Source organism: Rhizobium grahamii, assembly GCF_009498215.1.
Taxonomy (GTDB): domain Bacteria; phylum Pseudomonadota; class Alphaproteobacteria; order Rhizobiales; family Rhizobiaceae; genus Rhizobium; species Rhizobium grahamii_A.
The window spans coordinates 1936739-1994409 of sequence record NZ_CP043498.1 but is presented as its reverse complement, the minus strand read 5'-3'; the positions used below and the strand labels follow the sequence as shown (position 1 = coordinate 1994409).

Genomic DNA, 57671 nt, shown 5'->3' with positions numbered 1-57671 from the left:
CGCGCGCGTAGCCGGTGCCTGAAGGCACGTAGTCGAGGATCTCGCCATTCGGAGTCACGAACACGACGCTGCCCTGGCGACGGTATTGCTGCGCATCGGCACTGGGCGCTGCAGCCGAGACGGCGAGCGCAACAAATGCTCCAAGCGATGCCAATTTCAGAAAGCGATTCACGTCTTCGTATCCTTCAGTGACTTGGCCGACACACACCCGCGAATTTTGACGCTAGTGTGGAATTTATGAAATCGTGCTGAACAAAAGATAAAAAACTCGTGATTTTCCCTTTACTCATAAACATTTGAAACCGCTAGACAGTTCCCTGGGACTTGTTGCTTCTTCAAGAGCGCTTCTGATTGACGGAAAGCGGCGCGCGCCCTAACCCTACCGCAACGTGAAGGGGAGAAACGTCGCCATGGAATTTGCTGCGGCCAAAGGGCCACGCCTGATGCTCGATGAAACATCGCTGATGGACATCGGCGGCTGTATCGTGGAAGGCGTCGATATCGCGCCCAAGGCAGCGGTGCCTGACGATGGGGATGCACGCATATCGCATTCTGTTCAGGGCTTTCTGTTTACCTGCGGCCCCGACCATATCCGCCACCGCGAGCCTATTCCCGGCATCGAAGGCGGGGTGTTTCCGCTGCACGGATCGGCTGCGGGGCATGCGGCAAGGATACTCTCGACGACGTTTGAAAATGGAAATGCCGAGTGCCGGGCCGAGATCGAAGTGAAAACGGTTGAAGGGCTGACCGCTCGCATCGACCGCCACTGGTTCATCGACGGAAGCACCGGTGAAACGCATCTCAGGGACAAAGTCACCAACACGAGCGACCGCACCACGCCGGCCTTTCTGATGTACCACATGAACATCGGCGGAAAATGGTTCGACGATGAAACGCGCCTCGAGGGAGCAATGCTCGAGAACGGTGGCTTCAATTGGCGATTCGGCGAAGAACTCGGCGACATCTTCTGCGTGGAGGCGCCGGCGACGCAGGGACAGTTCGCGGAAGTTCGGCTTGGTCCGATGGCGGCCGTCGGCGGCAAGACGCTGCGCGTCAGGGTGCTGGCGGAGACGCTTCCGCATCTGCAAGTCTGGCGAAACCAGAAGGCACCGGCGGATGTCCTCGGCATCGAGCCGGTATCGCATCGGTGGGTGCCTCGCGGCGAGCTTGAAGCCGCCGGAGAATTCGTGATGCTGGCGCCAGGCGAAAGCCGGGAATACGGCCTGAGCTTCGCCTTCGTGTGAGTGATCTGCGGTTGACGCTGGACTGTCGGCGGCGTAGTCATTCAGCCCGTAATTTCAGGAGGATTAGCGATGGACATTCGCCAAATCGATGACGAATATTCGGTATCGGGCCAGATCACGGTCGACGATCTCGACCAGATCAAGGCTTTGGGCTTCAAGTCCATCGTCTGCCACCGTCCGGACCAGGAAAGCATGGACCAGACGCCGTTCGCCGTGATTGAAGCGCGCGCAAAGGAACTCGGGCTCGACATCGCCCACGTGCCGGTTGGCCCGATGGGTGTGACCGAGGAAGCCGTGGCCGGCATGGTGGACGCGCTCGACGAGTTCCCGCGTCCGATGCTCGGCTATTGCCGCTCGGGCGCCCGCTCGACCGCGATCTATCAGAAGACGCATCACATTCGCACCTGATCAGGCTCGCAAGAAGATACTGCGGCGTCGCTTATCGAGCGGCGCCTTTCATTTACAAAACAAGGAGAACATCATGAGCATCAAGCGCATCGACGCCGGCGCCCGCATGAGCGGTGCAGTCGTTCACGGCAACACGGTCTATCTCGCAGGTCAGGTTGGCGAAGGCGAAACCGTTACCGAACAGTGCAAGTTCGCCCTGGCTGAAGTTGACCGCCTGCTCGCAGCTGCTGGTTCGAACAAGTCGAAGATCCTGCAGACGCTGATCTACCTCTCCGACATGTCCTACTTCGCTGAAATGAACGCTGCCTGGGAAGCTTGGGTCGATCCGGCCAACACGCCGGCACGTGCAACCAGCGAAGCCAAGCTTGCTGCGCCGAAGTACAAGGTCGAGTTCACGGTTACGGCTGCCCTCGACTGATATCGGTCGAAGGTCGAGTTTCGAAGCCGGTGGGTATGTGAACTGCCCGGACGCTGGATATTTCCAGCGCCGGGCACAGCTCACGGTCTCACCGGCTTCTTGTTTGCGCGATTTCCGACAGGGTGCGGGTCGGCGTGATCGCTTCCGGATCGAGCTTGATATCGATGATCGATGGCTTGCCGCTGGCCCGTGCACGCTCGAACGCGGCAGCGAATTCCTCGGTTCGTTCAACCGTCTCGCCATGGCCGCCATAGGCGCGGGCGAGTGCCGCAAAATCCGGGTTGGTCAGACCCGTGCCGCTGACGCGGCCGGGGTATTCGCGCTCCTGATGCATGCGGATCGTGCCGTACATGCCGTTGTTGACAACAAGCGTGATGAACGGAAGCTTGTAGCGCATGGCGGTCGCGAATTCCTGGCCATGCATCAGGAAGCAGCCATCGCCAGCGAAGCAGATCACCTCGCGCTCGGGAAAGAGCGCCTTGGCGGCGACCGCCGCCGGCAGGCTGTAGCCCATCGAGCCCGATGTCGGCGCTACCTGCGTGTTGAACTGGCGAAAGCGATGGTAGCGGTGCTGCCAGACCGCGTAGTTTCCGGCGCCGTTGGTGAAGATGGTGTCGCCACGGGTATTTTCCTCGAGCCACGCCATGATCGGCCCCATGTGAACGTCGCCCGGTCCCGACGTTGGCGGTGTCGACCATGCGAGATAGGACTGGTGCATGCGCTGGGTGCGCTCGGCCCAGCGGGCCTCTCCCGGCGCCTCGAGATCGGCAAGTGCTGCCACGAAATCCTCCGGGCTCGCCGTGATCGCCAGGTCGGGCCGGTAGACGCGGCCGAGTTCGGACGGGTCGGGATGGATGTGGACGAGTTGCTGCTGCGGGTAGGGAATGTCGATCAGCGTGTAGCCGGAGGACGGCATTTCCGACATGCGGCCGCCGAGCAGGATCAGGAGGTCGCTTTCCTTGATCTCGCGCGCCAGCTCGGGATTGATGCCGACGCCGATATCGCCGGCATAGCAGGGATGCAGATGGTCGAAGAGCATCTGGCGGCGGAAGGAGCAGCCGACGGGCAGATTGAAGCGCTGGGCGAACGTGGCGATGTCAGCGAAGGCGTCGGCATCCCAGCGTGTACCGCCGAGGATCATCATCGGACGCTCGGCCTTTAACAGCCTGATATAGAAGTCGTCGACCTGGCTTCGGCCCGGATGCGCCTCGACGCGCGCGTAGCGCCTGGCGCGGGGTGCTTCGACCTCATCGCGCAGCATGTCCTCGGGCAGTGACAGGACGACGGGGCCGGGGCGACCCGAGGTGGCAAGCGTGAAGGCGCGGGTGACGAATTCCGGAATGCGGCTGGCATCCTCAATCTCGCCGACCCATTTGGCGTATTCGGTCAGCGCGCGACGGAACTCGACCTCCTGGAAGGCCTCGCGTTCGCGGGCATCGCGCTGGACCTGACCGATGAAGAGGATCATTGGGATCGAATCCTGCCGGGCAATATGCAGGCCGGCGGTAGCGTTGGTGGCGCCTGGACCACGGGTGACCATGCAGATGCCGGGCTCGCCGGTGAGCCGCCCCCAGGCATCGGCAATCATAGCGGCGCCGCCCTCCTGGCGGCAAACCATCACCTCGATCTCGCTGTCATGGAGCGCGTCGAGGACGGCGAGAAAACTCTCGCCGGGAACGCAGGAGAGGCGTTTCACCCCGTTTGCCTTCAATGCCTCGACGATCAGTTCTCCGCCCGTTCGCTTCATTTTTCTCCCTCCAGTTTGGCGAGTTCCGCCAGAACCTCCTCCTGGTGTTCGCCGAGACGCGGGCTTGGCCGTTCATAGCGCAGCGGCGTTCGCGACAGCACGACCGGCGTCCTCACACCGGGTATCATTGTTCCCGCGCAGTCGGCGAGGTCGACGCGCAAGCCGCGTGCCTTGACCTGCGGATCGGCAAACATTTCCTCGATGCTGTTGATGGCGCCTGCTGGCACCGCATTGGCCTCGCATGCTGCAAGCAGGTCAGCCTTCGGCAGCTTCAGCGTCTCCGCCGAAACACGGCTACGCACCTCGTTGCGATTTGCAACGCGCGCCCTGTTGGTCGAGAACCGCGCATCATCAGCCATGTCCGACAGTCCGAGGATCGCGCACAGGCGCTTGAACTGGCCATCGTTGCCGACGGCAAGGATGAGATAGCCATCGGCGGTGGGAACCACTTCGTAGGGCGAAATGTTCGGATGGGCGTTACCGAGCCGGGTCGGTGCCTGGCCTGAAATGAGGTAGTTCATGTTCTGGTTGGCGAGCACAGCGGCCTGCACATCGAGCAATGCCATGTCGATATGCTGGCCGTGGCCGCTCTTGAGGGCGTGGATGAGGGCCGCCTCGATGGCTGAAACCGCGTAGATGCCGGTAAAGATATCGGCGATCGCAACGCCTGCTTTCATCGGCTGGCCGTCGGCTTCGCCGGTGATGGACATGAAGCCGGACATGCCCTGTACGATATAGTCGTAGCCGGCGAGATTGGCGTAGGGGCCTGTCTGACCGAATCCGGTGATCGAGCAGTAGACGAGCTTCGGATTGGTCGCCCGGAGGCTCTCGTAGTCGAGGCCGTACTTGGTCAGCCCGCCGAGCTTGAAGTTCTCGATAACGACATCGGCGGTCGCGACGAGGCGACGGACGAGCTCCTGGCCTTCAGGGGTTCTGAAGTCGGCGATGACGGAGCGCTTTCCGCGATTGGTGGAATGGTAGTAGGCGGCCGACAGGTTTTCGCCGTCTGCCCCCTCGACAAAGGGCGGGCCCCAATGGCGTGTATCGTCCCCACCGTCCGGATTCTCGATCTTGATGACGTCGGCGCCCAGATCGGCGAGCATCTGCCCGGCCCATGGGCCGGCAAGCACGCGGGCAAGTTCGATCACACGGATGCCGCTCAGCGGCGGCGCCTCAAGCAGGGTCTCCGTCATGTTCCTCCCAAGATCAGGTCAGGGTGCCCGCGTGGATTGAGATGTATCGGATACGGGCTTGGATGCAAAGCGGCGTTCTCGCCAGATGATGTAGAAGCCGGATCCCATGATGATGAAGATGCCGAGCCACTTGATCGCATCCGGGAAGTCGCCGAACACCAGCCACGCAAACAGGGTCGCCGAGACGATCTCGAAATATTGCAGCGGAGCCAGCGTCGATGCCGGTGCTGACCGGTAGGCATAGACGCCAAGAATGCCGGCGATCGCGGCGGTGACGCCGACGCCGAGCAGATAAAGAGACGCGCGCGTGTCCGGCATGACCGGATCGAACACGTCCGAACCGCTGCCATGGCCGAGCACAAGGATGATCACGCAGATCAGGAGACCCCACAGCCCCATGTGAAACTGCATGACCCAGGGGTCTTCGCGCTGCGCAAGCGCCCGGTTCATCATCGCCGAGATTGCGATGCAGACGGCGCTGACGACGGGAAGCAGCGCGACGTAGCCGACTTCCTGGAAGCTCGGCTGGATGATCAGGATCGCGCCGGCAAAACCGACCGCGCAGGCCGTGTAGCGCCGCCAGCCGATCGTTTCCTTGAGAAACAGGCTGCTCAGGATCGTCAGGATGATCGGCTCAACGAAGAAGATGGCGATCGCGTCGGCAACCGGCATGTACTTCAGCGTCGTCACGAAAGAGATCATCGACACGGTGATGATGGCGCCACGGATCGCGTGGAAGAAACTCTGTTTCCAGGTCGTGTCCATCAGGTTTCGCCGCCAGAGCACGATGGGCAGCATGCAGAGTGCCTGAACCGCGAAGCGAGCAGCGGTGATCTCGGCTGACGGCACGGTGGCGATCGCAAGTTTCGAGAAGATGTCGATGATCGGCGAGACCAGCACCGAAAGGGACATCAGTACGAGTCCCATCATGACTTCCGACGAAGCGGATACGGGCGGTGATGGTTGGCGGTTGCTCATCTTTCAGTCCTCTTGTTCAGGACCGAGCCACGGCATCGTCGCACCAATCGGCAAACGCTGCGATCGCTTCATCCGCGCCGATCTCGTTCAACGTCTCGTGGCGCATCCCTTGATATATTTGCGTGGTGATACGGGAGAAGCCTGAGGCTTTCAAATGGTTTGATAGCCATAGGACGGCGTTGCCGTTTTCCGTTGCCGGGTCGTGGTCTCCTCCGACAAGGTGGAGAGGGATGTTGGTCGGGAGCCTAGACAGCCATTCGCGCCGCGGGGCGCGAAACGTCAGCTTGAAGACGTCTAGCCACAGGGAAACGGAGGCGTCAAAGCCGCACAGCGGGTCGGCGATATATTTGTCCACGTGATCCGGATCTCGCGACAGCCAATCGAAATCCGTTCGTCGAGGCGTAACTGATTGGGCCCAGGTGCCGAAGGTCAACCTTGGTAACAGGCCGCTCGGCACATCCGAGCCTTTCAGCGCTTGCTCGGTCAGGAGGATCGCTTGCGCAGCCCGACCGGCGATGCCGGGATGGAAATTCGAGTTCCAGACGGCCACCGCGTCGATTTTGCTGGCATGGGAGACGGCTGCGTTGAGCGCGACCAGCCCGCCCATCGAGTGACCAAAAAGGACAACGGGGAGGGCTCCATGACGGCTGACTGCGAAATCGCGCATCGCGACGACGTCATCGATGACGCGGTCGACGCCGTTGCGGCGGGCAAAGCGACCGAGCGGCGCATCAGGTGCGGCCGTCTCGCCGTGGCCGCGATGATCGTGCGCGTAGACGTGGTAGCCGCAGGCAGCCATGGCATGTGCAAAGCCGCCGTAGCGCTTCGAATGCTCTGCCAGGCCGTGGCAGACTAGGAGAATGCCGCGCGGCACGCTGACCGCTTCCTGATGATGAAATGCAAGTGATGCACCCGCCAAGGCGAGCCTTTCCGTGGTGTCGAACATTGAGTCCCTCCGCCGCGGAGAAGAACAGAACAGCCGGCAAATGCAATCGATAGGATCGGTCTCTCGTGGGAATTTTGCGACAGGGCGCAATTGCCCTTGCGAAGCATGAAGTCGCATGCTTCCATGTTCATGAGTTGTTCCTTGGGAGGTTGCATGCGTGGGCTGGTGAAGCATCTCTTCGTGCTGACTATATCCGCTGCCGTCGCAAGCGGTGCGATGGCGCAGCAAATGGGCGGAAAGACCCGTTTCATCCTGGCTGCCAGCTGGCAGCCTTCCTTCTGTGAGACCAACCAGCGCAAGGCGGAATGCCGCAATCAGACAAAGGAGCGGTTCGACGCCACGAATTTCTCGCTGCATGGGCTCTGGCCGATGCGCCAGAACTATTGTGACGTCAAGGAAAGCCTACGTACCGCCGACAAGGATGGTGACTGGAACGAGTTGCCCGAGGTGTCGCTGTCGGATGCGTCGAAAGCCGCGCTCGACAAGGCAATGCCCGGCACGCAGTCGGGCCTCGAGCGTCATGAATGGTTGAAGCACGGGACCTGCACCGGTCTCAGCGCCGATGCCTATTTTTCCACGGCGGTCCGGCTTGTCGGCGAATTGAACGCGTCCGCCGTTCGCGATCTCTTCGCTGCCAACATTGGAAAGTCGGTGACGGCGGAGCAGATCAAAGAGGCGTTCGACAAGAGTTTCGGGCCCGGAGCGAGTGACCGGGTGAAGATGAGCTGCCACCGCGCCGGCCAGAATCGCGTCATCAGCGAATTGACGATCGGTTTGTCTGAGGAGGCAACCGGTGACGAAAAGAAAAGCCTGGGCGATCTGATCCAGGGCGCGGGCCGCACCTCGTTCGGTTGCAACGAGGGGATTGTCGACGCGGCTGGATTTTGAATGGTGGGCTATGCGCGGTTGACGACGTAGCGGAATATTAATCGGACCCAAGCAAGCTACTGCGACCAGTTGCCCGACGGATTTCGACATGGATGCAGCTTTAACGCGGCCCGATCTGGATGCTGCAGCCGACCGCAGATCTTTCTTCGTCACGTTCTTCGCGATCTACGTGACCGCGCTCGCCATCGTTTTGTTCGACCTTGCTGACGGCGTGCTATTCGTCGGCGATGTCGATGACCAGATGCGTGAATTGCAAATCCGATCTCTGATGTCGCCAGCGGGGCGGTGGTTCGATCTCACGCTGCCTTCTATCTCGATGCCGGAAGTGTACATCTCGCCGTGGTCGAGATTGATCGATTTGCCCTACGTCGCCATCGCGACCATGTTTCGGCCGTTCACGTCTCTCGATCACGTCCTCGGGCTCGCCTTTCACATCTGGCCTCCCGTGATGCTGGCACTTTACTGCCTGACCGTCGCTTTCATAGTGAGGCGGTTGATGGGCAGTATGCCGCTGTCGCCGACATCGTGGGTGCTGACATTGATGTTGATGACCGTATTGATGGCCGTAGCTGTTTTCGAATTCGTGCCAGGCCGGATCGATCATCACAATGCGCAGCTCGTCTCGATGATGCTGATGATGGCTGGATTTGTTCGCTGGGATCGCCTGGGGGGACTGTTCGTCGGTGCTGCGGGCGCGCTCTCCATTGTTATCGGACTGGAATGCCTGCCACTGATCGTCGCCGCCTATGGCTTGCTGGTTCTCAGCTATGTCGCGGGTGTTCAGGGTTCGCGCACCATGCTGGTCGCTGTCGGTGCCGGAATGATTGCCGTTGCCGTATTCGCTGCGCTGGCCTTCATTGGTCCGGTTGGCGTCCTCTCGACGCAATGCGATGCCTTCTCTGCGCCCTACCTGTTTCTCATCATCGGAATATCCGGTTCTCTGGCTTGCGCGGCGTGGGCGCTGCCTGCGCGCGCCTCCGCGATCGCGCGGCTTTTGTGGCTAGGTCTGCCGGGATTGTTGGTGCTCGGTCTGGCTGCCTGGCTGTTTCCGCGCTGCCTCAACGGCCCCTACGATATGATCGATCCGGTGTCCCGGGCTCTCTGGTTCTCGCGCATCTGGCAGGAAAAGAGTTTCCTCTCTCTGTACGAGAACGGCCAGTACTTTGTCGTGGCGTTGCTGGCGCTTTGCATTGCCAGCGCCTTTCTGGCCGTGCCGTTTGTGCTTGCTCAAATCAGGTTGGGAAAAATCGGTGTCGCCATCGCGTTCGCCATGGCGCTGACCGCGTTGCTTCTGACCTTGGCCATTACGCGCAACATCCGCTTCCCGATCGCACTCACGCCGCCGTTTCTGCCGCCGGCGATTGCCTATTATGTTGGTTTCCCACGGTCGCGGAGAGGCCTGCGGATTGCTACCGGGTGCGCCGTCGTGTCCGCTATTGCGCTGGAGGGCCTGCGCTTTGTCCTGCCATCGCCGGTTCATGCGTTGGATGCTGTCGACTATATGACCACCAGTGACTGCAGCGGCCAGGATTTCGGTGTGCTCGGCGCGGTTCCGGCCGGGCGTATCGCCCTCCCGCAGGGCATCGCCTTGCCCGTGCTCTTGACGCGGAGCGAAGGGATGTCGGTCGGCTCTGTGCCATTTCACCGTTCGTCGCCGGGTATGCGACGCATGTTCGACGCCTTTACTTCGTCCGAGCCTTCGGTTCGCCGCGCGGCATTGTCGCCCTTCGACTATGTTGCCGTCTGCCGGTTTTCGCTGCCGGTCGATGCGAAGCAGGCTCCGCTCTATGCCGCTTTGGCCAGCGGTGGCGATTGGCCGGGGCTGGAGAGGGTGCCTAATGCGAAGCCGAGCGATTTTCAGCTCTTCCGTATTGATCATATGAAGCTTCAATAAGGATGGCTTTCGCCACTCCAATTGGCCGCGCGATTGCAAAAGCCTCTGGTTTTTGGCGGCTGCGCGTTGCTCCTTGGCCCCAATTCGCCTACATAGCGGCAAACTTAAAATTCCCGCCGGAGCAACTCATCAATGGCACGTCAGTTCATCTATCACATGTCGGGACTCAACAAGTCCTACGGCGCTAAGAAAATCCTCGAGAACGTCAACCTGTCGTTCTACCCCGATGCCAAGATCGGTATCCTCGGCCCGAACGGCGCCGGTAAGTCGACCGTTCTGCGCATCATCGCCGGCCAAGACAAGGAATTCACCGGGGAAGCCTGGCTCGCCGAAGGCGCGACCGTCGGCTACCTCGAACAGGAACCGCATCTCGATCCGGCTAAGAACGCGTTCGAAAACGTCATGGAAGGCGTGGCCGACAAGCAGGCCGTGCTCGACCGCTACAACGAACTGATGATGAACTATTCCGATGAGACCGCCGACGAAGGCGCGAAGCTCCAGGACATCATCGATAGCCAGAACCTCTGGGATCTCGAACAGCAGGTCGAAATGGCGATGGAAGCGCTGCGCTGCCCGCCGAAGGATGCCGACGTCACGCTGCTGTCCGGTGGTGAGCGTCGTCGTATCGCGCTCTGCCGCCTGCTGCTGTCGCAGCCGGACCTGCTGCTGCTCGACGAACCGACCAACCACCTCGACGCCGAAACGATCGCATGGCTTGAAAAGCACCTGCGTGACTATCCGGGCGCCGTGATGATGATTACCCACGATCGCTACTTCCTCGACAACGTCACCGGATGGATCCTCGAGCTCGACCGGGGCCGTGGCATTCCGTACGAAGGCAACTACTCCGCCTATCTGCAGGCGAAGGCCAAGCGCATGCAGCAGGAAAGCCGCGAAGAAGCCGGCCGCCAGAAGGCGTTGTCGCGCGAACAGGAGTGGATCGCCTCCAGCCCGAAGGCCCGCCAGGCAAAGTCGAAGGCCCGTATCAAGGCCTACGAGCAGCTGGTGGATGCGGCCGAGAACATCCGACCCGGCGACGCTCAGATCATCATTCCTGTGTCCGAGCGTCTCGGCCAGGTGGTCATCGAGCTCGACGGCATCAACAAGGGCTTCGAAGGCCGCACGCTGATCAACGATCTCACGATCAAGCTGCCGCCGGGCGGTATCGTCGGCATCATCGGCCCGAACGGCGCCGGCAAGTCGACGCTGTTCAAGATGATCACCGGCCAGGAAAAGCCGGATGCGGGCTCGATCCGCATCGGCGAGACCGTGCATCTCGGCTATGTCGACCAGAGCCGCGATGCGCTCGATGGCAACAAGACCGTCTGGGAAGAAATCTCGGGCGGCGCCGAAGTCATCAAGCTCGGCAAGTTCGACATGAACTCCCGCGCTTATTGCGGCGCCTTCAACTTCAAGGGCGGCGACCAGCAGCAGAAGGTCGGCAATCTCTCGGGTGGTCAGCGCAACCGCGTTCACCTCGCCAAGATGCTGAAGGCCGGCGGTAACGTTCTGCTCCTCGACGAACCGACCAACGACCTTGATACGGAAACGCTCGGTGCGCTTGAGAGCGCGCTCGAGGCCTTTGCCGGCTGCGCCATCATCATCAGCCACGATCGTATGTTCCTCGACCGCCTGGCGACGCACATCCTCGCCTTCGAAGGTGACGGCCACGTCGAGTGGTTCGAAGGCAACTTCGAGGATTACGAGGAAGACAAGGTTCGTCGCCTCGGCCCCGATGCGCTGAACCCTGGCAGCCAGGCCTACAAGCGCCTGACGCGCTGATATTCCTGCGCCCAAGGGTAGCATTAGGAAGCCCCGGTTCGCCGGGGCTTTTTTGTGGAATGCTATGTCGCTAATTGCGCAGCTAATTTCGTGAATGGTCGAATTCCGGCTTGCCACCTACATCCAATTCACATAAAGATATCTTTATATGTTGATTGGATCGGATATGCGTGAGCCTGTCAGACTTGGATTGGATGCGTTGGTGGACGTCCTCAGGGCGGCCGGCGAGCCTACGCGTCTGCGTCTGCTGGCGCTCCTGGCGGCGGGCGATTTGACTGTTTCCGATCTTACCGAAATTCTTGGCCAGTCCCAACCGCGCATTTCACGGCACCTGAAACTGCTCGGCGAGGCGGATCTGATCGATCGCTATCAGGAAGGTGCATGGGCCTATTTCAGGCTTAGGCAGGACGGCAAGGCAGCCATCTTCGTTCGAAATCTGCTCGCGCACGCGTCCGAGAATGATGCGGTCGTTCTCAGGGACAATGAGCGTCTGGCCGCCGTCAAGCACCAGCGTGCCGAGCGCGCCCAGGCCTATTTCAGCCGCAATGCGGCCGAGTGGGACGAGCTTCGTCGCCTGCATGCCGCTGACGACGAGGTCGACGCTGCCGTCATCCGATTGCTAGGCAGCCAGCCGATCGACTCGCTTCTCGACCTTGGAACAGGGACAGGCCGTATCCTCGAGCTGTTGTCCGGCCTCTATCGCCGGGCGATCGGCGTCGATGCGAGCCGCGACATGCTGAGCGTGGCGCGGGCCAATCTCGACAAGTCCGGCATTACCAAGGCATCCGTGAGACATGCCGATATCCTCAATCTGCCGTTCGAGGCGCAGGATTTCGACGTCGTTACCATCCACCAGGTTCTGCACTTCTTCGACCAGCCAGAGATCGCGATCGGGGAAGCGGCGCGCATGCTGCGGCCGGGCGGACGGCTCGTCATCATCGATCTGGCTCCGCACGGGCTAGAATATCTACGCGACGAGCATGCGCATGTTCGCCTTGGCTTCTCACACCAGTCGATGTCCGACTGGCTGCGAAAGTCCGGGCTGGATGTCGAGCAGATCGTCGATCTTCATCCGGGTCATGAAAGCGGGCAGGGACTTACCGTCACTGTCTGGCTTGCGCGTGACCCACGGCGTCTCATGGCTTCAGCCGGGAGCGAAGGCGCCGAACCCACATTTGCAGGGAGAGAATGACATGGCTTTGAACAGCGACGCGCGCCGCAAGATCGGCATTTCCTTCGAGTTCTTTCCACCGAAGTCGGAAGAAGCGGAAGGCCAGCTGTGGAACACGGTCAGCGAGCTGCAGGACTGGAATCCGGATTTCGTGTCCGTGACCTATGGCGCGGGCGGCACCACCAAGGCGCCGACGCTGGCCACGGTCTCGCGGTTCCTCGCGGATACGCCGCTTGCCACGGCATCGCATCTGACCTGCGTCGGCGCGACGAAAGAGGAGACGCACGGCGTCATCGACAGTTTCCGCAAGGCCGGCGTCAAGCATTTCGTGGCGCTGCGCGGTGATGCGCCGGGTGGTGTCGGCGCTCCCTATCAGCCGCATCCCGGCGGCTATGCGAACGCGGCTGCGCTCGTTGCGGGCCTGCGCGAAATCGGCGATTTCGAGATCTCTGTCTCCGCCTATCCGGAAAAGCATCCGGAAAGCCGCGACAGTGCCGCCGACATCGATATGCTGAAGCAGAAAGCGGACAATGGTGCCGACCGGGCGCTGACGCAATTCTTCTTCGACAACGACAATTTTGAGCGGTATCTCGAAAAGGTGCGCGCCGCCGGCATCAACATTCCGGTCGTGCCGGGCATCATGCCGATCCTGAACCTGACGCAGCTGAAGCGTTTCGCGGGTGCATGCGGCACTGTTATCCCGGCGTTCCTGGACGAGCGTTTCGCCGGTTACGACGACAAGCCCGAGGAACGGGCGAAAGTTGCCGCCGAAGTCGCTGCCGAGCAGATCGAAGATCTCGCCCGTCGTGGTCTCGCGGAGTTTCATCTTTACACGATGAACCGCGCACCGCTTGTTTCGGCCGTGCTCACCAACCTCGGCTTCAAGCGCGAGGGTGCCAAGAATACCGGCGCCGCGGCATAGCGAAACCGGTCTTCAGCTCCAAGCTCAGTGAACGGTCTGGCGGCGCCTCAGGCGCCGCAACGTCATGAGCAACTCCAGCTCTATCTCCCAGCAGATCTGGTCGTAGCAGCGGATCATTTCCGGTGCCTCCGACTTGCGTTGCAGGTGATCGCGATAATCCGTCGCCTCGCCGAAAGCACGCAGCAGATCGACAGTTAGGGGCCCCACGAGACTGTTACGCCATTGCGAACGCAAATGCGGCTGTTTAAGCAGCAGGGTAGCCCTGCCAATTTTTACAAAGTCCTTCACAGCCGCAAACTCCCATAGCACGCTGTACATGTACTATCCGACCGAAGTCGGGTTGCGTCAATGTGAGTTCGGCTCATATTTTAGTGGTAGCGCAAATAATATGTGTCGCGATCGTGCTCGGGCGAGCTTGGTCAAGAAAGAGCCCGGGCCTTTCGCCCGGGCTCAAACACGCGTTACACAACCTGAAATCGGTGGATACAATGCTGTTTCCACAGGAGGTCAAGGATAAACAGCGACGGGGTTCTGCTTCCCCAATAGCAGGTCTTCAAGGACGCTACCCTGTGTTTTCATTTAAGGCAATGCTAATATTTTGGCTGTGGATAACTACTGGCATCCCTTGGTTCTCAAGGGATGCAGGCTTTTGGCGCAGCTAGCGATCCGTCTCGCGTTTGCCGAGCAGCCAAAGAAGGTAAGGACCACCAATGAGCGCAGCGAAAAGCCCGACCGGCACCTGATACGGATAGATCACTATCCGCGAGAGCCAGTCCGCTGCAACCATCAGGCCAGCCCCGATCAGAACCGCGGCAAAGAGATGATCGCGGCTGCCGTGGAAGCCCAGAAGTCTTGCGAGGTGCGGTGCGATCAAACCCGTCAAGCTGAGAGGCCCCACCAGATAGGATGAGATGGCGGCCATCAGCGCGGCCAATGCGGCCAAGCCAAACCGGACCATTGCAACCCTCATGCCGATGCCCTTCGCGATGCCGGAGCCAAGCGGCAGGATCGCGAACCAACGCCTCACCATCGGCAGCGGGGCGATCAGTATCGCGGCGGCGGCTAGCGCGGTCCACGCTTCGAATGCTCCGGCGCGGTTGGTGGAGCCCGACAGCCAAGTGAGCATCGCGTAGCTTCGCATGTCTCCCTGGGCGAGCAGCATGCCGATGACAGCCATGCAGAGCGCGCTCACGGCGACGCCGGCGAGAAGAAAAGCTTCGTCCGAAATGCCGGATCGGCGGGTGACGCCGATTGTCAGGATGAACGAGGCGAGGGCGCCCAAGGCCATGCCCGTCAGCGCGACCAGCGGGGAAGGAAAGCCGACAAGCAGAAGGGTGGCCGCAAGGCCAGCACCGGCACCCGAGGAGACGCCGAGGACTTCGGGGCTGGCGAGCGGGTTGGCCGTCATCCGCTGCATGATGAAACCCGTTGCGCCGAGCATGGCTCCTGCGCCGACGGCAACGGCAATCCGAGGCAGCCGGAACGGAAGCAGATCCGAGAGGAGCGAGCCGGTTGCAATGATCCAGCCTCCATCGGACGGTCCGACGCAGATCGAGAGCAGCAACAGGGCCAGCAATATCGCACCAAGGGCGGCGAAGGCGCGGAACCTCTTCAGCCTCTTTCGGACAGCGTGGACGGCGGCCGCGGCTGCGGCGCGGTTGTGAACGCGTGGCAACAGCCACAGCAGCAAGGGGCCGCCGATCAGGGCGGTGGCGGCGCCTGTTGGGGCGAGGTCGGAAAAGCCCGGTCCAAGCAGCTGGGTGAGGCAATCCGTGAGGAAGAGGACGGCAGCTCCGGCAAGCGGAGCCGTGGTGATGACCTGGCGGCTGCTTCGGGCGCCGCAAAGTCTGGCGATCGACGGCGCTGCGAGACCGAGGAAGCCGATGATGCCGACCGAGGCCGTGACTGACGTCGAGAGCCAGACCGCAAGAACGAGGATAGTGAAACGAACCGAATGCAGGGCGAGGCCGAGACTTTTGGCGCCTGCGTCGTCCAGCGCCAGGAGGTCGAGCGGTCGCAGCAGCAGAAACGCGGCTATCGCGCCGATGGCTATCTGCGGCAAGAGCGAAGCAACAACGCGCCAATCCTGCTGGTTCAGCGCCCCTGCGCCCCATATGTCGATCGACAGCGCATATTCGCCGCGCGCAAGCACGAGGGTGACGCTCGCGGATGCGGCGACCATGCTGACCACCATGCCCGAAATTGCCACCGTCACCGGGTCGAGACCGCGCCGCCAGCTGAGGGCGAGCACAAGCATGACGGCCGACAGCCCGCCGGCGAAGGCTATCGTTTCCCGCGAAATGCCGGTCAGGAGCGGTGAGAAGCTTAGCCCGAGCGTCAATGCGAGTTTGGCACCCGAGGCTATTCCGAGCGTCGAGGCATCGGCAATCGGGTTTCTGAGGACGCGTTGCAACAGGGCGCCCGCGAGGCCGAGCGCAGCCCCTGCCAGAAGCGCCACGGCCGCGCGTGGCAGGAGGCTTTGCCAAAGAAGCAGCCGGTTCAGTTCCGTGGCTTCGGTCACATCGCCCGGAATCTGAGACCGCAGCGCGAGAAGGGCTGCAAAGGCCATGACACACGCGACGCCGAGCGCGATCGCGGGTATGGCCGGATGACGCAGCGGCAGGACGGGCGTGTCGATATTAGCCGTTTCGGACACGCGCAAATCCTTCTGCGAGGCAATCGGCGAAACGGCTTGCGGCGGGTAGCGCGCCATACGGATTGATCGAGCCGATTGTCATGAATCGTCCTTCGCGGACCTGGGGCAGGGCCTTCCAGAAAGGGCTACCGAGGAGGGCGTCAATGGCGTCCTGAGGATGGGGTGGAATGAAGACGATCCAGGCCTCAGGCATCGTCACCAGGGTCTCGATGCCGACGGGAGCCGTTGCCGAATAGCTGGTGGCGCCTGTCCAGGCATTCACGAGGCCAAGGCGTGCTAGCACCTCTCCGAAGATGCTGTCTGATCCGAATACGCGGTAATGACGGGCATCGCCAAGATTGATCGGCAGTACCGGCCGTCCGTCTGCCATGCGGGAAAAATCGGCCTTTTGACGATCGAGCTTTGCCGTTAGTTCTTCGACGAACCGCCGTGCCGCCGGAAGCTGGAGACGATCGCCGATTTCAAGGGTCGCACGTTCGGCCAAAACATATGGGCTTTCTCCCGGCATGTAGATCGCGTGATCGATGACCGGAGCAATGCGGCTCATCAGAGGGTCCGCCCAGGCGTAGAAATTCGAATTGAAGATCAGATCGGGGCGGGCAAGGCGCAAGGCCTCGAGGTTCGGCGAGCCGCGCAGGCCAAGATCCGCAACATTGGACGGCACGGCTGGCGTCACTGCCACTTGCTGGAATTGACGCAGTTCCGTTGCGGCGACGACGTTGGCGCCGATGGCAAGCAACGTTTCCAGCAACGCCCAATCAAGCGTCGCCACCTTTGGCTGCGTCGATTGTGCCGTTGCCGCGCCGGCGAAAAGAGCGGCGCCTCCCACCAATACCGCCCTGCGCGTAAGCCACGATCTGTTCAAATTGATCTCCAGTCACACGAAAAAGGCTCCGGGGGAGCCTTCTTCTTTTCTATTTGGGCGGACGTTACCAGACCTTGCTGAGCTTGAAGGTGAACGTGCGCGCGTCGCCGTAGCCGCATGCACCCAAGCCGCCGCAGCTTTCGACGTAGACCTTGTCGAATACGTTGGTCACGTTGAGCGAGGCAACCCAGTCGTTCTTCTTGTAGCGGACCGCGGCGTCGAACACTGTCGATTCCGGCACCTTCAGCGTGTTGACGTCGTCGGCCCAGGATTGGCCCTTGTAGCGGAGACCGCCTCCAAGGCTAAGGCCTTCGAGAGTTCCTGTCGTCACGGTGTAGTCGAGCCAAAGCGATGCGGTGTAATCGGGGACAATGTAGGGTGTCTTGCCAATCAGCGCGGTGTTCAGCGGGTTCTTGGTGATCTCGACGTCAGTATAGGCGAGCGAAGCGAGAACCTTCCAGTTGTCATTCAGGTTGACCTTGCCTTCCAGTTCGAAGCCCTTGGATTCCGCCTCACCAAGCTGCAGCTTCGTGTAGGGAGCCGCTGTCATCGAAACCGTGTAGTTCCGCTTGTTGATCTGGAATACTGATGCAGTCAGCGTGCCGTCGAAGAATGTCGGCTCGTACTTGACGCCTGCTTCGAACTGCTCTCCCTCTTCCGGCTTGAGAGGTCCGGCGGTGCCCGTTCCGACCAGCGGATTGAAGAAGGTGGCGGCGCTGACATACGGCGTTACGCCGTTGTCGAATTCATAGGCGAGGCCGGCCCTGCCGCTCCAGGCGCCTTCGGAGCCGTTGTAGCTGCTTGCAGGCGTCAGCTTGTTGTCGAAATCGGTATAGACGTAGTCATACCGGCCATTGAGGGTCATCAGCCAGCCGTCGCCGAAGTGAACCTGATCCTGGGCATAGATACCCACCTGGTTCATGGCTATGACTTCATTATAGAGCGGTCCGTTCGCAGCCTGCGGCAAGCCGTAAACCGGGTTCAAGACATCGATCGAGCCCGATCCGAAGACGAAGTTCTGAACGTTGTCGATGCGGTAGTAGCGATAATCGACCCCGGCCATGATCTTGTGCGTCGCGCCGCCAAGATCGAACTCGTTTTCGACGCGATTGTCCCAGGCGACGTTGTCTGCGCTGGTATCACCCTCGAAACCGATGCGGTTCAGCGCGGTCTGCGACGACCACAGGTAGGGGTAGGGGCCGAACTCGTATTTGTTGAGATGGCCATAACGGAAATTCGACGTGACCTTCCAGCCGTCGTCGAATTCATGTTCGAATTCGTAGCCGACCATTTCCTGATTGTAGCGTCCGGTATCGAGATCGGGTTCGCCGGGGAAGAAATCGCGGCGAATTTTTCCGACCCCGGCCCGGTCGACCACGGTGCCTTCATAGGGAAGGAAGCCGTTGCCGGTGTGCACCTGATCGAGCCCGCCCGCATAGGCCCAGACGGTGAGCTTGGTGGCTTCATCGGGTGAAACAGTAAGCTGCGGCATGATGAAGCCGCGCAGGTCGTGCGCGTAGTCCGAATAGTTGTCGCCGCCGGCGATCTTGCCGGTTAGGCGGTAGGTCATCGTATCGCTGCTGCCGACCTTGTCGGAAAAGTCGAAGCCTCCGAAGCCGTTGCCGTTACTGTTGATACCGGTTTCCGTATAGTAGTAGGGCTCGTCGGTCGGGCGCTTGCGCACCATGTCGATGATGCCGCCCGGGCTGGAGCCGCCATAGAGAACAGAGGCCGGCCCCTTGAGAACGTCGACGCGCTCGAGCATGAACGGGTCGATCTGAAAGCCGCCGAAGCCGTAGCTGAACAGGTTGAGGCCGTCGAGGTAGACGCCGGTCTGCGTCGCGTCGAAACCGCGGATGTAATACCAGTCGGTATCCGGATCGGTGCCATAAGGAGCCGCGATTACGCCGGGCGTGTAGCGCAGAGCCTCGTCGACCTTGTTGACCACGCCGCGATCGTTCATTTCCTCAGTGCCGACGACGGAGACTGCCTGCGGGATTTCCTTGATCGGCGTGTCGGTCTTCGAGCCTGCGGTCGTATCCTTCGCGACGTAGCCCTTGACCGGGCCGATTGCGCTGTTCTTCGATGCCTTGCCTTCGACGACGATTGGCGCAAGCGTGGTGTCGGCGTTCTCAGCCTGCGCCGTCCAGGCAGCGCAAATACCCACCAACGCGACGCTGGCGCTCAAAGCAGCCCGCACACTCCGAAAGCCTTTAACTTGATGCATTCCTGGCAACCCCACTCTACAAGCCTTGACCGGAGGCCGCACCGCAGCCCCGAATAAGGTGAGTAATTAACTCAGATTTAATTGCCGGGATTGGCATGATCTGTGGTGGTTGAACGATTTTGGGCAATTTCGAGAATCGTGGGCAAATGTTTGCAAAAATGCATCACCCCACGGCTGCCCGTTTCCAGCGTGCCGGCGTGGTGCCGACATGCTTGCGGAACACGCGCGTAAAATGTGCCTGATCGGAGAAGCCTGTTTCGGCAGCAACAGCCGTCAGGCTGTGATCGTCGTCCTGCAGCAACCGCTTTGCCCATTCCAGGCGCGAATTCATCTGCCATTCGTGCGGGGTCAGCCCCGTCGAGGCCTTGAAGGAGTGGCTGAAGTGGGATTGAGACAGGCCCGTCAGATCGGACAGTTCCTGCAGGCGGATGCTCCGCATGCAATTCGTTTCGATGAATTCAGTTGCGCGCCGGAGCTGCCAGGAGGCAAGAGCGCCGCGCTTGCGGGGCGGTGTCTTGGCCATTTTCAGGACGTCGATGACAAGCGACAAGGCAAGGCCGTCGCCATAGAGATCATGCAGGGGGCAGGGGCTTGCAAGTTCCGCCGCAATCAGTCCCGCCAGCGCCATCACACGCTCATCTGAGAAAGCAGCCGCGGATCCTGGAGCTTCTGCGGGTCGATCTCCTCCATCAGCCGCTGGCTGAGGATGTTGGCATCGAAGTGGATATCAAGGTGGCGCATGAACTGCACTTCGCGGACGTCCACCCATAGATCCATGTCGGCCGGAATATAGGAAATCGGGCTCTGGTTGCAGTCCTGCGGAGCGCCCGCGGCTTTGGGCGAAAGCTTCACCGAGGGGCGGCCGCGACCGAGATGATCCAGCAGAATGAACAGGCGGGGGTCGCGGGCAACATAGTGGCCGCCGGCGTAGCTGCCGCATTCCACGTCCCATAGGTCCGCCGTGATGCCGTTCCAGTTTCGACGCCTCAGCCCGCCGATAACCGAGAATCCCTCGATCTCGTTCTGCATGCGCGGCTGAAAAGTCATGCCTGTCTTCCGCAACTATAAAACATGTGCGTAATTATCAAGTTTTTTGCAGTGCATCAATCGCCCAAGGGTTGCTAAATCAGGCGTTCCTCATTTGTGCGTCGTGCAGACGGTTGTAGGCGCCCCGTTTGGCGATCAGATCCTGATGTGTGCCTTGCTCGACGATGCCGTGCCGGTCGATGACGACGATGCGATCGGCACCCTGGATGGTGGCGAGGCGATGGGCGATGATGAGGGTCGTGCGCCCGGCGGAAAGTTCCGCCAGCGAACGCTGGATGGCCCGTTCGGTCTCGGTATCGAGTGCCGAGGTCGCCTCGTCGAGGATCAGGATCGGCGGGTTCTTCAGGAACATGCGGGCGATCGCGACGCGTTGCTTCTGACCGCCTGAGAGCTTGACGCCACGTTCGCCGATAACCGTATCGAGCCCCGCGGGCAGGCCTGCCAGCATATCCTCCAGACGTGCCTGGCGGGCGGCTTCGACGATCTCGGCTTCGCTGGCGCCCAGCCGGCCATAGGCGATGTTTTCGCGGATCGTGCCGCCGAACAGGAAGACATCCTGTTGCACGATTCCGATCTGCTGGCGCAGGGACGTCTTGGTCATCTCGCGGATGTCGATGCCGTCGATGATGATGCGGCCGCTACCAACCTCATAGAAGCGGGGCAGAAGAGAACAGATGGTTGTCTTGCCGGCGCCCGAGGGGCCGACGAAGGCAATTGTCTCTCCGGCGCGGACCGCAAGGTTCACGTGTTCGAAAACCGGAGCTTGCGGGCTGTATCCGAAGGAAACATCGTCGTAGACGATTTCGCCCTTGAGGTGGCTGACCGCGACGGCATTCGGGGCGTCGGCGATATCCGGCTCGGTGTCGATCAGTTCCGTGAAGCGGCGGAAGCCGGCGATCCCCTTCGGATAGGTCTCGATGACAGAGTTGATCTTCTCGACCGGGCGGAAGAATACGCCGACGAGCAGGAGGAAGCCGATGAAGCCGCCGGCCGTCAGTTCACCTGACAGGACGAAATAGGCGCCGGCGATCATGACGACCATCTGGGTGAGACGCATGCTCATGTAGCTCAGCGAGCTGCTGGCAGCCATGAGCTTGTAGGCGTCGAGTTTCACGCGCCGATAATTCTGATTGTCTTTCTCGAAAAGCGCGCGCTCGTGGCTTTCGTTGGCAAAGGCCTGGACCACGCGGATGCCACCGACATTCTCTTCGATACGCGTGTTGAAATTGCCGACGCGCTCGAAGAGACGACGGAAATTCTGCGTCATGCGGCTGCCGAAATGGCTGGTGACCCATGCGGTCAAGGGGACGACGATGGCGGTGATCAAGGCCAGCTGCCAGTTGACCGAGAACATCAGCAGGAGCGCGCCCGCGAAGGTCATCAGCGCGATGAAAAGATCTTCCGGGCCGTGGTGCGCAACCTCGCCGATTTCCTCGAGATCCTTCGTCAGCCGGCCGACGATGTGGCCGGTCTTCTGATTGTCGAAAAAGCTGAACGACAGTTTCTGCAGATGATTGAATGCCGCGCGGCGCATGTCGGTTTCGATATTGATACCGAGCATGTGTCCCCAGTAGGTGACAACGGCCATCAGCCCGGTATTGACCACATAGACAACAAACAGTGCCGCCGAGGCGAAGAGGATGAGCAGCCATTCCTGGCTGAGAAGCAGCCGGTCGATGAACAGTTTCACCGCCATCGGAAAGCCGAGTTCAAGCAGGCCGGAGACGATCGCGCAGCTGAAATCCAGGATGAAGAGCCAGCGATAGGGGCGATAATAGGAGAAGAAACGACGTAGCATTCTGACACTCGAGATGCGGCGCGGCCTACGGCGGCCGGCAGGAAATATGACTCGAATTCTCCATATTGGAGACGAGGCCCGGTTGGATAGTGCGTTCTCGCAACGATTGCAAACTTGGAGAGGAACGATTGGTCTGCACGTTGCATGCCCGGAACGGTGTCTGGAAGAAAAAGCACCCGGAGGTTCAGCTCGCGGTACGGCGGGCGAGGCAAGTCGGACTGGAGCTGAGAACCAAGCCCTGCGGGACATTCCGCCAAACGTCGCCGGGGCCGTCGAGACAGCGCAGCGGACCATCCGAGACGCCAATCGGGCATCCGAGGACGGGATCGACGATCGCTCAAGGTCCTTGCTGGTGCGGACGAAGCTCGAAAGCGCTGGCGTCGCTAGCCTGGAAGTGCGTGACGCGGGAGTGGGACTTGACCCGGCCTCCGTTGGAAAGCTGTTCGAACCTTTCCACTCGACCAAGCCGAACGGCATGGGCATCGGTTTGGCGATCTGCCGGACGATTATCGAGAGCCACAAGGGACGTCTTTGGGCGTCGCCAAACGATGGGCCGGCGCCACGTTCAGCTTCTCAGTTCCTGTCTTTGTTAAATCAGCGGTTCAGCCTCTTCAGGTCGGCGCCGTCGAACTACCTCAATCGCCTCGACTTTATCTTACTGAATGAACTTGGATGCTTGCTCGTCGCCCCGGGGAAGAGGCCAACTGCCGGGCCGTCTGGCCAACAGGCTATATAAGAGCACATCGCAGGATGGCTTACGAGGGATTGCTTGCCATTCGCCTCGGCGAGCCAGATTGTCCTAGGTTTCCTCTTCGCCCAACATATCGACCAAGGATTTGCCGTAGGGAAAGAACCGATCCTTTTTCCCCTCTTGCCAGGCGGTCCGCAACTCTTGCGCATTGATGTCCCAGTCCGGGAAGGATTTCTTGCAGACCGCGCGCAGATCCTGCCGCAGTTCCTCCACCGTGGGCCGCCCGAAGAACCAATAGCCGTTATAGACCTTGTGAATGATAAGTGTCGGCTCGAGGACGATGACGTGGGGGATCATCGGGTTGTGCACAGCGTCGGTGTACTCGGCGATATCGAGGTCCTTCTGAATGGTCCTCCTCGGATCCGCGAGAAACGGCCAGTGCGCACCGACTCCGCTGCGGAATTCATGCGTTTCCGCGATTGTGTCGGTACTGATCGTCACCATTCTGCAATAGCCAACCTCCATCTCTCGATGAAGTTGGAGCAAACCCTCATGCTGGCGCCGATCCTTGGGACAGAAACTGCCGCGGCTCAGAACCAGAACCATGGGATAGATGGACTGAAGATCGGAGAGCTTGCGGCGCTTGCCGGTGTGATCACTCAGCTCGTAGTCTGGAAGAGCCGCACCCGGCACCATGTCTGGTCTCATTTCGGGATCCTCCTTGTGCGTTGACTTCGGAATTGCGCCGCTAAAGGTCGATGACGATGTCGCCGCGAGGTTGCGAACAGCAAAGCAGCACATTGCCATCCGCGGCGTCATCGATCGGATTCGGCTGGTAGGTAACCGATCCCGATATTATTCCCGTCTCGCAGGTGTGGCAGACGCCGGTCCGGCAGGACCAACGTGCAGGGACCTCGCACTTCTCTGCTAGCTCCAGAAGATTGTGGATCTCGGGGTTCCATCGCACAGCTAGGCCGCTTCGAGCGAAGGAGACAAGTGCGCCGGTACCGCGCCACCCTTCTGGAACCGCGGTGGCCGTCCCGGTGACGGCGCGATCCCAGGATTGATGGCCGAGGACGAACCGAACATTTCCGTATGGATGCGACGGCGCGCGACGCCGAGGTCTTCAAGTCCGTCGGTAAGGTCACGCATGAAACTTGAGGGCCCGCAGATGTAGAAGTCGCCTTCGATCGGCAGGCCAAGCTCGCGGAGTACCGCCCTGTCGAGGCGTCCCTTTGAGTCATAGTTCACCCCTTGCTGGTCGCCCTGGGTCGGCGAACTGTAGCAGACGTGGCTGCGAACGTTCGGAAGCGATCGAAGGAGTTCGCTCACTTCACTCGCAAATGGGTGCTCCAGGCTGCTGCGCGCGCCGTACAGCCACCATATCTCCCTCGAAGACTTCTCGGCCGCCAGAGCATGTAGAATGCTCAGGACCGGCGTGATCCCTATTCCGGCACTTAGGAGAACTACGGGACCATCACCGGGAACTAGTGTGAACTCGCCGCGTGGCGCGCTCGCCTGGACGACATCATCGACCTTCAGTTCCTCGCGTACATACCTTGCGGCGGCGCCCCCTGGCTCCCGCTTGATTGTCACCCTGAAAAGCTTGCCGTCCTGATGGCCTGACAAAGAATAGCTGCGAAGGATCAGGGGTGCGGCGGATGGCTCCAGCTGGAGAACGATGAACTGGCCCGGGAGGTATCTGTCCAACGGGATCCCATCCAGGGGCGCCAGTCGAAGCGATGTGACGCCGTCGGACTCTTCCAATTTGCGCATCACGCGGAATGGACGAAAGCCGCGCCATGCCGGAGCAGGCTTCGCCGATCCGGTCAGGCCAGCGTTTCCTGTCTCGCCTCCACCTTCCTTCGATTGTCTCAGCAACGCTTCGAATGAGCGATGCCATCCTGCGCTGAGCGCCGGGATGTGTAGCGCGCGTTCCAGTCGATCGACAGGATGACCTGGCTTGTAGAGCAGCGCATTGATTTCCGAGATCGTCATTCCGCCGTCTCCGGAAGCCGTCTTTACGATCTCGTCGCCCGCCTGAACCTCGCCTTCTTCAATAACACGCAGGTAGAAGCCCGGCCGTCCATGCGACACGACCAGCGCGGCCATTTCGGGCACCTTCATCCGAATTCCCAGGCGATAGCAGGTAACGCGCGGCTGCGTTACCTCGAATAGGGCGCCACCGATCAGGTATCGATCGCCTATACAGACTTCGTCGTCGGCGAGGCCTTCAACGGTGAAATTCTCGCCGAATTGACCGTAAACGAAATCACTGCGCCCCAGATGTCGTTCCCAATATCGGTAGGAATCGATCTGGTAGACGAACACCGCGCGGTGTTCCCCGCCGTGTCCGATGCGATCCGCCTGTCCGTCGCCATCGATGTTCAATCGTCGGACCATACGCGGACCGTCAACCGGGGATTTCCAGATTGCGGTCTTGACGATCCGGTTCTGCCACTCAACGTCGCGCGGCAGGCCGACGTTCACTGAAAGAAGGCAAGCCATAAGGGATACTCCCCGAGCACAGGCCCGTCTTTTTAAGGACAATAGGCTTTCTAGTACGGCCACTGCGCCGCTCCAACGACAGAACATCCGAAACCGCCTTCGGCGCCATTGTACGAAGGTGTTGCCCATATCTCGGTTGAATGGTGACCCGGGGTAGGCCTGCTTTCATCCTTGGTCGGCGAGCCCCTCAGCCAAAGCCGAATAGCTGGGTGAGTGAAATTTCATAGGTCGTATCATTGATTGAACGATACGTATCGTTTATATAAAAATGCACAAGCAGCCGAGAAGTTGGTTTGGAGCGGGCAGGGGATTTTTCCCAAGGTCATCACAAGCGAATTTGGCCCGGTTGCCGGCCTTCCTGTCGAAGGATGCGGAGGTGGGCTGGAGCTTCGTATGTCCAATCTACGAAGCGATGAACGGCGAGCCGCATTCCCGCGTGAACCTGAAAGCCCACGCGGTTCGACCTCGCCGCTTTTTTCAAGACGCCGGTCGGGCGTGATGGAAAGCGACCTCGTATTTACCAAATGGACGAAGAAAATGGCCTGGTTGCGAAACAAGAACCAAGTATCCGAACAGTCGGGAAACAACGTCACGGCGTTGCCGGGAGCGCATGAGAGCCACCAGCAGGCGGCTCCGTCACCCAAAAGGGTATCGCCGTCCTCATTTATCGTTCCAGCCGCGGCAATCACGGTCGCGCTCTCTGCCGTTGTCGGCGCCGGAGCGAATTGGGATTGGTGGGTTTCTAGCCGACCCGTGCAGACCACGGATGACGCGGCAGTTTATGCCGACGTCTCTTCAATTAGCGCTCGCGTCGGGGGCACGGTCGATGGAATCTCTGTTCGCGACTATGACCATGTCAAAGCTGGCGATCTTTTGTTCTCGATCGACCGGAAGCCATTCGAAGTTGCTCTTCGTGCCGCAAAGGCGAGACTTGAGGCGGCCCGAGCGCAACTCGAGGACAACGACACCCAACGAACTTTCCAGCTTACCCAAATCGATGTCGCCGCTGCCCAGCAACAGGCATCGGCCGCTGATGAAATCCAGGCGAGCAAGGAGCTTGAGCGGCAGACGCGGCTAGGTCTCGACGGCAGAGCGAGCTCGCTTCAGACGCTCGAGAAAGCCACCGCAGCTCACGAGCGGGCATTGGCAAACTCAAAGATGACGGATGCGACCGTGGTCGCCCAACGGGTCAAGCTCGACGTGATCGCGAAACAGCGCGACGTGCTGAAGGCGAACGTCGATACGGCCGCGGCCGACGTCGCGGCACGCGAGCTGGATCTCGGATACGCCGACGTTCGCGCTCCCGTGGATGGCATCGTCGCAAAGCGGAACGTGCAGTTGGGGAACTACGTCGCCACCGGCGCAAGTCTCATCTCCATCGTGCCGCTTCCAAAAGTGTACGTCCTGGCGAACTACAAGGAAAACCAGTTGGCCTTGGTCCGCGAAGGGCAGCCGGTCGACATATCCGTCGATCTTCTGCCTGGAGAAACCTTGCATGGCATCGTTTCGAGAATTTCGCCCGCAAGTGGTTCGACATTCGCGCTTCTGCCTCCCGACAATGCCAGCGGCAACTTCACCAAGGTGGCCCAGCGCCTGACAGTCCGTATCGAGCTCGATCCAGCACAGCCGAATTTCGACCGCCTGCGTCCCGGCATGTCGGTCATAACTCGAATAGCAACAAAGGAAGACGATCATGTCTAGGAACGGTCATGCAAGCGACCTTCCGCGTCAGGGGTATGTAGCGGTTGCCATGGTCATGGCGGCGATATTGACCGCATTCGACGTCCGGACAGCGAGTATCGGCCTCGCAGACCTGCGAGGCGCTTTCGGTTTGAGCTTCGACGAGGGCGCGTGGCTGAGCACCTTTGCAACGGCGCCGCAAATCCTCATCGCACCGAGCATCGGCTGGTTGATCGCCGTGTTTGGCGTCAAGAGAGTCATGATCGGGCCGTCAATTCTCTATTCGCTCCTCTCGGTCGCGATTCCTTTTGTGCATGGCTTCGAAGTTCTCGTCACGTTGCATGCGATAAGAGCAGTTGTGCTTGGTATTTTCGTCGGAGCCACGCTGCTGGTGGCCTTCCGCAATCTTGACCGAAAGTACTGGATCTTCGCTCTTTCCTTCTACGTCTTGAGAATACCCTTCGCGCAGAACCTCGGTCTCTATACGGCGGGCAGCTATACGCAGACAATTGGATGGCAGTGGCTTTATTGGCAGGGAGCAATCGTTGCTCCGGTCATCGGCATCCTGTTCTGGTATGGCGGTAAACCGTCGAAGGTGGATCGCCAGCTTCTGGACCGCGCCGATTGGGGCGGGATGGCGCTTTTTGGCGTCGCTTTGACAACGCTCTACTTCGCGTTGGACCAGGGTAACCGCCTCGACTGGTTCCGCTCCGGCTATGTTGTATCGCTTCTGCTTGCCACCGGCTTTCTCTTCGCTGTCTTTCTGTGGCACGAGACACGGGTTGGGGAGCCATGGGCTCATATTTCAATCCTCTACAACCGAAACATCGCGCTCGGATTCGCCGCCATCGGGTGCTTCATGATTGCCAGCCTTGGAAGCTCGCTTCTGGAGCCGAATTTCCTGGTCAGCGTCACCCGCCTGCGTCCGGAGCAGATCGGCGACTTTACCGCTCCTTATGCGGTTCTGCTTCTTGCCGTAGCGACCGTGACGGCCGTAACACTGGTCAGAACGGTCAAGCAACGTGCGACCCTGATGGTCGGCTTCACGTGTTTCGCAATATCGGCATGGCTTGGAACGCAATTGACGAGCCTCTGGTCCTTGCCCGAATTTCGGTTGATAGTGATCCTGCAGACTTTCGGAGAAGAGATTGTCTTTCTTGCCGCCGTGGCAACGTTGTTCAGCAATGTGAACCCGGCGCGAGCCGTCTCCCTCGTAGCCTACGTCCAGGTGATGCGACTGATCTGTTCGGAGACCGTCGCGACGTCGATGACGACTTGGGTGCGCCAACGCGAGCAATTGCATTCGTACCTGATCGGTCTTCACGTCACCGGCGCGACACCGGGCTGGAACTCGGCGATCGCTCAACTTGGTTCCGGCTCTGGACCGGTCGGTTCACAGGCTGAGGCCCTGAAGCGCGGGGTCGGAGTACTAGCCACGATCGTCCAACGGGAAGCGAATGTACTGGCCTACATTGATGGTTTCTGGATCACGTTCATCGCAGCAATCGTTGGCCTGATCGTCGTTTCGTTGATGAAACCCTCGCCCGCGCACCCGCTGACGTCGCGATGACGCACAGCGATGGAGCAGCTGCACCCACCGAGTACGCCGGCGGGCTCCAGATCGAGTGGGCCGGCACTCTGCCGGCCCTTCCAGCACAAACTCCTCATGTCGGCGTCGTTGCTGACACCAAGGTACAATAGGCCGGAAAACATCGCCGCTTTACAACGGAGCTCGCGTGATCTGATCGCGGCTGGTCTTGCTTAGGCGAAACGGGAATGCTCGTGCCCAAACGAAGGATTGGCAAATGACAACCACAGATATGCTCCGCTTCAAGAAGATTCCTCTTTCTCATGGCACGGGTGCAATTCCGGTTGCCGGGTTCGGAACGCTCATTCCCGACGCGGTCGCGACGAAGGAGGCGGTGAGATCGGCCCTTTCGACAGGCTTCCGTCATTTCGACTGCGCCGAACGATATCTGAACGAGGAAGCGGTTGGCGCGGCATTCAGCGAAGCCATGGCGGCGGGAACCCTGCGCCGTGAGGACCTTTTTGTCACCACGAAGCTCTGGAACACAAATCACCGGCCGGAACGAGTACGACCGGCGTTTGACGCCAGTTGCCGTCGCCTGAAGGTCGATTACGTCGACGCTTACCTTATTCATACGCCTTTCGCGTTTCTCCCAGGTGAGGAGAAAGACCCACGGGACGAGTATGGACACGTCATTTATGATCCGGGGGTCAAGCTGATCGATACCTGGCGCGCGCTGGAGGAGCTCGTGGATAGTGGGCGGTGTCGGTCGATAGGTCTTTCCGACGTCTCGCTCGAAAAGCTCAAGGAGATCGTGGAAGCGGCACGGATCAAGCCTGCGATCGTGCAGGTGGAAGCGCATCCATATCTGCCCGAGTGGGAATTGCTGGAATACTGTCAGGAGCAGGGCATTGTTCTTCTGGCTTTTGCGGCTCTCGGCCACGGGATGGTTCCGAACCTGCTTGCGGACCCAGTCGTGACCGCGATCGCCGACCGCACCGGTCAGACGCCGGCCCAAGTTGCACTGGCCTGGGCCGCCCAACGGGGAACGGCATTCCTTACGACCTCGGTGAACCCAAAGCGGATCGGCGAGAACTTCGATTTTTCCACTTTGCCGGAAGAGGCGATGCTTCAGATGCGCGGCCACATAACAACGAACATCCGCTTCAATGGCGTGGTCGACACGGGTGTTCCAGGCTTCATACCCCGAGTTTCAGGCGTACAGGCGGCCAAATGAGGTCGGAAGGACTCTGTGGAGGCAATGTCAATGATAGAGGACCGGGAACTGAGGCTCGGGCTCGAACGCCACTGGGCCGCTTCGGACGCCGGGGATTTCGAGCTCGAGCATGAAATCTACCAAGAGAATGCTGTGCTCGAGTATCCTCAGTCCGGAGAGCGCATACGCGGGCGCAGAAAGATTCAGGAAAGCCGCTTCGTTCAGCCTAACAAGAAGCGCTTCTCCGTCCAGCGCATCCTGGGCAACGGGGATCTGTGGGTGACGGAGTTCGTCCTGTCCTACGACGACGTGCCCTCTTACGTTGTCAGCATAATGGAGTTCGCGAACGGCCTCGTGGCGAGGGAAACGCAGTACTTCGCAGGTCCTTTCGAGCCATCGGCGTCGCGGGCTCATCTGGTCGACCGGTCCTAGCGTATTCGTTGTTGATCGGGGCCACGAAGTTGCGCTACGCCTTCCCAATGATCACGAAGCCGACACCCGTCCCCGCCAAGAAGCGAACGTCCATCGGATCGCGTCGCAATCCGGAAACCGAAACTGCGGTTCTCGCCGCTGCCAGGGATCTGATATCGGAGAGAGGCTACGCGGGGTTTTCCGTCGATGAGGTCGCCCGTCGGGCAGGTGCCGGAAAAACCACCATCTATCGCTGGTATCCGACCAAAGCGGACCTTTTCATAGCAATCTACACCACCGAGCGCTCGACCTTCGTCCCTGTTCCAGAGAACGGGAACTTGATTGACGAGCTTGAGCAATACACCACCAGCCTGTGGCATTTCTGGGCGTCGCACCCCGCCGGGGCGGCACTTCGCGGCCTTATCGCCGAGGCACAAGGCACGCCAGAAGCGCTGAGCGCGTTGCGGGACAGGTTTCTTCCCGATCGTACCGCCGACGTACGACGCATGTTGAGCAGCGCGGCGGCCCGCGGGGAACTGCGAGCCGATGAGGTGGATGCCAAGGTCGCGCTCTGGGTTGGATTTAGCTGGTACAAGCTGCTCGTCGGCGAGCTACATGACGAAGACGTCATACGGTCGGTGATGATGCAGATTGCAGAGGTTCGGCGCAACAGCTAGCGCCGGACTGGTGGTGTCGACGAGGTCATCGACACCGGTCGAAAGCGCTGGCCGTAAACGACGTCGGATTGTCCGTTTTTGCTACGGAATTGAGATTCCGGACAGCCTCCGCGTGCCTATATTGGTTCGGTAGAACCTAGAGCCTTGGCACTAAGACTGGACCCTATCATGACGATCAATATCAATTCAAAGACGACCGCAGCTCAGCACTTCGACGAAATGACCGGCGCAGCGATGGTGGTCCGGGCGTTGGCTGATCAGGGCGCGGAAGTGCTTTTCGGGTACCCGGGTGGTGCGGTTCTTCCGATTTACGACGCCCTCCTGGATGAGCCCCGGCTTCGCCACATCCTTGTACGGCATGAGCAAGGTGCCGCCCACGCCGCAGAGGGATATGCACGTTCAAGCGGCAAACCGGGCATCGTCCTCGTAACGAGCGGTCCGGGCGCGATCAACACCGTCGTCGGGATTGTAGATGCCCTGATGGATTCGATCCCTCTGATCGTCATCACCGGGCAGGTCCCCACCCACCTGATAGGTACAGACGCATTCCAGGAGGCCGATACGATTGGCATCACTCGGTCGTGCACGAAACATAACTACCTCGTCAGAAACATTGAGGAGCTCCCTCATGTCATGCACGAGGCGTATCGAATTGCGACGACCGGGAGGCCCGGTCCGGTCCTAATCGACATTCCCAAGGACATCCAGGTCGCTCGCGGACGCTATTTTTCTCCCGACGAAGCGATCCCATTGCATCGATACGCTCCCCAGACGAAGGGTGATCCGGTCGCGATCATGGAGGCGGTACGGCTTCTTTCCGAGGCGAGACGACCGATCCTTTACACCGGCGGCGGCGTCATCAATTCTGGACCAAGGGCTAGCCAACGGCTGCGGGAGTTTGCTGCCATGGTTGGAGCACCGGTCACGTCCACCTTGATGGGACTGGGTGCGTTTCCTGCCTCCGACGATCTGTGGCTCGGGATGCCTGGTATGCACGGTGCATACGAGGCCAATCATGCGATGCACGACTGCGACGTCATGCTCTGCCTCGGCGCCCGGTTCGATGATCGCGTGACGGGGCGCCTCGACGCCTTCTCTCCGGGATCACGAAAGATACACGTCGATATTGACCCTTCGTCCATAGGAAAGATTGTTCCCGTTGATGTTGGTATCGTCGGCGATGCTCTTTCCGTTCTGGAAGACCTGATCGCCGCGTGGCCCGGCCAGCATCAGGAAGATCGCAGGGATAGGCTTGCACCGTGGTGGAAGCAGATCAACGCTTGGCGCGACCGCAAGGCTTTCGGCTATCGCAATTCCTCGGAGGTTATCAAGCCGCAATATGCGCTTCAGCGCCTGCGGGCGCTGACACTCGATCGCGACGTCTACGTCACGACCGAAGTCGGGCAGCACCAAATGTGGGCGGCGCAGTTCTTCCATCTGAGCGAACCAAACCGATGGATGACATCGGGCGGCCTCGGTACGATGGGCTACGGCCTGCCGGCGGCGATCGGCGTCCAGCTCGCCCATCCCGACAGCACCGTCATCGATATCGCCGGCGAGGCATCGATCCTGATGAACATGCAGGAGATGTCCACTGCCGCTCAATACCGGCTGCCGATCAAGATATTCATCCTCAACAACGAATATATGGGAATGATCCGGCAATGGCAGGAGTTGCTGCACGACGAGCGCTATAGCCATTCCTATTCGGAAAGCCTTCCGGATTTCGTGAAGCTGGCCGAAGCGTACGGCGCAGTCGGCATTCGGGCGGAAAAACCAGAGGAACTGGACGGCAAGATCCTTCAGATGCTGAATACTCCCGGTCCGGTGATCTTCGATTGCCGGGTCGAGAAGACCGAGAACTGCTTGCCGATGATCCCGTCGGGAAGGCCTCATAACGAAATGATCCTGTCGGACGAAGTCGTGGACATGGGCTCGGTGATCTCCGCCGAGGGTCGTGCGCTGGTGTGATCGTATGACGGTTGATCTCGATATCGGTGCGGCCTTGCCTCGGAACGGGGGGCGGTCCGACGTTCTGGCGATCGGTCTGCAGGTTGTCTTCTGCGGACTCAATCCGGCGACCACCGCCGAGCGGGACGGCCATAATTTTTCGTCACCGACGAACCGATTTTGGCGAGTACTGCATCTGGCCGGGTTCACGCCTCGGCTGTTGAGGGCTGAGGAGGAACAGGAACTGCTTTTCTATGGCTGCGGAATAACCGCGGCCGTGGAGAGAGCGACGAGGAGCGCAGCCGAACTGATTGCCGACGACTATGTGAAAGCGGCGCCCGTACTAGAGGCGAAGATAAGGAATTTCTCGCCGAACAATCTCGCGTTCTTGGGAAAGGCGGCGTTTGCGGCAATCAGCGGCCGCGGTGATTGCGATTGGGGGCCGCAGAGTGAAGTTTTCGCGGGAGCGAGGACATGGGTACTTCCGAACCCAAGCGGCCTCAACAGGGCGTTTGATTTGGATCGCTTGACCCGTCACTACCGCGACCTAAGATCGAAACTCTAGCCGCCGGGACGGCCTTGAGCCTGCCAGCGGCCATAGGCAGGGGCAAACCATGCGTATTGCGATACTCACTATCCCCGGCGTTCAAATGCTCGACGTGGCCGGGCCAATGGATGTGTTCTCGGAGGCTACGAGGCTTCTGAGGGACCGCTCCGGATATAGCGTCGACATCGTCGCGCTGACGATGGATCCCGTGACCGCCCTTAACGGCACTCGATTTCTGCCGGATATGTCGATCGAGAGCACGTTGGAAGGCTTCGACACGCTGCTGATTGCCGGCAGCCCCGGCGTTCGCCAGTACGAGGACCATCGAGAGCTGTTGCAGTGGATAATCCGCGAGTCACGTCATGTCCGCCGTCTTGCCTCGATATGCACTGGCGCCTTCCTCCTCGGGAAGGCGGGGCTGTTGGACGGGCGCCGCGCCACCACGCATTGGAACTCGACCGCACGGCTTGCCAGTATGTTTCCGACCGTCAGGCTCGAGCCCAACACGATCTTCGTGAAGGACGGGCCGATCTATACAAGCGCCGGCGTTACGGCCAGCATGGATCTGGCGCTCGCGCTTGTCGAAGAAGATTTCGGTCGCAGCATCGCCCTGCGGGTTGCGAAGGAACTGATACTGTTCCTGCAGCGTCCAGGCGGACAGTCGCAGTTCAGCGTGCAGCTCGAAGCACAGGCGGCTGAAATCGGTCCGATCCGCGACATCACTCAATGGATTGTCGACAACATAGCGGGCGACCTCGGCGTCGAGACACTGGCGGCGCGCATCGGGATGAGCGCCCGCAACTTCGCAAGGACGTTCAAACGAGAAACCCAGATGACCCCCGGCGACTATGTCGAGGCCGCCCGCGTGGAGGCAGCTCGACGAATCCTCGAGGAGAGCGACACACCCTTGAAGAGAGTGGCAAGCCTATGCGGGTTCGCGGATCAGACTGGTTTGCGGCGCGCGTTCATGCGGCGGATAAATGTCACCCCAGTCGAATACCGGCACAGGTTCCGGCCATCCGCGACGACCGCGGCGAAAGATCCTCTGGCTCGGACACTCGCCACGGCGTGACGTTCGTCAGTCTGCACGCATGCACATGACACAATGCAGGTTTGACAGGCTGGCGTTCCTACATATCTTGCGAAGCGTCGCGCTGCTTGGAGTAGTTTCCGTTGTCGCGTCGATCGAGCAACCGCTTGCAGCCTGGACGCCATTTGAACGCGAGTTCGATTAATCGAAACTGTGAATGATGACGCCTATGGAACCCATGTCGAGGTTACCGCAGTTCGCTGAGGGCATCGTCATGGGTAGCGCAGTTATCGACGTTGCGTCGGTCTAAAGGGTGTCAGATGTTGTGCTCGGCTGCCTAAAGGTCGAATGTCAGTTGTTTCAGGAATGCGGTGATGGCCTCCTCGTTGCGCTTGTAGAAGATCCACTGGCCAACCCGCCTGCTGGTCAAGAGGCCAGCAGCGGTGAGTGCCGCAAGATGAGCCGAGACGGTTGACTGGGCCAAGCCGCTTCGCTGAAACTGGTTTGCCGAGACGCCCATAGCGACGGGATGGTCCTGAAGTCCGAAGTGCGTCTCCGGATCCTTCAACCAGCCGAGGATTTCCATTCGAGCTGGGTGCGCTAACGCCTTTATCACTTTCATCGTTTCCATGTATTTTCCTCGGCTTTCGCCGCGCTTTGCGTTGTTGCTCCGCCGGGAGGCTTGGAGGAAGGCGACGGCCTCAACCGGCGGAGCCTCGACAGGCTCCCAACCCGTCGATCGGACAAACTTGAATATCGACATGAGGCGCCTCCGCGCGACCGTGGTGACCGCTATCGCCGCGAGTTCGACTCGATCGGGCTTGGGCGTAGAGCCTGCGAATTGCACGGCATGCCGACGACGCCCTCGAACGACGCCGCATTTCCCGAAACGCCGGCCCCTTCGGCGTGCGATTGCTTCACGGCTATTCTGCAAACGCAGCATTCATGAACATTGACACCTCCGCGACATGTCGCGACATCTGGCCTGTCGCGGTCGAGGCGGAGGCAGGTCGGCCGATGTAGCTCGCACGCCCCGCCGTCCCGCGAGCTTGGGTCACGGCCCATTCGAGGTAGGGTTCGACGAACGACCAGGCGCCCATATTCTTCGGTTCCTCCTGGCACCACGAAATGCTTGCCGTCGGGAAGCGACCGAGTTCCGTTGCAAGCGCCTTGGCAGGAAACGGATAAAGTTGCTCGACACGGAGCAAATAGACGTCGTCGATACCGCGCCGTTCTCGTTCCTCGACAAGGTCGTAGTAGACCTTGCCGGAACATAGCAGCACACGCCGGATGCCGCGGTCGTCAACAAGCTTCGCCTTGCTGCTGTCGTCCTTCTCGCCATCGTCGCGGAGAATGCGCTGAAACCGCGTAGCGCCAGCAAGCTCGGCAAGATCCGATCTGCATCGCTTGTGCCGCAGCAGACTTTTGGGCGTCATCAGTATCAGAGGCTTGCGGAAATTGCGCGCCAACTGCCTTCTCAGAATGTGAAAGTAGTTTGCAGGAGTCGAGCAGTTCGCAACCTGCCAATTGCCTTCAGCCGAACTCTGCAGATATCGCTCCAGCCGCGCCGAGGAGTGTTCCGGGCCCTGTCCGTCGTATCCGTGGGGAAGCAGGCAGACTAATCCCGACATCCGCAACCACTTCCGCTGTGCGGAGGACAGGAACTGGTCGAACAGAACCTGGGCGCCATTCGCAAAGTCACCGAACTGGGCCTCCCAGAGGACCAACGTGCTCGGCTCGGCCAGCGAGTATCCGTATTCGAAGCCAAGGACGCCCTGTTCGGATAGCATCGAGTTGAATGTCTCGCACGGTGCCTGACCCGGAGTGATGGAGGCGAGAGGCGAGTGGCGCGTGCCGGTTTCTTGATCGATGATCACCGAATGACGTTGCGAGAACGTCCCACGTTCGCTGTCCTGGCCGGAAAGGCGCACCGGATGACCCTCGGTAGCGATGGATCCGAAAGCCAGTGCCTCCGACGTCGCCCAGTCGATGCCGGTACCGGCATCGACTGCACTCCGCCGTGCGTCGAGGAAACGAACGACCGTGGAATGCGCGCGAAAGCCATCCGGAAGGGTTGTTATGCTGCGGCCGATGGCTCGCAGCTTATCGAGGTCAACGCCCGTAGCGCCGTCATTTTCATCCTCGGAGTCAGCATTGCCGGCCCCGAGACCTGCCCACTTTCCATCGAGCCAATCGCCCTTGTCCGGCTTGTATGACTTCGACGCCTCGAACTCTCTATCGAGATGCTCAGCCCACCTCTTGCCGGCGTCCTCTGCTTCCCGTCCGTCCACGACGCCGTTCGACACCAGCTGCTCCGTATAAATCTCCAGTGTCGACTTATGCCTACGGATTTCCTTGTACATCTCCGGCTGCGTGAAGGACGGCTCATCACCCTCGTTGTGGCCAAAAAGGCGGAAGCAGATCAGGTCGATAACGACTGGCTTATGAAATGTCTGCCGATACTCGATCGCAAGTCTGGCGACACGTGCGACCGCTTCCGGATCGTCGCCATTTACATGAAAGATCGGCGCCTCGACCATTTTCGCGACATCGGACGGATAGGGCGAGGATCTCGAATAGCTCGGATCGGTCGTAAAGCCGACTTGGTTGTTGATTATCAAATGGACCGAGCCACCTGTCCGGTATCCCTTGAGACCGGAGAGACCAAGACTTTCTGCCACCACCCCCTGTCCGGCGAACGCGGCGTCGCCGTGGATCAGAAGTGGCAGGACGGTGGAGCGGTTGACCGTGTCACCTTGCTGTTCCTGTTTGGCTCTTACCTTTCCCAATACGACGGGATCGATGATCTCGAGGTGCGACGGATTTGCGATCAGGGACAGGTGGACCTTCCTGCCACCTATCTCCCGGTCCGATGACGTTCCAAGATGATATTTCACATCGCCTGAACCCTCGACTTCGTCCGGAAAAGACGATCCTCCCTTGAATTCGCTGAAGATCGCCCGGTGAGGTTTCCGGATGACCTGACCAAGAACATTCAGGCGTCCGCGATGTGCCATACCAAGAACAACCTCGGACACGCCGAGTTCGGCTCCTCGCTCAAGGATTTCCTCGAGGGCGACGATCGTCGTTTCGCCGCCGTCTATGCCGAAACGCGTCGTACCGACAAACTTCTTGTTGAGATAACGCTCAAAACCCGTCACCTCGACCAGTCGCTGCAGGATCCGCCGCTGATAATCGGGTGTTGGCGTGGACACGCCAGTTGCTTCGACGCGCTCTTGGATCCAACTCCTCTGGGCACGGTCAGAAATATGCATGTATTCGTATCCGACAGTCCCGCAATAGCTACCGCGCAGCCGACCGATCATCTCACGCATGGTGGCAAACTCGACCCCGAACGCGCCATCCATGAAAATCGTCCGATCCAGATCGGCTTCACCGAAGCCGTAGGAGGAGGGCATCAGTTCCTCGCGCTCCTCCGAGACAGCGAGACCCAACGGGTCCAGTTTTGCTTGCCTGTGTCCCCGCATTCGATAGGCGCGAATGAGCGCCAATGCTCGCGCCGTATCCCGGTCAGCTGCAAATTGATCGCGACCGTCGACGGGCCGCGTCACTTCCGCTGTCTTCCGGTCGGGCTCTCTGGCCCAATTGCCATCAAGCGCGGAGATCAGATCTCCATTGAGAGGAATTGGCCAGTTGGCGGTCTTCCATGAGGCACCAATGGCGGTCCTTCTTATATCGACTGCTTCGTCTCCCAACGAGCCAAAGAAATCCCGCCATTCCGGCGCCACCGAATTCGGGTCTTCCAGATAGCGTGACTGCAGATTCTCGACATAAGCCGCGTTCCCGATGTCGAGGAACGACATCTGCGCGAACATACCGGCAGGCAATTGCGGATCGTGCGCGCTATTCATCTTGGCACCTTTCGTACTCTTCGGAATTCGCTCATCTGCGTCTTTGGTGTATCCATCCGCAACGACTCGGCTGGGCCATGCCAAGCGCATCGCTGACACTGGCTGCTTGCAGTGCCCATGTTCCGACCGCCAAGCGACAGTATACGCTCGAATGGCGCGTCCGATATTTGGAGCAGCGTACAAAAACGGACAAAATACAGTCGTTTGCTGCCGAGATCGCACCGCGGGCTGCGGAATACCGAATCCCCTGCGGGCATCGTCACGTGTTTAACAAGGATCACAAAAACCCAGCGTATTGGCTATTGCACCTAGGTGTCGTCCCCAACAATGGCGTCCTAAAGAGCATGTTGGCCGCAATCTGCCCACCTCCAGAAGCCGGGCAATTTATCTTCTGGTGAAACAGTGCCCCCTGGCAATTATCCGACGCCAAACTACGAGGCGGCTCAACGCGTCGCATACCGCGGCCGCGCACAATTTATACGCTTTGTCTCGCAACTTCGCGCCGCGGCACTCTGCATCGGTTAGCGCCATCCAGCATCCCGTTTCGAATGCGTGAGGGAAGCCCTGGTTTCTTTCCCCCGTTTTACCCCCAGTTCGCTGAAACTGAGTGAAATCGCCAGAAATCGTATGTACCCGGAACCCCTGAAATGCAGGGCATTCCGTGTATATTTGAAGCGCCGGAAATTCGGTAAAAGAGGTTTTTGGTGGGCCCGGAGGGCCTGCCGAATTCCAAGAAAATCAGCAACTTAACCCTGTGTGGGACGAAGACCCCATTTTATAAAAATCAGTGGTTTAGTAAAGCCGCCGTCCCACTTTTTCCGGCCGTTTCCGGCACTTCTTTCTCGGTCGTATTGCGACCAGGGAGGCGCGCATGAGTGGGACGCGGCCATTTCGGGACGTGAAGCTGCAATGGCTTCAGCAGTTGAGCTGCGACAGGGATTTGAGCGACAGCGCGCGGTCCGTGGCGCTCTACATCATCACCACGCATATGAACGGCCACACCGAAAAGGCGTGGCCGTCCTATCAAACGATTGCCGACGCGACCGGCAAGAGCGTCAAGACCATTCAGCGCGCCGTCCGTGAACTTGATGTCAAAGGATGGTTCGAGGTCGAGCGCGGAAATGGCGTCGGGCACAACACAGAATATCGTCCCTCAGCGGCATCGATTTTACGCGCATCGGAGGCCCGCGAAAAGACGGACAAAATTGTCACCCTTTACCCTGAAAAAGGCGGTCAAAATCGTCCGGAAAGGCGGTCAGATGTGTCCGGCGAAGGGGGACAAATATGTCCACCAAACTTAGAGAAAGAAAAAATATATAAACCTAACCCGCGCGAGGACGCCCCGCCGCGCGTCGAGACGCGGCGAGCCGTCCCGCTCGTTTTCGTGGCAGAGACCAAGGCGGATCAGGTCGAGCAATGGCGCTCCTGGTTGCGCCATCACGGCTTTCCCTCGATCAACGCCTTGGGCCTTCGAACGGTAAAAACCGGCAAGCCGGGGTATGCTTTGCCCGGCTACTGGCCACCGGACGAGGCAAGCCCAAGCGCGCTCGATTGGATCGCTTTCTTCAGCCGCCGCCGTGACCACATCGCCGATGAAACAGCCCGACAAACCGACCTTCGGAGGGCGTCATGACGGCTGGCGATTTGAAGGGAGCAAGGCGACCCCTGTCATACGGCGAGCCGTCCGACAGGGAGCCTTGTGAGGGGAGGCAGGCCTCCCCTTCAAACCCCACCAAGAGCACGCGGCGATCGCCCAAAGGCGAACTCAATGCCGTCGTGGTTTTCCGCTGCTCGGCATCGGAAAAGCAGGCGCTGGCCGCCCGCGCAGCGAGGGCCGGTCTGCCCTTCGCCACGCTGATGCGGGAAGCGCTCGGCCTCACCGAGGCGCGCCGTCGCCGTCCGGTCCCCAGGGTGGACCCGGAGCTGGTGCGAGCCGTCGCGCAGATCGGCGGCAACCTCAACCAGATCGCCCGATGGCTGAACACGGCCCAGGCTCAGGGCCAGTTGCCCGCCATCGACGCTATCACGATTGCCGCGCGCCTGGTCGCCATCGAGCGGGCGCTATCGGAAACCCTAGAGCAGTTCACGGCGAAGGATGGCGCGCCGTGCTGATCAAGTTTTTCCGAAACGGCCAGGGCGGCGGATCGGGACCGGTTGACTACCTGGTCGAGCGCGACGTCGTCGCTTACGACCAGAACCGCAACGCGATCCGTGACGAGCGCGGCGAGATCATGCTGTTTGCCCGCGAGCCCCTGCCGGAAGTGCTGCGCGGCGATGCAGACCGCATGCGCGCGCTGATCGACGCCTGCCCGCACCAGTGGACCTATCGGGCCGGCGTCATTGCCTTCACCGCTGAAGACGCGCCGAACCCTGCCCAGCAACGGCGGGTGATGGACGCCTTCGAGAGCCTTGCCTTTGCCGGCCTCGAAGCCGACCAGCGCGATATGCTTTGGGTCCGCCACACCCACGAGAGCCGCGTCGAGCTGCATTTCGTGACGCCGCGCATGGAGCTTGCGAGCGGGCGCAGCCTCAACATCGCGCCGCCCGGCTACCAGAAGCACTATGACGCCTTGCGCGATGTTCTGAACAAGGAACACGGCTGGAACGACCCGATGGCGCCGGAGCGCGCCCGTGAGACCGTCAGCCTCATCGAGAGCGTCAGGCGTGGCGATGCCCGTGAGTTGATTCACGACTGGATCGTCCAGCGCATCGAGACCGGCGACATCCATGACCGTCCGAGCATGACCGAAGCCTTGACGGCGGCGGGTTTCGACCTGCCGCGCGCCGGCAAAAATTATATCACCGTGCGCGACCCAGAGACCGACGAGCGCTGGCGTTTGAAAGGAGACCTGTTCCGTGAAGACTGGACCCGAAAGAATACCCTTGAGCGAGCGCTTGAAAGATCGGCTGGCGAGCCCACCCGCACCGGAAGCCGGCTCGACGCCATCGCCCTCGACGAGCTTCGAGACCGATTGGAGCGAAGCCTTGAAGCGCGCGCAAGCTACAATCGAGACCGATATCCGCAGCTTCACGGCCGCGAACCGCCAGCACTTGAGCGAGGCACTGGCGACGACCGAGGCGGACGTGAACCGGCTCCGCTCGATGGTACAGCCGTACTTCCTGACCATGGGCGCGGTGGCGTTGCTGATCGTCCTTTTGAGCTTCACCGCGAGTTGGTTTTGGGCGGGGCTGATGATCGACCGAGCCCAGAGCGCCAGCCTCTGGCAAATGGGCTTGCAGATCAACCAGACCGGCAACGGCAAAGTCCTGACATGGGACGTCAACCGACTTCAGCTGATCACTTGTCAGGCCGGGACCGCCAAAACCCCATGCCTGAAGATCGCCCAGGGAGATTGACCGATGACCGAGACCGCCAAACCACCGATGCCCGAGAGCCTTTCGCCGCTGGAGCGCGAATTGCTGGGTTACGTCGAGACGTTGATGAACACCTTGCAGAGCGGGACCGCGCAATTCGAGGCGCTGGAGAAACGCTCGACAGACATGATCGAAAGCCGGCAATGGGCTTTGGAAGGATCGCTGAAATCGCTCATCGCGTCACAGGCTACCTTCATGAACGCCTGGCTCGCCTCCGGCAATCCTTCCAGCGACACGGCCTCGACCGAGCTGACGGAAGCGTTCGCCCTGCTGGAGCAAGCCGAAGCGATGCTGGAGGCGGTCGCGCCGCCAACGTGACAGCCCGACCGCCTGCGCCAAGTCGCGGCCGCAATTGATCCTCATTTCCGTCCGGAGTTTCGAGCCATGAATTTGATTATTCAGCCCTATCGCTATGCCCTTTCCATTGCCGTCGTGGCGGCCGGTTTCCTGCTGATGGAGACAGCGCCGTTGTTCTGGCAACCCATCTACCAAAACGCGCGCGCCGCGATCCTAGTCATGTTTTGCGGGTTTGCGCTGCTGACCTTGGTGGGAGACACCCAGGGCCGCATCCGCAGCGCGTCGGGCCTAGCTGTGGGGGCTGCCCTCCTTGCCGCGTCTGCTCTCGCCCTTACCGACCCGACCATTGCGGCAGGCGTCCTGCTCGACAGCTTCAAGGCTTGGCGAAATGCCGGTTATTCCGGAATCGAGAGCATCCGAGGCATGGTTTCGACATGGGACAGCTTCACAGAGGCGCAGAAACTTGGTGTGCAAACCAGCCTCGCCATCGGCCTGCCTGTGCCGCTGTTCCTCATTCTGCGAGCGATCTCGATAGCCGTCCCCGCTTCGTCAAGCCGAATTTCCAAACAAGGCCCATGGCGCGCCCGATGGATGAATCGCCAGGAGTTGCGCCAGCTCCGGCACAACGACAGCGGCCTGCCGCTCGGTCTCTCCGGCGGCGCAATGCTGCGCTACCGCCCCAACCCTAAAACCGGATGGCGTGCCGGACATCATGTCGCCATCGCCGGGACCCGCGCCGGGAAAGGCGTGTCCGTCGTCATTCCCGCCATCATCGACCATGACGGGCCGGTCGCCGTCCTCGACATCAAGGGCGAAAACTTCGCCGTAACGCGCCGCTATCGCCGATCGCTCGGGCGCCAGGTTGTGGTTCTCAATCCCTTCGGCGTCATCGAGCCGTTGAAGGATCGTCTCAATCCCCTCGACTATATCCGGCAAGCGCACTTGGTCCGCGATATCGAGGTCATTGCCGAGGGTCTTGTTCGGCCGGAAAGCGGAAACGGCGCGCACTTTGCGGAAATGGCGAAATCCATGATTGCGGCCGTGATCGAGGTCATCATGACCAGGCGCGCCGAAGCCGATCGCAACCTGATCACCGTCATGGACCTGCTGTTTTCCGCCGGCTTTGAAAAGACACTGACGGAATGGGCCGGTGCGCCGGAGACATTCGGCACCTGTCCGGCCGCAGCCGCCGCCACCTTCCTCGCAGCCGGCGAGAACGAGCGCGGTGCGATCAAGACGACGATCAAGAAGGCATTCGATTGGGCACGCTCCGACGAACTGCGTAGTTTTCTCAGCACCTCCACATGCTCGCTCGAAAACCTGTTCGAGGGCCGTGCCGACCTCTTCATGGTCGTGCCGCTCGACCAGGTTGACGCCCAGGCGGTCTTTCTCCGGCTGCTGACGAACATCATTCTCGGCATGGCCGTGCGCCTGGAGGGTGCCAAGAAGCCGAAAAAGAACGTGCTCTTGGTGCTGGACGAGTTTGTCCGTCTCGGCCGGATGGAAAAGCTGATCAACATCGCCAACGTCGCCGCCGGCTGCGGCATCGAGGCGCTGTTCATTACCCAGGACAAGGGGCAAATCGAAAGCGTCTATGGCAAGGGCGACACCGCCAGCATTGTCGGCTCTTGCGTCACCACCCGCATTTTCGGTCTCGGCCGCGCCGAATTCGAAACCGCTAACTGGGCCGCGAACGCCCTTGGTGATCAGACGGTGCTGACCCGTAGCAAGCAATCCGCCGCGAAATTCGGCGAGAGCCGCAAGACCTCAATTGCCGAGCAGCGCCAGAAACTCATGACCGCAGATCAGATACTGGAAATGAAGACCGGCAAAATGCTGTTGCTGGCGGGCTCGAAACCTCCTGCGTTGGTTGACGCGATCGTCTCGCACAGGCATCCGGCATATCGGGGGAAGCTGGATCGGAACCCGATGGTCCTGTGAAAGGGGCCATCGATCGTCTCAGCTGCCGTCATACCAAAGAAGGCAGCACGAGATAGTGTCGGAGTGCGTGGAGGGTTGCAACTAAATCATCCAAGCTCGCCAAGTCAGCATGGGTTTGACAAAACCTTACTAATCGGCTTTTTCCATCACGGGTCAATTCCCGATGCGTGCGGTCGGACATGACATGTTCTCGGATCAACGCTGTAGGATTCTCATGTAGGAAAAGCTCCATTAGCGCCGAGCCAATCAGGTCTTCCAGCTCCCAATTGAGACCCTTGTATGCCTCATTGCGCTCCTCGAAGCTCCGTTTCAGAGCTAATGGATCTAAGCTTCCTCCAATCGGCATTGTCGGCCGGAGTCGGAAGACATCTCGATACTCGATGATACTGGCATCAACGCTTCGGGCACCATTTACCGCCTTCTGTCCAGCGACATCATTGTCAAACAACCCGATCACTCGATAGACCGGCCGACCGGCTGGTGAGAGGTAGGCGCGAGAAAGATTGCGCATGGTGACGAGCTCGCGGACCACGCCATGTGTCCCCCCTCGATCGCCCTCGCCAGCGGCGAGGACCGCAAGATCACCAAGCAGATCCTTGCCAGTTGAACGATGAAACAGTCTGGCTGCTAAGCCGAACAATGCGACGTCGGATGTCCCTTCGACGAGAATCGTCCTCGGCTTCAAACCCCAGCCCTGAGAAAGCGCATAGCGCGCTACAAAATCTGGCTCCGCTGTCATTATTAGTGCGGCCGTGCGGTTACAGGACGCAGAAAGGCGCCGTTGTGTCCAAATGAAACGTGTGCAGCGAACACCATACCAGGAGTGTGCTCACGCACCCCAAACTCCTGCGGACGATAGGGTACATCGAAGCGCGCAAACTCTCGAACGCGAGCCATGGCACGATGACCGTGATCGTAAGCCGCAACGGCGTTTACAACACGGGGCCGATGGTCGCCAGGCTGCAAAAGCCAGCGCAGCCGCTCTGGAACTTGACCGAAGATGTCCGTTTCGCGCCAAAGCTTTCTGAGGGCGCGAAACTGGCGATCGCCCTCATCAGTCCGCATGAGCTGAAACAGAAGCAACGCATATTCCAGCCTCAACTGCGGAGACAGCCGGTAGTCGCTGGCAATCAGCTGATCCAACACCTCTGCCTGGCGCACGAAATCAAATGGTGCAATCGCCACAAGGACAAGGTACTTGAACCTAAGAACCTGTGGGTTCCCAGCGCCCGCAGGATGGTTCAACTCCGCTAAGACTGCGTCGAGTATGTCGAGAGGAACCTCCTCAAGCGATGATGGTGCCCGCCCTCCGAGCGGCGCTGCAAGCGCGATCCATGCACGAACAAGAACGTCCGCAGGCCCATCGGGTTCGCCCTGTCGCTTGGTAACGGCACTGCCAGCGAGAAGGATGCCTACGACACGGTCCGCCAAAACTGTCAGTGCGTGACGCCGGAGTTCATTCTGGTCGTTCCGGATGGCCGCGTACACGATCTCCAGTGCCTCAATGCAGTAGGCGGCAGCACCATCGCCCGCCCCCTCCGCCGACGCGATAAGGCTCTTGACGTGCGTCTCGATAACATACGGGCTTGAAGGGCTCTCCTCGTACGCATGTCGAGTTGCTTCCGCCGCCAACCGCCTCAGATTCACCAGCTCCTCTGGAGACGCGCCTTGCTTTGCTCGCACGCGAGCCAGGTCGAAATAGGCATTGGCGAGCGAATTGTAGAGATTAACGTCGGGCTCCTCGTCCTGAGAGCGGTCGATCGAATGTAGCGCGTAAACAATGTCATCCACCGCGCGTTCGAGCAACGAAACGCGATCCGCGTCGGAAACACCGTACGCGGCCTCATCGAGCCACGCTATACGGCGCCTGGAGATCGCTGTATGATGGCGGAAAACGCGGCTGCCGTTGCGAAGAGCCTGCGGCATGTGGTCGAGCGCGGCGAGCACCTCGCGCCATATATGTACCCAACTTCCGCGTCCATGGTCTGGATCGACCTTGAAAACTGTGGTCGCAAACTCCTCACCGTACCTAGTCCCGTCGATCTCGCCGAGTGACGGCTTGCTGGAAATCTCTCGCAAGATCAGGAACCGTAAATGCTCTGCATCAGTTGCTTCGCCGAGCCCCAGCGCGGTACGCGCGCTTTGATCGTAAAAAACGGCATTGATGAGCAGCCTACCGAGTATATCGTGGGCCAGTGCCCAGTACTTATTGCTACCGTCAGAAAGGCGAACGAGTCCAAGAGGTGAAAGGCTTGACCGGTGGTCGTCAAGGAGAAGTGTAAGTGGCCAACCGTCTGCGCTTTGCTCAAGTAGTGTCTCGGGCATCGGCAGCCGCTCCGAGCTTAACGCTGCTATTTGGAGGACAGCCTTCTTCAGATCGTGCGTATCGACCCGTTCTTTGAAGGCCCGATAAACCCACTCCTGAATGGATTCCGTGAGATCGTATTGCGTCTGAAGCCAGAAGCTTAGCGTGATCCAGAACGCTGCCAGTCCATCGAGCAGACGCACGGAATGCGCTTCCTGGAAGTTGCGCCATTGCCAATCAGGTCGCTCCTTGCCGTAATGGCGAAGGAAACGGTTCAGATGCCGCCCAAGTTCGATGGCTTCATCTTGGTCGAGCATGTGGTGGAGCTCGGAGAGTAACTTAAACCGAGAGGTGTCATAATAGCCCGCCTCTCGGATTGGTCCAGAAACGACTAGGATGCAAACCGGTCGTCCGGCTCTTTCAATCTGCTGAAGAAATCGACGGAGTTCGGCGTCTCTGGACTCCCAGTGGATGCGATCGAAGACGATCAGCCAGGGCGTCTCGTACATGCGCCTCTCGCCATCGTTATCTTGCGCCTCAACGGACTTATTTTTGTTGCTTCCATCTTCTGCGCGCTGCTTCGCCCGGGTGAGAAAGTTGATTACCGAAAGCGAGTCTGGCGCGAACGGCAGCTCCTTTGCAACTAGGGTAGGATACCCGGAGCGGGCTGCACTGAACGCGAGGTGACGGGCAAGCGTAGTCCCGCCGGCGCCCGGTTCTGACAATATATATGTGACGCAATTCTCTGAGGGGCCTACCGCGTCCAAACGACGGAGCTGATCTCTTAGCCCTTGCCACGCCTCGTCGCTTCGTATCCAAGGTAGGCCAGCCGAGAAAGCACGCCAGTCCCGAGCTTCCCCCCGAAAGAAGGCGTTGAATGCATCTTCAGAGAGGTCAGTTGGATCGGTGACGCCAAGATCGCGACCGAGAATTACATCATAATTGCCCAACAGCGGACGTTCGGGATCATCAACACCAGCGAGGTCCAACTCACCGATCGCATCGGTTTCGTCGCGTAGACGGATCGTAAGCCGCTCGTCACGATAGGCTGCGTTGAAGGCGTCGACGAGCGACGTAGCAAACGCAATGATGGGCATCAAAACGACCGAAGGCGTTGGTCCTGAGCCGCTTCTCTCTAGCCAAGCACCCAACTGTTCCGGAGCCCCGGACCCCGAGTCGACGAGAGTGAGACGCGTTCTGAAACCGGTTGCCCACAACTCCCCTACGCCGGGCGGCGGTTCTCCACCTCCACTGGAGATCACGATCAATTGTCTGATGCTGGAACGGCGTAACTCTTCTAGCATCGTCATGCGCCGAAGCTGCTGCTCAAACGGCGATCCCCGGCTGTCTCTTCCACTGAGAAGGAAGATTGGTAGCGATCGCGGAGGCAGATCGATGCGCGAAGGGTCGCTGTCCACGACGTGCAGGAACCCACGCCGGCCGACGTACGGATCGTCTTCCATGTTCTCGAGTTCGGCCACCAAAATCGGGTCCGACTCCTCAAGGTAGACATGCTTCCAAGGAAGCCTGAGCATGCGCGCTATTTCACGTCGCTCCGCGTCGCCGGTCGCAACGCCGCGAATCCAAACCGAGACTTCGCGGTCCGCCAACCCTGCGATCAGCCCGTCAGGCACATAATCAACTGTAGGAATTATTGGCACAGGGAGGCTCCAAATGTCTTGCATCGATCCGATGCAACTATCGCGAATACATACACTTGTGTAGAGTTATATTGGGCGTCACACTTGGGCAAGCTTACCGAAGCGCTTGTCTGGATTCGCGCATGCAGCGACGACTCTGATCGTATTTGGCCTCGCTGTTGAATAATTTCACGGCCGCGCGGGTTGACGCCGTCAGTTCCAATCGGGCCGCACCAGCATATATTGGCTGTAAAGGCGGCATTGTCGCTCAGTGTGGAAGCTGAGTTATTTTAACAAAGCCGGGTCAGACTGCAATCTCGTTCAGTTAGCCGTTCGCTGCAAATCCAAAGGTATCGGTTAGCCCCTCATCAATTTACCGATCGGGAAATTTATTTGCACGAGCATCATTCGGCGGCATCATTTTCCCGATCGGGAAAATTCCTATCGACAAGACACCAACCACACTGCTATTTTCCCGATCGGGAAAAGAGCAATGGCGAAATGCATCAAAACTCCAGCCGATATCGGCACCCTGGTCCGCATCGCACGCAAGGAGCAAAACTTGCGGCAGGACGAACTTGCTGGCGTTTCTGGAGTCGGCCTCCGCTTCATTGTCGATCTCGAAGCCGGAAAGCCGACAGCTCAGATAGGAAAAGTGTTGCAGGTTCTGCAAACGCTCGGCTGTTCCGTTGATATTCTGGCACCTGGTGAACGTAGAAAATGACGGTAAGGGTTCTCAACGTCTGGTGGGATGGTCGTATTGTCGGGCAATTCACCCAGGATAGGCACGGTGATATTGGCTTTGCCTACTCCGAAGCTTGGCTTCGTGACGAAAACACTCTTCCGCTGTCTGCCTCGCTCCCGAAGCGCCAAGAGCGTTTTTCCCGTCGTGAATGCCGACCATTTTTCGGAGGCCTGTTGCCCGAGGAAAGCCAGCGTCTTGTTGCGGCGCAGGCATTGGGCGTTTCACCTGCGAACGACTTCGCGCTTCTTGATCGCTTAGGCGGTGACGTTGCCGGCGCGCTTCAGCTTTTGCCGGAAGATCAGAAACCCACAGAAGCGGGACCGATTGCGGATCAGCAACCAGCACCTCTGGATGAGGCCGGAATCGTTCGGATACTCGACGCACTTCCGACCCGGCCGCTATTGGCCGGCCAAGAGGGCTTGAGGCTATCGCTGGCTGGCGCGCAATCCAAGGTGCCGCTTGTTCTAATCGACGGTCAGATCGCACTTCCGGTTCTCGGCCAGGCGACTACCCACATACTTAAGCCGCCGATCGCACGCTTCCCAGGGACAACCGAAAACGAAGCCTTCGTCATGAGGCTCGCTGCAGCGGTTGGCCTCGACGTTGCCCCCGTCGAACCGTGGTCCGCGAATGGTCGCCCTTTTCTTTTGATCGAGCGATACGATCGCTACCGCGATGCCGACGGCGTGGTTCGCCGCATACATCAGGAAGACTTTTGCCAAGCACTTGGTGTGCCGCCTGAAACGAAGTATGCAAGCGAGGGCGGACCGACATTCAAGGACTGCTTCGAGCTATTGCGGCGGGTGTCTGAACGGCCGGGCACGGACATCGCGAAGTTACTGGACGCAGCAATCTTCAATCTCATAGTTGGAAATGCTGACGCCCACGGCAAGAATTTTTCGATTCTGTATGACGACCAAGGGCCCCGAATGGCTCCTTTGTACGACCTGCTTTCAACCGTGGCCTATCCAGACCTCTCACCGAAAATGGCTATGCGGATCGGGAGACGTGCGACCCTTGCCGAAATGGACGCCGACGGTTGGAAGGCTTTTTCGAAAGATACCGGTGTTGGCTTACCGTTGGTGCGCCGCCGAGTTGCTGAGCTGACGGATGCCACCTGTGGAACGATAGCCCAAGTGCGCGAATCGCTATCTCCAAGCGCCGTTGACCCGGTTACGATCAAGCAGGTCTCGACCTTGATCGCGAGCCGCGCGCAGTTGGTAGGATCGTCACTTTAGCGAAAATAAAAACGATCCGCCAAGCTGGTGTTTCACCCGCCCACCCCAAATCCCGTGATCAGAAAATCGACCGTCGCCTGATCGCGCAGCTTGCAGACGATGTTCTGATTGGCGAAGGCTCCCTTGAACCACTTGGCTTGTGATGGCTCCACCGTCTTGCGCCATTCAACACCGACGACATATTCCGCGCGGTCAGCAGGTTCGCCGGGACGCTTCATTCGTGGCTCGGCGAGTGCTTGCTCAAAGAGGAGGCCATCGGGCGTCATAAAGTCCGAGGCGAACTGCGCTTCGCTCGTCACCACGCCGTAACCGATATAGCCCTTGCCCTTGTCGTAGACGAATATCTCGTCGCCGACGGCGAGCTGCTCCAGGCGCTTGGTGTAGAATTCGCCGCCGCCGGCACTCACGAAGCCGTAGCGCTTCATGTCCGTCCAGGAGCGATGTTCGCCAAGACCGGCATTGACGAAATAATAGCCGGACCAAGGCGGGCGAACCTTGCGCTCTGAGCGCTCTTCCACCTCTTCCTGATCGAGAAGGAAATCGGTTGTCAGCCATTCCTGGCCATTGGCCTCAAAGACGTTGAAAAAGACTGTGTTGATGGCGACGCCATGCTCTTCCGACAGATATTCGACGATCCGCCGCGATGCCGGATCGAGTTCACTTGCCACGATCAGCATGGAGTGGCTGCCGTTGAGCTGCTCCGGAATGGCTTCGCCAAATTTCTCGCGAAAGGCGGTGACCAGGCGTGTCTGGAGGTATCTTTCCGCACGCTCATAAATCTGCGGTGTCGTCAGCGTGCGCACCCACGAGGCGTAGTCAAGCACCTGCGCCACGATCTCTCGCGGCGTGCGGTCCTTTTTCAGTTCGATGATAATAAGCGCGCCCGAAGCGTCCAGCGCCAGAAGGTCGATGAATTTGCCGTGGTCGGTCGGCACCTGACGGCCGATGACGAGGGCATCCAGGCCCAGCAGCGACGGATCAGCCGCCACCCAATCCTCGATGAGGCTTTCCTTCATCAAGGCGCGGCGCGTTGCTGGCTGAAGTTTGCCGTCAACGATCGAGTAAAGCGAGCTCATGCACAATAACCAACTTCGTTCATCCTCATGAAAGTACCGTGGAAATGTCACGCTTGCGTTCTACTGCTTGTAGGAGCTTCCTTACGTCCTCAGCAATTTTGTCTGCCAAACTGGCAACGCCGACATCTTGGGAACCATTTCCGAGATCTGCTGCGGCGGCGAGCAGTTCAGTTGCCTTGGTTCGAATTAAATGCGTTTCAATTATTTCGTCTTGAATTTCAGGTTTAGGAACCGGCACTAAAAGATCGGCTAACTGGTCACTATCCATCGTCACATTCGTGGCTCCGCACATTAGCGGGACCATTACATTCTCCTTCGCAGCTTCCAGATACAGGTGAAGGAAGCGCGGTCGGATTTCTTCAGCGTCCTTTACGAAGAGGGCACACATCGTACTCGCTAGAGCGAACTTTCCTTCTTGAAAATGAATCCGCTTGATATCGGCTTTGCCATGGCCGGAAGATGAAACTAGCGGAATGCAGACCGCCGAACCTTCATAGTCCCAGTGGTCTGACGTCTTCCGAAACTCTGCTGGTACGACCAACACATGTTCACCTGGCGGAGTTGCCATGTTCGGTGACAGGCCATTTTTGATGTCGCAAAGGTCCCCAACTCGCTTTAGCGCAATACCATCGCGATGCACAACGCGATTAGGTAGATCGTGCCATCGTCCTAGAATGTGCTTATATCTTCCAGAAAGTAGCTTGGTCTTTTCGACCGTGTAAGCGCGCGGATGCTCGGAGAGAATTTCGTTTGACTGGCCCTGCAAATGCTTGGACCGGAACGAGCTCAGCAATGCGGAGGCCTCTTTGAGTTGAGATCCGCTAATCCGTTCACGTGTATCCGTCTGAGTAAAGCCGTCATTGTCGACTTCAATGAAAAGCACGTCCGTCGCCTGCTTGGCTACAGGCCTATCCAGAACGAGGATGTGCGTCTTCACGCTAGCATACGGTTTGAACATTCCATGAGGAAGCGCGATATCCGCAATAAGATAGTTCCCTTCAATGAGGATTCGTCTCAGTTGCTCGTAACTAGATTGCTGGACGAAATGAATGCCTTCGGGAACGATAATTGCGGCTCGCCCATTTGGATTCAGATGCTCGACAATATAGTCAACAAACAGAACCTCGCTGCGCTTTGACTGTACCTGAAAGCGAGTGTGCGGCTTGATGCCACCTTTTGGAGACATGAAGGGCGGATTGGCAAAAATGACATCAGCAGTCTGTGTCCACTTTTCTTCACTGGTCAGAGTGTCATATTCCTCAACCTTTGGATCAGCGAAGCCGTGCAGATAGAGATTTACTAGACTGAGGCGCACCATATCAGGCGAGATATCGTAGCCCTTGATGTTGCCCGCAAGTCGCATACGGTCTTCGGAAGACAGGAGGTCGCCGGGAAAGCGCATAGGGCTTTCGAGACCCTGCTCCGCGACATTCGTTCGCTCATTTTCGGCATTCTCATTTCCAGCACCGTTGACCACGTATGACGAGTTGGCCTTCAAGATGTGCTTGTAAGCCGAGATAAGGAAACCTGCAGTTCCACAAGCCGGGTCGAGAATCACCTCGTTCTTTTTGGGATCGATGATCTCGACCATGAAATCGATGATATGGCGCGGTGTACGAAATTGCCCCGCATCGCCTTGGCTGCCCAAAACAGAAAGTAGGTATTCGAAGGCATCCCCCAGGCGCTCGCTGTGATCATAGGTGAAGCTATCGATCTCGCGCAGGAAGGAGCGCAACGTTTCCGGATCGCGATAGGGAAGATAAGCATTGCGGAAAATTGATCGGAAGAGCGCCGGCAGATTGTCATTTCCAACCATCTTCGTCAGCGCTTCGGAATAAATATTCAGCATCTCTTGGCCGGACACCCCCGGCGCCACCAGCTTGGCCCAGCGGTAACGCTCATACTCCTGTGTGAAGAACTTGCGTTCACCACCCAGCTCCTCCGCCTCAAGATCCATGTCGTCCATGAACTTATAGATCAGCGCGACCGTAATCTGTTCGACCTGGCTTTTGGGATCCGGCACCTTACCCACGAGAATGTCACGGCAGGTGTCGATGCGGCGCTTGGTATCTTTATCGAGCATTTCGGGCTTTCATCACATGAAGGGGTTCAGGGACACGTAGTCCTTGATGTATTCCGGGATGCGCTTACGCCACGGGGCGGGCACTTCCTTAAGATCGCGGGTCGAGAAGGAGGGGTTTACGTTGAGGTCGGCGAAATGGCCAGCGTCGATTAACGCTCGGACCTTGGCATCGCGAATATAGGCCTCGAAGAAGTAACGCATTTCGCGTATACGATCGGCTTCTTCGGGCTTCTGGTCGATCAGGAACTTTTGGAACTCGTCGTCGATCAGTTCGCCCTTGTTCTTGAACTTCGGGATGAAGCCGAAGGCCTTTTCCACCAATTCCCGCACCGAAATGCGGCGATCAACACCGGCAGCGCGGCGGAGCTTCTCCAGATTGAAATATTCGCTTGGCTTGTCGAACAGTTCTTCTACCACGTGGCGTGTCGCGGCATCCCAGTCCCGCTGCTCTACCAATTCGGCAAGCTTCGGATCGGAGCGCGCCTTTTCCTCAAATTTCTGGAACAGTTCGCGGTCGATCCGCATGCCGTCCAGGCCAATCTGTTCTTCCACATGGTAAACGACCTGGTCGGGCTCCAAAAACTCGTAAGTGCTGGGTTTGGAGGAAATCGTCGTGCCATCGTCGCCGCTGTTGGACAGCGGCATGGCGGCAGGTTTTGGCAGAGCCAGTTCCTGATCGTATTCGAATTTTTCTTCGAAGAACTCGCAGTTGGCGAAGAAGTCGAATAGGCGGAACGCCGCCTTCTGCACATCACCGCGCGCCGCCTTTTGTGCGGGATCAAACAGCTCTTCCGTGAAGTTGTGCTTTCGCGTTCCGCGCCCCTTCATCTGGACGAAGTCCGACGGTGAAAATATGGGCCGCATCAGCGCCAGGTTCAGAATGTCGGGGCAGTCATAGCCCGTCGTCATCATGCCGACGGTCACGCAGACGCGGGCCTTACTGGTGCGGTAGTTTTCGATGAAGCCGCTGTGACTGCCCAGATTGTTGTTCGCGAAATTGATCGTCATTTGCTGCGAGGCGGGCACGTCGCTGGTCACCTGCATCGCGAAATCCGACTGATAGCGCCCCGGCCACAACTGATCGGCCAGCTCATTCAGGATTTGCGTGATCTTGGCGGCATGGTTCTGGCTGACGGCAAAAGCGATCGTCTTACCGAACTCGCTTGAAATCGGGTCCCGCATCCCATGTTCCAAAAGGGTTCGACAGAAGGCCTGGTTGGTTGCCTCTGCGAAAAAGCGCTTCTCGAAATCCCTGCCGCCAAAGGCTTCCTTGATCTCGGTGCCATCTTCGGCAGTCGTTTCAATGGTAAAGCCTTCGTCCGACAAAAGCTGGGTGGTGACACCAGTTCGGGCATCGACTACGTACGGATTGATAAGAAAGCCTTCACGCACGCCGTCCAGCAACGAATAGCGGAAAGTCGGATCGCCCGATTCACAACCAAAGGTGCGGTAGGTATCCAGCATCATACGACGCTCGGCCTCACGCGGGTCGCGTTCGGTAGATTTCGCCTTCTTGGACTTCTTCAGATAGTCCTTCGGCGTTGCTGTCAAACCGAGCTTGTATCCGATGAAGTATTCGAACACGGCGCGGGCGTTGCCGCCGATCGACCGGTGGGCTTCGTCCGAGATAACGAGATCGAAATCCGTCGGCGAAAACAGCCGGCGGTATTTATCGTTGAAAAGCAGGCTTTGCACCGTCGTCACAACGATATCGGCCTTGCGCCAGTCGTCGCGTTGCTCCTTGTAAATAATCGAGGTGAAGTCGTTCTTCAGGTAGGCCTTGAACGCCTTGTCGGCCTGCGTTTCCAACTCCAGTCTATCGACGAGAAAAAGAACGCGCTTTGCGTTTCGTGTTTTCAGGAACAGTTTAATGACAGCGGCTGACGTAAGAGTCTTGCCCGTTCCGGTGGCCATTTCGAAAAGAAACCGGGTCGCGCCCTTCTTGGCATTCTTCTGAATTTCCTGAATGGCACGTTCCTGATAGGGGCGAAGGAAACGAAGTTTTTGCTTTTCAACGAAGGCGGCACGCTCCGCCTCGTTCTTCCAAGCCGCCTCGCTTGCGTAGCCGGGCATTTGGGTGAGAACGATAAAGTCGCGTTCAACCTTTTCTGCAAAGAGACGCTCGGCATTCGGCTCGAATACGTAGTGGTTCTTGATCTCGTCCGGCCCTGGGAACGTAGTGATAACGGTCGGATTGCCCTGCTCAAGGTCCCACAGGTAATGGATGTTTCCGTTGCTCAAGATGACGAAGCGGGCATTTTGAGAGCGGGCATATTTGCGCGCCTGCTCCTTGCCGATACGGGGATCTTTATCTTCCGATTTCGCTTCGAGGACAATCAGCGGCTTGCCGTCCTTATTCAGCAACAGGAAATCGATGAATCCTTTCGCGCTTTTCTCAAAGTCCGCGCCGAGACTTTCGATGTGCTCAGGCTTCAGCTTGACGTTTGGCTCAAGAACGACGTTCGCGGGACCGTTTTTGTCATCGAAGAAGCGCCAGCCGGCGGCCTCCAGCAGCCGATTGATTTTGATCCTGGCCGTTGCTTCCTTGCGTAATGACAATGCCCATCCCCCGGCAAAATTCAGCAGTAAATCGATATTCCAAACTCGTTAAGCCACAACTTTTAATCAATGCGGCAAATTGAAAATTCTGCCTTCATTGCGTCGTCGGAACAAAGCCCACAGCAAATCCGAACAATCGGCCAATTTTCGCTAAAGTTTCGAGCGTTGGGTTCGCCGCGCCGGCTTCGATCTCAGCAACTTGGCGCCTGGTGAGCCCTATTATTTTCGCGAACTCATCCTGGGTCATTCCGATACCCTTGCGCAGCTCCGCAACCCCTCCCGGCAACCTAAGATCGCCGCGACGGGCTCGTGCCGCCAACGTTCTCCGGTTCTCCAAAACTTCGTCCTTCGAAGGCTTTTTCCAACGAGCCATTCGCGAGTTATCCTCCCGCAGTACAACGCCAAAATTGAATATGAACGATCGACGCGCTCGGGACGCCAGCCGCGCCGTCCTTGAGGCCGAGCTTTGCGGCGTTATACCACTCGCCGCCAAATGGGATGCTTGCGTTAGGCGCATTAATTGACCCCTTCAATGGATCAATTAATGCTTTTCTTTAAGTTATTCAACTCATCAAAGTGGGTTGAATAACTGCCGCTAAAACTGCCAGCTACCGAACCGACTATGGAAGCATCTGATCCGGCTGACCATCTTTCGGCCTCTCAGCGCACTGCCACAAGCGAACAACAACATTGAAAAGCTCAGCACAGGCGTCAACCAAGCAGCGGAGCCGCTTCTTGCATCAAACAGGATGAGCGACACGGCTCCCAGCGCCGCGAAAAAGACCATCCCGAAATCGTATTGCTTCGAAAGGCTGGATAGGCGGGCCGAATGTTGGGCATAGCGCAACTGCCTTGCCAACTTCCGCTTTTCGGATGCCAGTTGATCGCGCTGGCGACCAAGCACGTATACGCCCTGCATTATCTGCTCTTCGAAGCTCGATTTACTCATATCGCTGACCTCAGATATTTTTCTGCAATTTCCTCTGTGAATTCGCCGTGTTGTTCGGCGTAGTCGATCAGGAACCGGATGAGCTTCAAGCGCTTGTCCGGTTCCACCTGACAGTTTTCCCTTGCGATGAAAGCGTCAACCGCCCCGGTCACCTGGTGATACAAATCCACGCTGTCCCGATTGTAGGGGCTTCCATCGCCCGTGAGCATCCACGCGGGATTTACGTTAAATTTGACATGCAGAAGACGGAGAAGCTTCGCGGGCATCTCGCGATTTCCGCGCTCGTAGGTGTTGTAAGCGCTTTGCGACACCTCAAGCGCTTCGGCAAAGGGCACTTGCTTCAGCCCGGAATCCTTTCGAATTTTTCCGAGCCTTTGCGCCATTGCCTCCATAAACCCGTCTTGCATCAAAATATCTCGAATGCGATAAAAATCTTGCGACTAGCGCGATTATATGATTCGTTCTGTGTTGTGTCGAATTATCTCTATGGAGTTGGGCAGTTATGCAATCTCAGCTTTTATCACCCAAACAACTTGCAGACCGATCCGGATGGCCGGTCGCACGCATTCGCAATCTGATTGCGAAGCAGGAAATCCGGCATGTGCGGATCGGCGGTAGCTTGTTCCTGCCAGAAAACGCCGTGGATGAGTATCTTGCGGCGAATATGGTCGAGCCCAAGCAGAAGGCTTTGGCACTTGCTGACAACGCCTCCAGAGCGTGAGGAGCGGCACATGAAGCAGCAAGCTGAAGCCCCGGCCCCACGGCCCATTTACAAGGTTGCGGTCAGCCGCGTCCGTGCGGCGGAACTTCTCGACGTCTCGACGGGCACCTTTGACGACTGGGTTCGCCGTGGCCTGATGCCCAAAGGTGTAAAGATCGGCGCGTTGCGCCGTTGGGATGCCGAGGAAATCCGGGCCTCTTGGTACGACATCAAAGAACAGGGCTTGAGCGGAGACGAAGACGATGGCGAAAACCCGTTTGATCATGCGGTCGGGTAATCAGCGCGTCCCTTTCAAATATTGCTCGCGGGATATCGATCGGCACGGCAACGAACGGTTCTATCTGCGCCTGCCAGGCATGCCCAAGTACCGGATGACATCCGCATATCTGGACGAGGCCGGCAGCATCACCCAGGCATTTACGGAAGAATATCACCGCGTGCTGGCTGG

At 59.1% G+C, this 57671-nt stretch carries 48 protein-coding genes and 2 pseudogenes (1 of these 50 cut by a window edge); 26 read left to right on the top strand and 24 right to left on the bottom strand.

Annotation, left to right across the window (positions count from 1 at the left end; translation table 11 throughout):
- Positions 1-172: the 5' end (the start) of a L,D-transpeptidase family protein gene (locus FZ934_RS09715; protein WP_153270904.1), read on the bottom strand. It extends 1172 nt beyond the left edge of the window; 172 of the gene's 1344 nt are visible here — the first part of the coding sequence; the start codon lies at positions 170-172; its stop codon lies off the left edge, out of view.
- A gap of 238 nt (positions 173-410) precedes the next feature.
- Between FZ934_RS09715 and FZ934_RS09710 the strand changes: the two genes are divergently transcribed.
- The 3 genes from FZ934_RS09710 to FZ934_RS09700 all read left to right on the top strand — a co-directional run bounded on the left by FZ934_RS09710 (position 411) and on the right by FZ934_RS09700 (position 2070).
- The gene (locus FZ934_RS09710) at positions 411-1244 is read left to right on the top strand and encodes a DUF4432 family protein (protein WP_153270903.1); all 834 of its coding nucleotides are present in this window, start codon (positions 411-413) and stop codon (positions 1242-1244) included.
- A gap of 69 nt (positions 1245-1313) precedes the next feature.
- Entirely contained in the window at positions 1314-1652 is a 339-nt protein-coding gene (locus tag FZ934_RS09705) for a TIGR01244 family sulfur transferase (protein WP_153270902.1), read from the top strand.
- A gap of 73 nt (positions 1653-1725) precedes the next feature.
- Positions 1726-2070 carry a RidA family protein gene (locus FZ934_RS09700; protein ID WP_113365215.1) on the top strand — a complete coding sequence of 115 codons (345 nt, stop codon included), beginning with the start codon at positions 1726-1728 and terminating at the stop codon, positions 2068-2070.
- Between the two features lie 88 nt (positions 2071-2158).
- Here FZ934_RS09700 and FZ934_RS09695 read toward each other — a convergent pair whose 3' ends face one another.
- The 4 genes from FZ934_RS09695 to FZ934_RS09680 are packed head-to-tail and all read right to left on the bottom strand — an operon-like array spanning position 2159 to position 6934.
- The gene (locus FZ934_RS09695) at positions 2159-3817 is read right to left on the bottom strand and encodes a thiamine pyrophosphate-binding protein (RefSeq protein WP_153270901.1); all 1659 of its coding nucleotides are present in this window, start codon (positions 3815-3817) and stop codon (positions 2159-2161) included.
- On the bottom strand, positions 3814-5010 hold the full coding sequence (locus FZ934_RS09690; RefSeq protein ID WP_153270900.1) for a CaiB/BaiF CoA transferase family protein: 1197 nt from the start codon (positions 5008-5010) through the stop codon (positions 3814-3816). Before FZ934_RS09690 ends, FZ934_RS09695 begins: the two co-directional genes overlap by 4 nt.
- An 18-nt stretch (positions 5011-5028) precedes the next feature.
- Positions 5029-5988: a DMT family transporter gene (locus FZ934_RS09685; RefSeq protein ID WP_153270899.1), complete on the bottom strand. Its 960-nt coding sequence runs from the start codon at positions 5986-5988 to the stop codon at positions 5029-5031.
- 16 nt (positions 5989-6004) lie between these two features.
- Positions 6005-6934, bottom strand: coding sequence for an alpha/beta fold hydrolase (locus tag FZ934_RS09680; protein ID WP_153270898.1), 930 nt, complete (start codon positions 6932-6934; stop codon positions 6005-6007).
- 153 nt (positions 6935-7087) lie between these two features.
- On the opposite strand from FZ934_RS09680, the gene FZ934_RS09675 reads away from it, so the two are divergent.
- From FZ934_RS09675 to metF, 5 genes are all read left to right on the top strand, one after another.
- Positions 7088-7822, top strand: coding sequence for a ribonuclease T2 family protein (locus tag FZ934_RS09675; RefSeq protein WP_153270897.1), 735 nt, complete (start codon positions 7088-7090; stop codon positions 7820-7822).
- 88 nt (positions 7823-7910) lie between these two features.
- Positions 7911-9716, top strand: coding sequence for a hypothetical protein (locus FZ934_RS09670; RefSeq protein WP_153270896.1), 1806 nt, complete (start codon positions 7911-7913; stop codon positions 9714-9716).
- 132 nt (positions 9717-9848) lie between these two features.
- The gene (ettA, locus tag FZ934_RS09665; RefSeq protein WP_153270895.1) at positions 9849-11498 is read left to right on the top strand and encodes an energy-dependent translational throttle protein EttA; all 1650 of its coding nucleotides are present in this window, start codon (positions 9849-9851) and stop codon (positions 11496-11498) included.
- 166 nt (positions 11499-11664) lie between these two features.
- Positions 11665-12690, top strand: a complete 1026-nt coding sequence (locus FZ934_RS09660; RefSeq protein WP_153270894.1) for an ArsR/SmtB family transcription factor — start codon at positions 11665-11667, stop codon at positions 12688-12690.
- A 1-nt stretch (position 12691) separates the two neighbouring features.
- Complete coding sequence (gene metF / locus FZ934_RS09655) at positions 12692-13591, top strand: methylenetetrahydrofolate reductase [NAD(P)H] (protein WP_153270893.1); 900 nt, start codon at positions 12692-12694, stop codon at positions 13589-13591.
- A gap of 24 nt (positions 13592-13615) precedes the next feature.
- Here the strand turns inward: metF and FZ934_RS09650 are convergent, their stop codons facing one another.
- The 6 genes and pseudogenes from FZ934_RS09650 to FZ934_RS09625 form a co-directional block, all read right to left on the bottom strand.
- A complete protein-coding gene (locus tag FZ934_RS09650; protein ID WP_056823863.1) occupies positions 13616-13909 on the bottom strand; it encodes a hypothetical protein in 294 nt (97 codons plus the stop codon).
- A gap of 340 nt (positions 13910-14249) precedes the next feature.
- Positions 14250-16160 carry a Fe(3+)-hydroxamate ABC transporter permease FhuB gene (fhuB, locus tag FZ934_RS09645; RefSeq protein ID WP_246737885.1) on the bottom strand — a complete coding sequence of 637 codons (1911 nt, stop codon included), beginning with the start codon at positions 16158-16160 and terminating at the stop codon, positions 14250-14252.
- A 70-nt stretch (positions 16161-16230) separates the two neighbouring features.
- On the bottom strand, positions 16231-17112 hold the full coding sequence (locus FZ934_RS09640) for an ABC transporter substrate-binding protein (RefSeq protein WP_153270891.1): 882 nt from the start codon (positions 17110-17112) through the stop codon (positions 16231-16233).
- Between the two features lie 64 nt (positions 17113-17176).
- A complete protein-coding gene (locus tag FZ934_RS09635) occupies positions 17177-19339 on the bottom strand; it encodes a TonB-dependent siderophore receptor (protein WP_153270890.1) in 2163 nt (720 codons plus the stop codon).
- A 163-nt stretch (positions 19340-19502) separates the two neighbouring features.
- Positions 19503-20386, bottom strand: a pseudogene (locus FZ934_RS09630) (helix-turn-helix domain-containing protein).
- Positions 20387-20465: 79 nt separating this feature from the next.
- A complete protein-coding gene (locus FZ934_RS09625) occupies positions 20466-22184 on the bottom strand; it encodes an ABC transporter ATP-binding protein (protein ID WP_153270889.1) in 1719 nt (572 codons plus the stop codon).
- 13 nt (positions 22185-22197) lie between these two features.
- Between FZ934_RS09625 and FZ934_RS28675 the strand changes: the two genes are divergently transcribed.
- Complete coding sequence (locus FZ934_RS28675) at positions 22198-22920, top strand: ATP-binding protein (RefSeq protein WP_153270888.1); 723 nt, start codon at positions 22198-22200, stop codon at positions 22918-22920.
- Positions 22921-22983: 63 nt separating this feature from the next.
- Here FZ934_RS28675 and FZ934_RS09615 read toward each other — a convergent pair whose 3' ends face one another.
- Both FZ934_RS09615 and FZ934_RS09610 read right to left on the bottom strand, forming a co-directional pair.
- Positions 22984-23583 (bottom strand): peroxiredoxin family protein, encoded by a 600-nt coding sequence (locus FZ934_RS09615; protein WP_194273693.1) that lies wholly within the window; start codon positions 23581-23583, stop codon positions 22984-22986.
- 40 nt (positions 23584-23623) lie between these two features.
- Positions 23624-25383: pseudogene (locus tag FZ934_RS09610) on the bottom strand (MOSC domain-containing protein).
- A gap of 393 nt (positions 25384-25776) precedes the next feature.
- Between FZ934_RS09610 and FZ934_RS09605 the strand changes: the two are divergent.
- The 8 genes from FZ934_RS09605 to FZ934_RS09570 all read left to right on the top strand — a co-directional run bounded on the left by FZ934_RS09605 (position 25777) and on the right by FZ934_RS09570 (position 34464).
- Positions 25777-27084, top strand: coding sequence for an HlyD family secretion protein (locus FZ934_RS09605; protein ID WP_246737779.1), 1308 nt, complete (start codon positions 25777-25779; stop codon positions 27082-27084).
- On the top strand, positions 27077-28633 hold the full coding sequence (locus tag FZ934_RS09600; RefSeq protein ID WP_153270886.1) for an MFS transporter: 1557 nt from the start codon (positions 27077-27079) through the stop codon (positions 28631-28633). The genes FZ934_RS09605 and FZ934_RS09600 overlap by 8 nt, the downstream gene beginning before the upstream one ends.
- A 235-nt stretch (positions 28634-28868) precedes the next feature.
- Positions 28869-29828 carry an aldo/keto reductase gene (locus FZ934_RS09595; RefSeq protein ID WP_194273692.1) on the top strand — a complete coding sequence of 320 codons (960 nt, stop codon included), beginning with the start codon at positions 28869-28871 and terminating at the stop codon, positions 29826-29828.
- Positions 29829-29852: 24 nt separating this feature from the next.
- Positions 29853-30239: a nuclear transport factor 2 family protein gene (locus FZ934_RS09590; protein WP_246737778.1), complete on the top strand. Its 387-nt coding sequence runs from the start codon at positions 29853-29855 to the stop codon at positions 30237-30239.
- A gap of 47 nt (positions 30240-30286) precedes the next feature.
- Positions 30287-30895 (top strand): TetR/AcrR family transcriptional regulator, encoded by a 609-nt coding sequence (locus FZ934_RS09585; protein WP_153270885.1) that lies wholly within the window; start codon positions 30287-30289, stop codon positions 30893-30895.
- 168 nt (positions 30896-31063) lie between these two features.
- A complete protein-coding gene (locus FZ934_RS09580) occupies positions 31064-32866 on the top strand; it encodes an acetolactate synthase 3 large subunit (RefSeq protein WP_153270884.1) in 1803 nt (600 codons plus the stop codon).
- A 4-nt stretch (positions 32867-32870) separates the two neighbouring features.
- A complete protein-coding gene (mug, locus tag FZ934_RS09575; RefSeq protein ID WP_153270883.1) occupies positions 32871-33410 on the top strand; it encodes a G/U mismatch-specific DNA glycosylase in 540 nt (179 codons plus the stop codon).
- A gap of 49 nt (positions 33411-33459) precedes the next feature.
- Positions 33460-34464 (top strand): GlxA family transcriptional regulator, encoded by a 1005-nt coding sequence (locus FZ934_RS09570; RefSeq protein WP_153270882.1) that lies wholly within the window; start codon positions 33460-33462, stop codon positions 34462-34464.
- A gap of 295 nt (positions 34465-34759) precedes the next feature.
- Here the strand turns inward: FZ934_RS09570 and FZ934_RS09565 are convergent, their stop codons facing one another.
- Both FZ934_RS09565 and FZ934_RS09560 read right to left on the bottom strand, forming a co-directional pair.
- Positions 34760-35053 carry an ArsR/SmtB family transcription factor gene (locus FZ934_RS09565; protein WP_153272407.1) on the bottom strand — a complete coding sequence of 98 codons (294 nt, stop codon included), beginning with the start codon at positions 35051-35053 and terminating at the stop codon, positions 34760-34762.
- A 292-nt stretch (positions 35054-35345) separates the two neighbouring features.
- Positions 35346-38294, bottom strand: a complete 2949-nt coding sequence (locus tag FZ934_RS09560) for a 2-oxoglutarate dehydrogenase E1 component (protein ID WP_153270881.1) — start codon at positions 38292-38294, stop codon at positions 35346-35348.
- An 871-nt stretch (positions 38295-39165) separates the two neighbouring features.
- On the opposite strand from FZ934_RS09560, the gene FZ934_RS09555 reads away from it, so the two are divergent.
- Positions 39166-39927 carry a helix-turn-helix domain-containing protein gene (locus tag FZ934_RS09555; RefSeq protein WP_075628180.1) on the top strand — a complete coding sequence of 254 codons (762 nt, stop codon included), beginning with the start codon at positions 39166-39168 and terminating at the stop codon, positions 39925-39927.
- Positions 39924-40406 (top strand): plasmid mobilization protein, encoded by a 483-nt coding sequence (locus FZ934_RS28095; protein WP_246737868.1) that lies wholly within the window; start codon positions 39924-39926, stop codon positions 40404-40406. Before FZ934_RS09555 ends, FZ934_RS28095 begins: the two co-directional genes overlap by 4 nt.
- Here the strand turns inward: FZ934_RS28095 and FZ934_RS28670 are convergent.
- Positions 40289-41326, bottom strand: a complete 1038-nt coding sequence (locus tag FZ934_RS28670; protein WP_432443607.1) for a hypothetical protein — start codon at positions 41324-41326, stop codon at positions 40289-40291. The genes FZ934_RS28095 and FZ934_RS28670 overlap by 118 nt on opposite strands.
- Here FZ934_RS28670 and FZ934_RS28085 point away from each other — a divergent pair.
- The 3 genes from FZ934_RS28085 (at position 41280) to FZ934_RS09540 (ending at position 43907) form a co-directional block, all read left to right on the top strand.
- Positions 41280-41651, top strand: coding sequence for a hypothetical protein (locus FZ934_RS28085; RefSeq protein ID WP_246737917.1), 372 nt, complete (start codon positions 41280-41282; stop codon positions 41649-41651). The genes FZ934_RS28670 and FZ934_RS28085 overlap by 47 nt on opposite strands.
- A gap of 3 nt (positions 41652-41654) precedes the next feature.
- Positions 41655-41987, top strand: a complete 333-nt coding sequence (locus FZ934_RS28080; protein WP_234794694.1) for a hypothetical protein — start codon at positions 41655-41657, stop codon at positions 41985-41987.
- Positions 41988-42053: 66 nt separating this feature from the next.
- Positions 42054-43907 (top strand): type IV secretory system conjugative DNA transfer family protein, encoded by a 1854-nt coding sequence (locus FZ934_RS09540; protein WP_153270879.1) that lies wholly within the window; start codon positions 42054-42056, stop codon positions 43905-43907.
- A gap of 28 nt (positions 43908-43935) precedes the next feature.
- Here FZ934_RS09540 and FZ934_RS09535 read toward each other — a convergent pair whose 3' ends face one another.
- Positions 43936-44646 carry a hypothetical protein gene (locus FZ934_RS09535; protein ID WP_018095597.1) on the bottom strand — a complete coding sequence of 237 codons (711 nt, stop codon included), beginning with the start codon at positions 44644-44646 and terminating at the stop codon, positions 43936-43938.
- Between the two features lie 2 nt (positions 44647-44648).
- On the bottom strand, positions 44649-47873 hold the full coding sequence (locus FZ934_RS09530) for a hypothetical protein (protein ID WP_153270878.1): 3225 nt from the start codon (positions 47871-47873) through the stop codon (positions 44649-44651).
- A 472-nt stretch (positions 47874-48345) separates the two neighbouring features.
- Here FZ934_RS09530 and FZ934_RS09525 point away from each other — a divergent pair, with 472 nt between their 5' ends.
- Both FZ934_RS09525 and FZ934_RS09520 read left to right on the top strand, forming a co-directional pair.
- The gene (locus FZ934_RS09525; protein ID WP_153270877.1) at positions 48346-48576 is read left to right on the top strand and encodes a helix-turn-helix transcriptional regulator; all 231 of its coding nucleotides are present in this window, start codon (positions 48346-48348) and stop codon (positions 48574-48576) included.
- Positions 48573-49835 (top strand): type II toxin-antitoxin system HipA family toxin, encoded by a 1263-nt coding sequence (locus tag FZ934_RS09520; protein WP_153270876.1) that lies wholly within the window; start codon positions 48573-48575, stop codon positions 49833-49835. The genes FZ934_RS09525 and FZ934_RS09520 overlap by 4 nt, the downstream gene beginning before the upstream one ends.
- Positions 49836-49867: 32 nt before the next feature.
- Here FZ934_RS09520 and FZ934_RS09515 read toward each other — a convergent pair whose 3' ends face one another.
- The 6 genes from FZ934_RS09515 to FZ934_RS09490 all read right to left on the bottom strand — a co-directional run bounded on the left by FZ934_RS09515 (position 49868) and on the right by FZ934_RS09490 (position 56909).
- Positions 49868-50911 (bottom strand): hypothetical protein, encoded by a 1044-nt coding sequence (locus tag FZ934_RS09515; protein ID WP_153270875.1) that lies wholly within the window; start codon positions 50909-50911, stop codon positions 49868-49870.
- 25 nt (positions 50912-50936) lie between these two features.
- Complete coding sequence (locus FZ934_RS27780) at positions 50937-52994, bottom strand: N-6 DNA methylase (RefSeq protein WP_194273786.1); 2058 nt, start codon at positions 52992-52994, stop codon at positions 50937-50939.
- A 12-nt stretch (positions 52995-53006) separates the two neighbouring features.
- The gene (locus FZ934_RS09505) at positions 53007-55358 is read right to left on the bottom strand and encodes a DEAD/DEAH box helicase family protein (RefSeq protein WP_246737884.1); all 2352 of its coding nucleotides are present in this window, start codon (positions 55356-55358) and stop codon (positions 53007-53009) included.
- Between the two features lie 289 nt (positions 55359-55647).
- Positions 55648-55926: a helix-turn-helix transcriptional regulator gene (locus FZ934_RS09500; protein ID WP_153270873.1), complete on the bottom strand. Its 279-nt coding sequence runs from the start codon at positions 55924-55926 to the stop codon at positions 55648-55650.
- 222 nt (positions 55927-56148) lie between these two features.
- On the bottom strand, positions 56149-56502 hold the full coding sequence (locus FZ934_RS09495) for a hypothetical protein (RefSeq protein WP_153270872.1): 354 nt from the start codon (positions 56500-56502) through the stop codon (positions 56149-56151).
- The gene (locus FZ934_RS09490) at positions 56499-56909 is read right to left on the bottom strand and encodes a helix-turn-helix domain-containing protein (protein WP_153270871.1); all 411 of its coding nucleotides are present in this window, start codon (positions 56907-56909) and stop codon (positions 56499-56501) included. The genes FZ934_RS09495 and FZ934_RS09490 overlap by 4 nt, the downstream gene beginning before the upstream one ends.
- 95 nt (positions 56910-57004) lie before the next feature.
- On the opposite strand from FZ934_RS09490, the gene FZ934_RS09485 reads away from it, so the two are divergent.
- The gene (locus tag FZ934_RS09485) at positions 57005-57223 is read left to right on the top strand and encodes a helix-turn-helix domain-containing protein (RefSeq protein WP_080816369.1); all 219 of its coding nucleotides are present in this window, start codon (positions 57005-57007) and stop codon (positions 57221-57223) included.
- Positions 57224-57233: 10 nt separating this feature from the next.
- Positions 57234-57500: a helix-turn-helix transcriptional regulator gene (locus FZ934_RS09480; RefSeq protein WP_153270870.1), complete on the top strand. Its 267-nt coding sequence runs from the start codon at positions 57234-57236 to the stop codon at positions 57498-57500.
- Positions 57501-57671: the final 171 nt, after the last annotated feature.

What these genes read in the sequence shown, in the direction of transcription:
- FZ934_RS09710 (WP_153270903.1), top strand. Translation starts at nt 411, where the DNA reads ATGGAATTTGCTGCGGCCAAAGGGCCACGCCTGATGCTCGATGAAACA.
- FZ934_RS09705 (WP_153270902.1), top strand. Translation starts at nt 1,314, where the DNA reads ATGGACATTCGCCAAATCGATGACGAATATTCGGTATCGGGCCAGATC.
- FZ934_RS09700 (WP_113365215.1), top strand. Translation starts at nt 1,726, where the DNA reads ATGAGCATCAAGCGCATCGACGCCGGCGCCCGCATGAGCGGTGCAGTC.
- FZ934_RS09695 (WP_153270901.1), bottom strand. Translation starts at nt 3,817, where the DNA reads ATGAAGCGAACGGGCGGAGAACTGATCGTCGAGGCATTGAAGGCAAAC.
- FZ934_RS09690 (WP_153270900.1), bottom strand. Translation starts at nt 5,010, where the DNA reads ATGACGGAGACCCTGCTTGAGGCGCCGCCGCTGAGCGGCATCCGTGTG.
- FZ934_RS09685 (WP_153270899.1), bottom strand. Translation starts at nt 5,988, where the DNA reads ATGAGCAACCGCCAACCATCACCGCCCGTATCCGCTTCGTCGGAAGTC.
- FZ934_RS09680 (WP_153270898.1), bottom strand. Translation starts at nt 6,934, where the DNA reads ATGTTCGACACCACGGAAAGGCTCGCCTTGGCGGGTGCATCACTTGCA.
- FZ934_RS09675 (WP_153270897.1), top strand. Translation starts at nt 7,088, where the DNA reads ATGCGTGGGCTGGTGAAGCATCTCTTCGTGCTGACTATATCCGCTGCC.
- FZ934_RS09670 (WP_153270896.1), top strand. Translation starts at nt 7,911, where the DNA reads ATGGATGCAGCTTTAACGCGGCCCGATCTGGATGCTGCAGCCGACCGC.
- ettA (WP_153270895.1), top strand. Translation starts at nt 9,849, where the DNA reads ATGGCACGTCAGTTCATCTATCACATGTCGGGACTCAACAAGTCCTAC.
- FZ934_RS09660 (WP_153270894.1), top strand. Translation starts at nt 11,665, where the DNA reads ATGCGTGAGCCTGTCAGACTTGGATTGGATGCGTTGGTGGACGTCCTC.
- metF (WP_153270893.1), top strand. Translation starts at nt 12,692, where the DNA reads ATGGCTTTGAACAGCGACGCGCGCCGCAAGATCGGCATTTCCTTCGAG.
- FZ934_RS09650 (WP_056823863.1), bottom strand. Translation starts at nt 13,909, where the DNA reads ATGTACAGCGTGCTATGGGAGTTTGCGGCTGTGAAGGACTTTGTAAAA.
- fhuB (WP_246737885.1), bottom strand. Translation starts at nt 16,160, where the DNA reads ATGGCCTTTGCAGCCCTTCTCGCGCTGCGGTCTCAGATTCCGGGCGAT.
- FZ934_RS09635 (WP_153270890.1), bottom strand. Translation starts at nt 19,339, where the DNA reads ATGCATCAAGTTAAAGGCTTTCGGAGTGTGCGGGCTGCTTTGAGCGCC.
- FZ934_RS09625 (WP_153270889.1), bottom strand. Translation starts at nt 22,184, where the DNA reads ATGCTACGTCGTTTCTTCTCCTATTATCGCCCCTATCGCTGGCTCTTC.
- FZ934_RS28675 (WP_153270888.1), top strand. Translation starts at nt 22,198, where the DNA reads ATGCGGCGCGGCCTACGGCGGCCGGCAGGAAATATGACTCGAATTCTC.
- FZ934_RS09615 (WP_194273693.1), bottom strand. Translation starts at nt 23,583, where the DNA reads ATGAGACCAGACATGGTGCCGGGTGCGGCTCTTCCAGACTACGAGCTG.
- FZ934_RS09605 (WP_246737779.1), top strand. Translation starts at nt 25,777, where the DNA reads ATGTCCAATCTACGAAGCGATGAACGGCGAGCCGCATTCCCGCGTGAA.
- FZ934_RS09600 (WP_153270886.1), top strand. Translation starts at nt 27,077, where the DNA reads ATGTCTAGGAACGGTCATGCAAGCGACCTTCCGCGTCAGGGGTATGTA.
- FZ934_RS09595 (WP_194273692.1), top strand. Translation starts at nt 28,869, where the DNA reads ATGACAACCACAGATATGCTCCGCTTCAAGAAGATTCCTCTTTCTCAT.
- FZ934_RS09590 (WP_246737778.1), top strand. Translation starts at nt 29,853, where the DNA reads ATGTCAATGATAGAGGACCGGGAACTGAGGCTCGGGCTCGAACGCCAC.
- FZ934_RS09585 (WP_153270885.1), top strand. Translation starts at nt 30,287, where the DNA reads ATGATCACGAAGCCGACACCCGTCCCCGCCAAGAAGCGAACGTCCATC.
- FZ934_RS09580 (WP_153270884.1), top strand. Translation starts at nt 31,064, where the DNA reads ATGACGATCAATATCAATTCAAAGACGACCGCAGCTCAGCACTTCGAC.
- mug (WP_153270883.1), top strand. Translation starts at nt 32,871, where the DNA reads ATGACGGTTGATCTCGATATCGGTGCGGCCTTGCCTCGGAACGGGGGG.
- FZ934_RS09570 (WP_153270882.1), top strand. Translation starts at nt 33,460, where the DNA reads ATGCGTATTGCGATACTCACTATCCCCGGCGTTCAAATGCTCGACGTG.
- FZ934_RS09565 (WP_153272407.1), bottom strand. Translation starts at nt 35,053, where the DNA reads ATGGAAACGATGAAAGTGATAAAGGCGTTAGCGCACCCAGCTCGAATG.
- FZ934_RS09560 (WP_153270881.1), bottom strand. Translation starts at nt 38,294, where the DNA reads ATGAATAGCGCGCACGATCCGCAATTGCCTGCCGGTATGTTCGCGCAG.
- FZ934_RS09555 (WP_075628180.1), top strand. Translation starts at nt 39,166, where the DNA reads ATGAGTGGGACGCGGCCATTTCGGGACGTGAAGCTGCAATGGCTTCAG.
- FZ934_RS28095 (WP_246737868.1), top strand. Translation starts at nt 39,924, where the DNA reads ATGACGGCTGGCGATTTGAAGGGAGCAAGGCGACCCCTGTCATACGGC.
- FZ934_RS28080 (WP_234794694.1), top strand. Translation starts at nt 41,655, where the DNA reads ATGACCGAGACCGCCAAACCACCGATGCCCGAGAGCCTTTCGCCGCTG.
- FZ934_RS09540 (WP_153270879.1), top strand. Translation starts at nt 42,054, where the DNA reads ATGAATTTGATTATTCAGCCCTATCGCTATGCCCTTTCCATTGCCGTC.
- FZ934_RS09535 (WP_018095597.1), bottom strand. Translation starts at nt 44,646, where the DNA reads ATGACAGCGGAGCCAGATTTTGTAGCGCGCTATGCGCTTTCTCAGGGC.
- FZ934_RS09525 (WP_153270877.1), top strand. Translation starts at nt 48,346, where the DNA reads ATGGCGAAATGCATCAAAACTCCAGCCGATATCGGCACCCTGGTCCGC.
- FZ934_RS09520 (WP_153270876.1), top strand. Translation starts at nt 48,573, where the DNA reads ATGACGGTAAGGGTTCTCAACGTCTGGTGGGATGGTCGTATTGTCGGG.
- FZ934_RS09515 (WP_153270875.1), bottom strand. Translation starts at nt 50,911, where the DNA reads ATGAGCTCGCTTTACTCGATCGTTGACGGCAAACTTCAGCCAGCAACG.
- FZ934_RS27780 (WP_194273786.1), bottom strand. Translation starts at nt 52,994, where the DNA reads ATGCTCGATAAAGATACCAAGCGCCGCATCGACACCTGCCGTGACATT.
- FZ934_RS09500 (WP_153270873.1), bottom strand. Translation starts at nt 55,926, where the DNA reads ATGGCTCGTTGGAAAAAGCCTTCGAAGGACGAAGTTTTGGAGAACCGG.
- FZ934_RS09495 (WP_153270872.1), bottom strand. Translation starts at nt 56,502, where the DNA reads ATGAGTAAATCGAGCTTCGAAGAGCAGATAATGCAGGGCGTATACGTG.
- FZ934_RS09490 (WP_153270871.1), bottom strand. Translation starts at nt 56,909, where the DNA reads ATGCAAGACGGGTTTATGGAGGCAATGGCGCAAAGGCTCGGAAAAATT.
- FZ934_RS09485 (WP_080816369.1), top strand. Translation starts at nt 57,005, where the DNA reads ATGCAATCTCAGCTTTTATCACCCAAACAACTTGCAGACCGATCCGGA.
- FZ934_RS09480 (WP_153270870.1), top strand. Translation starts at nt 57,234, where the DNA reads ATGAAGCAGCAAGCTGAAGCCCCGGCCCCACGGCCCATTTACAAGGTT.